General features: G+C 70.5%; 54 protein-coding genes, 2 tRNA genes and 1 pseudogene (1 of these 57 running past the window's edge). 34 read left to right on the top strand and 23 right to left on the bottom strand.

The features are described 5' to 3' along the window. The 5 genes from O4J56_RS04725 to O4J56_RS04705 all read right to left on the bottom strand — a co-directional run. Positions 1-1,287, bottom strand: partial view of a B12-binding domain-containing radical SAM protein gene (locus O4J56_RS04725; protein WP_270683827.1) — the 5' portion only. Its footprint begins 192 nt before the window's first position; 1,287 of the gene's 1,479 nt are visible here — the first part of the coding sequence; the start codon lies at positions 1,285-1,287; the stop codon falls past the left edge of the window. Beyond that, entirely contained in the window at positions 1,253-2,023 is a 771-nt protein-coding gene (locus O4J56_RS04720; protein WP_270683826.1) for a DNA-3-methyladenine glycosylase family protein, read from the bottom strand. The genes O4J56_RS04725 and O4J56_RS04720 overlap by 35 nt, the downstream gene beginning before the upstream one ends. Positions 2,024-2,324: 301 nt before the next feature. Next, positions 2,325-2,696, bottom strand: a complete 372-nt coding sequence (locus O4J56_RS04715) for a hypothetical protein (RefSeq protein ID WP_270683825.1) — start codon at positions 2,694-2,696, stop codon at positions 2,325-2,327. Beyond that, complete coding sequence (locus O4J56_RS04710) at positions 2,693-2,959, bottom strand: hypothetical protein (RefSeq protein WP_270683824.1); 267 nt, start codon at positions 2,957-2,959, stop codon at positions 2,693-2,695. The genes O4J56_RS04715 and O4J56_RS04710 overlap by 4 nt, the downstream gene beginning before the upstream one ends. Beyond that, on the bottom strand, positions 2,959-3,285 hold the full coding sequence (locus O4J56_RS04705; RefSeq protein ID WP_270683823.1) for a recombinase family protein: 327 nt from the start codon (positions 3,283-3,285) through the stop codon (positions 2,959-2,961). The genes O4J56_RS04710 and O4J56_RS04705 overlap by 1 nt, the downstream gene beginning before the upstream one ends. A gap of 141 nt (positions 3,286-3,426) precedes the next feature. Between O4J56_RS04705 and O4J56_RS04700 the strand changes: the two genes are divergently transcribed. Beyond that, positions 3,427-4,431, top strand: coding sequence for a helix-turn-helix domain-containing protein (locus O4J56_RS04700; protein ID WP_270683822.1), 1,005 nt, complete (start codon positions 3,427-3,429; stop codon positions 4,429-4,431). A 27-nt stretch (positions 4,432-4,458) separates the two neighbouring features. Further along, positions 4,459-4,532, top strand: a tRNA-Ile gene (locus tag O4J56_RS04695). On the opposite strand, the gene O4J56_RS04690 is transcribed toward O4J56_RS04695, so the two are convergent. Further along, entirely contained in the window at positions 4,514-5,413 is a 900-nt protein-coding gene (locus tag O4J56_RS04690; RefSeq protein ID WP_270683821.1) for a 1-aminocyclopropane-1-carboxylate deaminase/D-cysteine desulfhydrase, read from the bottom strand. The two genes, O4J56_RS04695 and O4J56_RS04690, sit on opposite strands and share 19 nt — an antisense overlap. Before the next feature lie 586 nt (positions 5,414-5,999). On the opposite strand from O4J56_RS04690, the gene O4J56_RS04685 reads away from it, so the two are divergent. From O4J56_RS04685 to O4J56_RS04595, 19 genes are all read left to right on the top strand, one after another. Then, positions 6,000-6,374, top strand: a complete 375-nt coding sequence (locus O4J56_RS04685) for a hypothetical protein (RefSeq protein ID WP_270683820.1) — start codon at positions 6,000-6,002, stop codon at positions 6,372-6,374. A 302-nt stretch (positions 6,375-6,676) separates the two neighbouring features. Next, on the top strand, positions 6,677-7,216 hold the full coding sequence (locus tag O4J56_RS04680) for a hypothetical protein (RefSeq protein WP_270683819.1): 540 nt from the start codon (positions 6,677-6,679) through the stop codon (positions 7,214-7,216). A 38-nt stretch (positions 7,217-7,254) separates the two neighbouring features. Further along, positions 7,255-7,896: an SAF domain-containing protein gene (locus O4J56_RS04675; protein WP_270683818.1), complete on the top strand. Its 642-nt coding sequence runs from the start codon at positions 7,255-7,257 to the stop codon at positions 7,894-7,896. Then, entirely contained in the window at positions 7,893-8,627 is a 735-nt protein-coding gene (locus tag O4J56_RS04670; protein WP_270683817.1) for a hypothetical protein, read from the top strand. Before O4J56_RS04675 ends, O4J56_RS04670 begins: the two co-directional genes overlap by 4 nt. Then, the gene (locus tag O4J56_RS04665) at positions 8,624-9,934 is read left to right on the top strand and encodes a CpaF family protein (RefSeq protein ID WP_270683816.1); all 1,311 of its coding nucleotides are present in this window, start codon (positions 8,624-8,626) and stop codon (positions 9,932-9,934) included. Before O4J56_RS04670 ends, O4J56_RS04665 begins: the two co-directional genes overlap by 4 nt. Further along, positions 9,922-10,803 carry a type II secretion system F family protein gene (locus tag O4J56_RS04660; protein WP_270683815.1) on the top strand — a complete coding sequence of 294 codons (882 nt, stop codon included), beginning with the start codon at positions 9,922-9,924 and terminating at the stop codon, positions 10,801-10,803. Before O4J56_RS04665 ends, O4J56_RS04660 begins: the two co-directional genes overlap by 13 nt. After that, a complete protein-coding gene (locus O4J56_RS04655) occupies positions 10,800-11,690 on the top strand; it encodes a type II secretion system F family protein (protein WP_270683814.1) in 891 nt (296 codons plus the stop codon). The genes O4J56_RS04660 and O4J56_RS04655 overlap by 4 nt, the downstream gene beginning before the upstream one ends. A gap of 13 nt (positions 11,691-11,703) precedes the next feature. Beyond that, the gene (locus tag O4J56_RS04650; protein WP_017626876.1) at positions 11,704-11,880 is read left to right on the top strand and encodes a hypothetical protein; all 177 of its coding nucleotides are present in this window, start codon (positions 11,704-11,706) and stop codon (positions 11,878-11,880) included. Continuing rightward, a complete protein-coding gene (locus O4J56_RS04645; protein WP_270683813.1) occupies positions 11,877-12,260 on the top strand; it encodes a TadE/TadG family type IV pilus assembly protein in 384 nt (127 codons plus the stop codon). The genes O4J56_RS04650 and O4J56_RS04645 overlap by 4 nt, the downstream gene beginning before the upstream one ends. Beyond that, entirely contained in the window at positions 12,257-12,688 is a 432-nt protein-coding gene (locus tag O4J56_RS04640) for a TadE/TadG family type IV pilus assembly protein (RefSeq protein WP_270683812.1), read from the top strand. The genes O4J56_RS04645 and O4J56_RS04640 overlap by 4 nt, the downstream gene beginning before the upstream one ends. Further along, positions 12,685-13,083, top strand: coding sequence for a pilus assembly protein TadG-related protein (locus O4J56_RS04635; RefSeq protein ID WP_270683811.1), 399 nt, complete (start codon positions 12,685-12,687; stop codon positions 13,081-13,083). The genes O4J56_RS04640 and O4J56_RS04635 overlap by 4 nt, the downstream gene beginning before the upstream one ends. Positions 13,084-13,097: 14 nt before the next feature. Then, a complete protein-coding gene (locus O4J56_RS04630) occupies positions 13,098-15,593 on the top strand; it encodes an OmpA family protein (protein ID WP_270683810.1) in 2,496 nt (831 codons plus the stop codon). A gap of 660 nt (positions 15,594-16,253) precedes the next feature. Next, positions 16,254-16,493, top strand: coding sequence for a hypothetical protein (locus O4J56_RS04625; protein ID WP_270683809.1), 240 nt, complete (start codon positions 16,254-16,256; stop codon positions 16,491-16,493). Between the two features lie 34 nt (positions 16,494-16,527). After that, positions 16,528-16,893 (top strand): hypothetical protein, encoded by a 366-nt coding sequence (locus O4J56_RS04620; RefSeq protein ID WP_270683808.1) that lies wholly within the window; start codon positions 16,528-16,530, stop codon positions 16,891-16,893. A 273-nt stretch (positions 16,894-17,166) separates the two neighbouring features. Beyond that, on the top strand, positions 17,167-17,691 hold the full coding sequence (locus tag O4J56_RS04615; RefSeq protein ID WP_270683807.1) for a hypothetical protein: 525 nt from the start codon (positions 17,167-17,169) through the stop codon (positions 17,689-17,691). A gap of 118 nt (positions 17,692-17,809) precedes the next feature. Beyond that, positions 17,810-18,142, top strand: a complete 333-nt coding sequence (locus O4J56_RS04610; protein WP_270679804.1) for a hypothetical protein — start codon at positions 17,810-17,812, stop codon at positions 18,140-18,142. A gap of 44 nt (positions 18,143-18,186) precedes the next feature. Further along, positions 18,187-18,699: a hypothetical protein gene (locus O4J56_RS04605; RefSeq protein ID WP_270679805.1), complete on the top strand. Its 513-nt coding sequence runs from the start codon at positions 18,187-18,189 to the stop codon at positions 18,697-18,699. A gap of 17 nt (positions 18,700-18,716) precedes the next feature. Next, the gene (locus O4J56_RS04600; protein WP_270683806.1) at positions 18,717-19,910 is read left to right on the top strand and encodes a DNA polymerase III subunit beta; all 1,194 of its coding nucleotides are present in this window, start codon (positions 18,717-18,719) and stop codon (positions 19,908-19,910) included. A gap of 81 nt (positions 19,911-19,991) precedes the next feature. Then, positions 19,992-20,873: an N-6 DNA methylase gene (locus O4J56_RS04595; RefSeq protein WP_270683805.1), complete on the top strand. Its 882-nt coding sequence runs from the start codon at positions 19,992-19,994 to the stop codon at positions 20,871-20,873. Here O4J56_RS04595 and O4J56_RS04590 read toward each other — a convergent pair whose 3' ends face one another. Then, complete coding sequence (locus tag O4J56_RS04590) at positions 20,874-21,263, bottom strand: hypothetical protein (protein WP_270679808.1); 390 nt, start codon at positions 21,261-21,263, stop codon at positions 20,874-20,876. A 424-nt stretch (positions 21,264-21,687) separates the two neighbouring features. Here O4J56_RS04590 and O4J56_RS04585 point away from each other — a divergent pair, with 424 nt between their 5' ends. Both O4J56_RS04585 and O4J56_RS04580 read left to right on the top strand, forming a co-directional pair. After that, the gene (locus tag O4J56_RS04585) at positions 21,688-25,446 is read left to right on the top strand and encodes a CHAT domain-containing protein (RefSeq protein ID WP_270679809.1); all 3,759 of its coding nucleotides are present in this window, start codon (positions 21,688-21,690) and stop codon (positions 25,444-25,446) included. 207 nt (positions 25,447-25,653) lie between these two features. After that, entirely contained in the window at positions 25,654-26,214 is a 561-nt protein-coding gene (locus O4J56_RS04580; RefSeq protein WP_270679810.1) for a hypothetical protein, read from the top strand. Between the two features lie 225 nt (positions 26,215-26,439). On the opposite strand, the gene O4J56_RS04575 is transcribed toward O4J56_RS04580, so the two are convergent. The 7 genes from O4J56_RS04575 to O4J56_RS04545 form a co-directional block, all read right to left on the bottom strand. Continuing rightward, positions 26,440-27,522 carry a C40 family peptidase gene (locus tag O4J56_RS04575; RefSeq protein WP_270679811.1) on the bottom strand — a complete coding sequence of 361 codons (1,083 nt, stop codon included), beginning with the start codon at positions 27,520-27,522 and terminating at the stop codon, positions 26,440-26,442. Beyond that, positions 27,515-28,396, bottom strand: coding sequence for a replication-relaxation family protein (locus tag O4J56_RS04570; protein WP_270679812.1), 882 nt, complete (start codon positions 28,394-28,396; stop codon positions 27,515-27,517). Before O4J56_RS04570 ends, O4J56_RS04575 begins: the two co-directional genes overlap by 8 nt. 13 nt (positions 28,397-28,409) lie before the next feature. Beyond that, positions 28,410-30,725: a type IV secretory system conjugative DNA transfer family protein gene (locus tag O4J56_RS04565; protein ID WP_270683804.1), complete on the bottom strand. Its 2,316-nt coding sequence runs from the start codon at positions 30,723-30,725 to the stop codon at positions 28,410-28,412. Then, complete coding sequence (locus tag O4J56_RS04560; protein ID WP_270679814.1) at positions 30,725-32,506, bottom strand: VirB4 family type IV secretion system protein; 1,782 nt, start codon at positions 32,504-32,506, stop codon at positions 30,725-30,727. Before O4J56_RS04560 ends, O4J56_RS04565 begins: the two co-directional genes overlap by 1 nt. After that, positions 32,506-33,432, bottom strand: coding sequence for a PrgI family protein (locus O4J56_RS04555; RefSeq protein ID WP_270679815.1), 927 nt, complete (start codon positions 33,430-33,432; stop codon positions 32,506-32,508). Before O4J56_RS04555 ends, O4J56_RS04560 begins: the two co-directional genes overlap by 1 nt. Next, entirely contained in the window at positions 33,433-34,872 is a 1,440-nt protein-coding gene (locus tag O4J56_RS04550; protein ID WP_270683803.1) for a hypothetical protein, read from the bottom strand. A 275-nt stretch (positions 34,873-35,147) separates the two neighbouring features. Beyond that, entirely contained in the window at positions 35,148-35,498 is a 351-nt protein-coding gene (locus O4J56_RS04545; protein WP_270683802.1) for a pilin, read from the bottom strand. 834 nt (positions 35,499-36,332) lie between these two features. On the opposite strand from O4J56_RS04545, the gene O4J56_RS04540 reads away from it, so the two are divergent. Then, positions 36,333-37,607, top strand: coding sequence for a pentapeptide repeat-containing protein (locus O4J56_RS04540; RefSeq protein ID WP_270683801.1), 1,275 nt, complete (start codon positions 36,333-36,335; stop codon positions 37,605-37,607). Between the two features lie 446 nt (positions 37,608-38,053). Here O4J56_RS04540 and O4J56_RS04535 read toward each other — a convergent pair whose 3' ends face one another. The 3 genes from O4J56_RS04535 to O4J56_RS04525 form a co-directional block, all read right to left on the bottom strand. Further along, entirely contained in the window at positions 38,054-40,171 is a 2,118-nt protein-coding gene (locus tag O4J56_RS04535) for a tetratricopeptide repeat protein (RefSeq protein WP_270683800.1), read from the bottom strand. Then, positions 40,168-40,572: a hypothetical protein gene (locus O4J56_RS04530; RefSeq protein ID WP_270683799.1), complete on the bottom strand. Its 405-nt coding sequence runs from the start codon at positions 40,570-40,572 to the stop codon at positions 40,168-40,170. The genes O4J56_RS04535 and O4J56_RS04530 overlap by 4 nt, the downstream gene beginning before the upstream one ends. 538 nt (positions 40,573-41,110) lie before the next feature. Continuing rightward, positions 41,111-41,242: a hypothetical protein gene (locus O4J56_RS04525; protein WP_270683798.1), complete on the bottom strand. Its 132-nt coding sequence runs from the start codon at positions 41,240-41,242 to the stop codon at positions 41,111-41,113. 520 nt (positions 41,243-41,762) lie between these two features. On the opposite strand from O4J56_RS04525, the gene O4J56_RS04520 reads away from it, so the two are divergent. Beyond that, a complete protein-coding gene (locus O4J56_RS04520) occupies positions 41,763-41,897 on the top strand; it encodes a hypothetical protein (RefSeq protein WP_270683797.1) in 135 nt (44 codons plus the stop codon). A 190-nt stretch (positions 41,898-42,087) separates the two neighbouring features. Here O4J56_RS04520 and O4J56_RS04515 read toward each other — a convergent pair whose 3' ends face one another. Continuing rightward, positions 42,088-43,122 carry a tyrosine-type recombinase/integrase gene (locus O4J56_RS04515; protein WP_270683796.1) on the bottom strand — a complete coding sequence of 345 codons (1,035 nt, stop codon included), beginning with the start codon at positions 43,120-43,122 and terminating at the stop codon, positions 42,088-42,090. A 432-nt stretch (positions 43,123-43,554) separates the two neighbouring features. Further along, positions 43,555-43,713, bottom strand: a complete 159-nt coding sequence (locus O4J56_RS04510; protein ID WP_270683795.1) for a hypothetical protein — start codon at positions 43,711-43,713, stop codon at positions 43,555-43,557. A gap of 197 nt (positions 43,714-43,910) precedes the next feature. Between O4J56_RS04510 and O4J56_RS04505 the strand changes: the two genes are divergently transcribed. Beyond that, entirely contained in the window at positions 43,911-44,105 is a 195-nt protein-coding gene (locus O4J56_RS04505; RefSeq protein ID WP_270683794.1) for a hypothetical protein, read from the top strand. A 180-nt stretch (positions 44,106-44,285) separates the two neighbouring features. Here the strand turns inward: O4J56_RS04505 and O4J56_RS04500 are convergent, their stop codons facing one another. Further along, positions 44,286-45,083, bottom strand: a complete 798-nt coding sequence (locus O4J56_RS04500) for a hypothetical protein (RefSeq protein WP_270683793.1) — start codon at positions 45,081-45,083, stop codon at positions 44,286-44,288. A gap of 151 nt (positions 45,084-45,234) precedes the next feature. Further along, complete coding sequence (locus O4J56_RS04495; protein ID WP_270683792.1) at positions 45,235-46,431, bottom strand: SEL1-like repeat protein; 1,197 nt, start codon at positions 46,429-46,431, stop codon at positions 45,235-45,237. 258 nt (positions 46,432-46,689) lie between these two features. On the opposite strand from O4J56_RS04495, the gene O4J56_RS04490 reads away from it, so the two are divergent. From O4J56_RS04490 to O4J56_RS04480, 3 genes are all read left to right on the top strand, one after another. Then, positions 46,690-46,899 carry a hypothetical protein gene (locus O4J56_RS04490; protein WP_270683791.1) on the top strand — a complete coding sequence of 70 codons (210 nt, stop codon included), beginning with the start codon at positions 46,690-46,692 and terminating at the stop codon, positions 46,897-46,899. Positions 46,900-47,090: 191 nt separating this feature from the next. Beyond that, positions 47,091-48,419: a tetratricopeptide repeat protein gene (locus O4J56_RS04485; protein WP_270683790.1), complete on the top strand. Its 1,329-nt coding sequence runs from the start codon at positions 47,091-47,093 to the stop codon at positions 48,417-48,419. Positions 48,420-48,507: 88 nt separating this feature from the next. Continuing rightward, positions 48,508-48,795 (top strand): hypothetical protein, encoded by a 288-nt coding sequence (locus tag O4J56_RS04480; RefSeq protein WP_270683789.1) that lies wholly within the window; start codon positions 48,508-48,510, stop codon positions 48,793-48,795. A 32-nt stretch (positions 48,796-48,827) separates the two neighbouring features. Here O4J56_RS04480 and O4J56_RS04475 read toward each other — a convergent pair whose 3' ends face one another. Next, positions 48,828-49,610: a hypothetical protein gene (locus O4J56_RS04475; RefSeq protein ID WP_270683788.1), complete on the bottom strand. Its 783-nt coding sequence runs from the start codon at positions 49,608-49,610 to the stop codon at positions 48,828-48,830. Between the two features lie 205 nt (positions 49,611-49,815). Here O4J56_RS04475 and O4J56_RS04470 point away from each other — a divergent pair, with 205 nt between their 5' ends. From O4J56_RS04470 to O4J56_RS32080, 3 genes are all read left to right on the top strand, one after another. Continuing rightward, positions 49,816-50,667, top strand: coding sequence for an adenine nucleotide alpha hydrolase family protein (locus O4J56_RS04470; protein ID WP_270683787.1), 852 nt, complete (start codon positions 49,816-49,818; stop codon positions 50,665-50,667). Continuing rightward, on the top strand, positions 50,664-51,161 hold the full coding sequence (locus O4J56_RS04465) for an XF1762 family protein (protein ID WP_270683786.1): 498 nt from the start codon (positions 50,664-50,666) through the stop codon (positions 51,159-51,161). The genes O4J56_RS04470 and O4J56_RS04465 overlap by 4 nt, the downstream gene beginning before the upstream one ends. 196 nt (positions 51,162-51,357) lie before the next feature. Further along, positions 51,358-53,244: a recombinase family protein gene (locus O4J56_RS32080; RefSeq protein ID WP_408639084.1), complete on the top strand. Its 1,887-nt coding sequence runs from the start codon at positions 51,358-51,360 to the stop codon at positions 53,242-53,244. On the opposite strand, the gene O4J56_RS04455 is transcribed toward O4J56_RS32080, so the two are convergent. Next, positions 53,200-53,284 (bottom strand) — tRNA-Leu (locus tag O4J56_RS04455). The two genes, O4J56_RS32080 and O4J56_RS04455, sit on opposite strands and share 45 nt — an antisense overlap. Before the next feature lie 130 nt (positions 53,285-53,414). Between O4J56_RS04455 and O4J56_RS04450 the strand changes: the two genes are divergently transcribed. Continuing rightward, the gene (locus tag O4J56_RS04450; protein ID WP_270683784.1) at positions 53,415-54,755 is read left to right on the top strand and encodes a M20/M25/M40 family metallo-hydrolase; all 1,341 of its coding nucleotides are present in this window, start codon (positions 53,415-53,417) and stop codon (positions 54,753-54,755) included. A gap of 182 nt (positions 54,756-54,937) precedes the next feature. Beyond that, positions 54,938-55,625, top strand: a pseudogene (locus O4J56_RS04445) (hypothetical protein); the annotation flags it as partial.

Genomic DNA, 55,625 nt, shown 5'->3' with positions numbered 1-55,625 from the left:
GTAGTCGCCGGTGGCCATCAACCGGTGCCACTCGGGGGTGCCGGGGTAGGGGCGGAACTCGAACACCGAGGAGCGGAACCGGCCCGGGGCGCGGTCGGTGAGGTCCCACAGCTCGCGCACGAGGTCGACGGTCTCGCGCATCTCGGCGCGGCTCTCGCCGGGGAACCCGAGAATGAAGTACCCCTTCACCGCGATCCCGCGCTCGACGAGGCGGGTCACGGTCGAGCGGATCATGTCCTGGGTGATGCGCTTGTCGATGTAGGCCAGCATCCGCTCGGAGCCGGACTCGATCCCCAGGGCGACTTCGCGTAGCCCGTTCGCGACGAGCCGGTCAAGGACGTCGTCGCTCTCCCGAGCGAGGACGTTGATTCGCCCTGTGGCGTCCCAGAGCGCCCAGTCGCCGACCTTGTGCGTGGCGAAGCCGTCCATCATCTGCTTGATGACGCGGCGGGCGCCCAGGAACAGGTCGTCCACGAACCGGAACGCGGTGACCCCGTAGGCGGTGCGGAGCTGCTCCATCTCGGCCACCACGTTCTCGGCCGAGCGCACCCGGATCGTCACATCCGGATTGGCCGAGACGGCAGCGCCGCAGAACGAGCAGTCGTACGGGCAGCCGCGGGCGCCGACCATGTTCGCTTCCCAGCGGCCGGCATCGTGGTGGGGGTCCTGGGTGAGGTACCGCCGGTCGACGAACGGCAGTTCGTCGATGGGCGGGGCCAGGTGGTGGTTCTGGCCGGGGCGGCCGCCGGTCACCGGCTGCCGCATGACGGGGTCGAGCCACATCACCCCGGGCAAGTCGCCCCGGTTGTGGTGGTCGGCCAGCAGCTCGGCGACGCGGGTCTCTGCTTCCCCGATCACCAGGGCCTCGCACCGGGTCATGCGCGGATCGGTGAGGATCTCGGTCGGCATGGCCTTGGCCTGGTGTCCGCCGAGCAGGATCTTGATCCCCGGGTCGAGGGCGGCGGCGGTGTTCGCGGAGATCTCGTAGGTCGGGGCGAGCAGGTTGAACCCGGCCCACCTCGGGGCGGCGGCGTTCACGGCCTGGGCGACGGCGGCGATCGGCAGGCCGAGCGCCTCGCCGTCGAGCACACCCGCGTTGAATCCGCGGTGCGCGGCGTAGGTGGCGATGTAGCCCATCCCGACGACGGGCAACGTGAAGTCGTTGACGCGCGGCCGCTCGGCGTAGTCGCGCAGCGGGGCGTTGACCAGGAGCAGGTCGAGAGGGTGGGCGGGGTCGTGGCCCGTGATCAGGTCATGAAGGCTCGTTCCGGTCGAGAGGTTTGGCACGGTCGCCTCCCAGGGCGAGGGTGAGTGCGGTCAGAACGGACAGCTCTGAAGGGGTCGCGCAGTAGGCCGACCAGCGGGCCGCGAACGCGGCTTCCTGGTCGGGAAGGTCGAGGTCGGGGAAGGTCTGCCGGGCGTACTTGCGCACCGCCATGTCGCCGTAGGGGTAGAGGGAGAAGTCGCCGGTGAAGTCGGCGACGGTGGCGCCGGCGGTCCAGGGGCCGATCCGGGGCACCGACTGGAGTTCGTCGACCAGGTCGAGCGCGGGGAGCTGGCCCCACTTCTCGCCGTGGTCGAGCACCGCCTGGGCGGCTGCGCGGAGCGGATCGCGCTTGAACGCCATCCCCAGTTCGGCGAACGCCTCATCCCCCAGGGCCAAGACCGTCTCGGCTCCGGGGAACACGCGTCCTGCCTCGGTCGGGTCGCCGTGGGTGTCGGTGAAGCGCTGGTACATGAGGCGGGCCTGGTCGGCGCGGATGACCTGCCGGATGATCGCGGTCGCGATGGCTTCCCACAGGTCGGGGGTGCGCAGCCGGGCGACGGGGCCACGGCCTTGAAGTCCTCGGCGCACCTGGTCGGGGGCGGCGGTGAGGTCGGCGGGGTCGTAGACGTCGAGGGCGGGACCGGGCGTGGACAGGGTGATCCCGTCGGCTCCGTCGGTCGCCACCACGGTTCCGGCGGGGGTGCGGGCGAGACGGCGGCCGTTGTTCCAGGCGGGGTGCTCGCACAGGGTGCGCATGGTGTCGCTCCTTTTCATCGGGGGTTTGCACCCTGCCATGTGGTGGGGAATCGCGAACACGGGTTGGGAAAGGGCGAGGGAGAGGGAGCGTCCGGCAACAGCCACGAACACCGGACGCCCCCCAGTGGGCGCCTGCGCGCTCCCCTCGTCATTCAGCGAAGGCGCCTAGGGATAGCCGTTCGGTTCGGCCACAGGGGGTCGAGGGGGATGACGCACCCGTGAAGCGGCTTGCGGTCAGGGATCGGGCGTTCCTGCGCCGGTCCATAGGAGGCCGGTGTGGAATGCGGGGCTCACGTGGGGCTCACGTGGGGCTCACCTCCCCTCCGGTCAGAGCGGGCTGCCCTGCCGCTTCGGCGAGCAGCGCCTTCAGGACGGCGGGAGAGGGGACCGGACGCAGGCCTGGCTGTCCGGGCGCTCGGGGTGCGGCCCAGACCCAGCGGATCACCCCGTTGGGCATCAACGTGTCCGCGCCGAACACCCAATCGGCGCCGTAGACCCTGCGGAGTTCATCGAGCTCGCCGTGGACCCTCAGGGCGTCACGCAGCATCGACGCGGTGGGGGCGATGACCGACTCGACGCGTCCTGGCAGCTCAGGGTGAGGGCGGTGCGCGACGTGAAGCGCCTTGTACCGGTCGCTGGCGGACTTCACCCTCGCGATGTCCCACCCGCTCATCTCGACAGCACCGCCACGATCGCCGCCATCTGTTCGGCGTTCAGCAAGCGTCCGGCGCGTTTCCCCGGGTGGCGAAGCTTGTTCCGAAGCTCGTCAGGGGAGTCGGCCATAACGGTCGGCTCGATGTCGTCGTCAACCGTGCGGGTCGCGACCAGAGTGCGTCCGCCGCGTGAGCGCCAGATGCGCCAGTGGGGGAATTCGAGCTCGAGCCGCTCAGCCTCGCTGAGTTCGTCTTCGAACCCGGGGGAGGCCGACGTGTCCATCACTCCTCCTCTCGCATCACAGCCGACTGCGCGCCCACGTCCAGCAGATGCCCGCCCGCCTCCTCGATCTCCAGACGGATCAGCTCCTGAAGCGACTCCAATCGCGCCAGGTGATCGAGCGACGGCACGATCACCACTGCCCCAGGGGCGCTGCGTACCGCCTTCATCAGCTCGGCGTAGCCGCTGGTGCCCGGCCGGTCGATGAACACACGGTCGAGGTGGTGCCCCTCGCGGGCGGCCAAGGCCCGCAACCGGCCGACCAATTCGGCCACTGCGGTGTCCGGAACGGCTGCGCGCGCAGCCAGGAAACCGAATGCGGCAGTCACAGGAACCTCCTTGACGTGCCTCAACGATGGCCGCCGTAGCCCTTGGTGGTGAACCTGGCGCTGCGGGGAACATGACGGGTCATCTCTCCCTGCCTGGCCGGGAGATTGTGACCTTGCTGCAGGCCGCGCTACCGTCCCCGCATGCCCCCCGCCCGAGCCCGCAGCCGACGCAAGCAGCAGGCGCAGCTGGCTGAGCGCCTACGTGCCGAAGGCCGTTCATGGGGCGAGGTCGCCCATGTCATGCGAGAGCGCTACCGGGTGAACGCGCGCGTGGGCATGCGCCTGGCGCGCGGGTGGTCCCAGCGCCAGGTCGCCGAGATGTGGTCCGAGAGGTGGCCGGCCGATCGCAAGAGCGACAAGGCGATCAGCTACTGGGAGCTCTGGCCCGGGCCCACGGGATACGAGCCGTCCCTGACGGTCCTGGGGCGGCTGGCCGAGCTGTACGAGTGCCACATCGTCGACCTCCTCGCTGACGGTCCCGACCACCGCAGCGGCGACGGCGCGCACCGTTCACACGCGGCTCTTGCCCCGCTGGCAGGCGAGGCCGACGAGCGAGCGGTCGAGAAGGCCGCCGAGCAGGTCGCCGCCCTGGAGGTACACGAGATCGCGGCCGCCGTCACACGGTGGACTGCCCGGCTCGGGGAAGGGCGGCGCGGCCCCATCTTGAAGCTGTCCGCTGCCCTGTCGCTGGCGGCGACTCTGCCGGACGATGCCGAACCGGAACCGGATCCCGCCCCGCCGGGGCCGGACTACACCGGGGTGTGGAGGTCGCGCTACCTCTACACCAGCAGCAGCCGGGGCCCGCAACAGGGCGAGCACTACGTGGTGTTGCGCCAGGACGGAAGTCGCCTGCTGGGGCAGTCGCTGCCGCACACCACCGGCTCCCGGCTCGAGCTCACGCTGACCATCTCTGGGATGGTCGCCTCCGGCACGTGGTCGGAGAAGACCTCGCCGACCGGGCACTATCGCGGCGCGGAGTACCACGGCACCTTGCAGCTGCTCGTGAACCCTTCCGGGCGCGAGATGGCCGGCCGGTGGGTGGGGTTCGGGAAGAACTTCAAGGTGAACACGGGGGAGTGGGACCTGACCTGGGTTGATCACGCGGTGTCGCAGCGGGTCGTGCGCGAGTACCACATGCGCCTCTGAGGGGCTCGGATCGTTAGGATCAGCTCCGGGGCGGTAGCTCAGCCGGTTAGAGCAGCGGACTCATAATCCGTGGGTCGCGGGTTCAAGTCCCGCCCGCCCCACTTTCCGCTGGACCGGTGATGACGGCGACGAGTGTGGTGCCGGGCGAGAACTCGCCGTTGGCGGCCATCTCGTAGATGCCGGCCAGCATTTTCGCGACGTAGGTCAGCTCAAGGCGAACGCCGTGCCGTGCCTCGAAATCGGTGGCGAACACGTGTAGCTGCGGCGGGTGCTTGGCGAATCCTCCGAAGTGATAGCGGGTCTCCACCCGCCAGTTCGCAGTGGTGAGCCCGGCCTCGGCCTGGAGCCGCTGCACCTCGTCAGTGAGGAAGTCGCCTTTGAGGGCTGAGAACCCGATGGCGTGCACGCCGGGCGGGGCACCGGCTGCGATCCCGGCGAGGGTTCCTCCGGTCCCGGCTGGGCAGCAGATCACGTCGTAGGGGGCGGTGATCTCCCCCGGGACGTCCATTGCACCGCGCACCGCCAGGGCATTGGAGCCGCCCTCGGGGATGAGGAAGAAGTCCCCGTGCTCGCTGTGGAGGCGGTCGACGACCTCGGTGCTGTGCTTCTCGCGGTAGGTCTGGCGGTCCATGAACACCAGCCGCATGCCGCGCTGCTCGCAGTAGGCCAGCGACCAGTTCCTCGGCTTGGCCGCGAGCTCGTCGCCGCGCACCACGCCGATGGTGTCCAGCTTGTATTGGGCGCCTGCTGCGGCGACCGCCCGCAGGTGGTTGGAGTAGGCGCCGCCGAAGGTCAGAAGGGTGTGGTAGCCGAGCTCGCCTGCATGTTCGAGGTTCAGTCGGAGCTTGCGCCACTTGTTCCCCGGAACCTCAGGGCTGATGAGGTCGTCCCGCTTCAGAAGCAGGCGTACGTCGCCCAGCCGTTCGTCGTCCACCTCGACCAGTGGAGAGGGGAGTTGGAGGCGCAGGGGCTCAAGCGGCATGCCGCCAGCGTAGCTACTGCATCGGTCGAGATGGGGCTGGGCTGGGCGGTGGTGCCATCCCACGGCTTCGAAGGGGGATGAAAGCGCTGGCTTACCTGGAGTCTCCGCCTTCGATGTGTGTCGATAAGGGGGCGATTGAGTAATTGCTGGCGGTTCATCCATTTATTTCTCAGTTGGGTCCTAGGTGAGGAACCGTGCGTTCGTGGCCGAGTTGGCCGTCTCCTTGGCTTTTGGTCATTTTTACGTGACGGAGAGTCAGATTTGCTTCGTATGGTGTTCGGCTCTCTAGAGATTACTGTTTGTATCTGAGGGTTCTTGAGGAAGGCTTACCTCTTGGTAAGAGCGCTGTAATGGGCCCCCATCTGGAGGGTTCCTATCTTTGACCGCTGGTGGTGTGCGCGTTACCGTCGGTCTTCCTTGGCTGACGCTGCAATTGCTGATGAGGTAGCTGATGACTTCGCCTCGTGTTGCACTCGCCGTTCTGTTCGTAGGGGGTGTAGCGGCTTGTACACCCGCCACAGAGGAGTCGAAGCAGCCGGAGCCTCCTTCCGAGTCGCCGACTCCTGTATCGGATGAGGAGGCGGCCGTGGGGGCCTACACGGATATGTGGAATGTGGTGATCGAAGCTTCGCACTCGGGCGATCCGGATCCACGGGAATTGGAGGATCATGCTTCAGGGGACGCCTTGGAGTTGATGCGGCAAACCCTTCAAGGAGCGAGTGATGATGGGGTCACCGTGGTTGGGGAGCCTATGCTCGCACCAGAAGTCACCGAATCATCTGAGCGTGAAGTGACGATCCTCGATTGCGTCGACGACTCAGAGTGGGTGGAACAGGAGACGGACCAGAGTCCGTCGGCAGAAGCCGAACCAGGACCGCGCAAGGTGGATGCGACCGTTTCCAATGACGGCTTGGTTTGGCGTGTCTCCGAGTTACGTATCTGGGAGCAGGGGTCGTGCTAAGACGATGTGCGGTCGGAAGCACCGCGGTCTGCTCTCTGGCCCTGGTCCAGGCGGCCCCGGCATTCGCCGACGATCCATCCTTCTTGGGACGGGCCGAGTGCGGGACCCAAGGCGGTCCCGGCTGCGACGTCAGCGCTGAGTCAGGGGAAGGCACGCCGGGGCGGCCCGGTGGGGGATCTGGTGGTGGTGCCTCCAGCGAGAACGGCAGCGGCAGCGGATCCTCGAGCACGGGCGGAGCCTATGCCGGGACGGTGTGCACGGAACCAGGCGCGGCCGTTCAGGACTGCACCACCACTCTCGCGGTGCCTGGTGGAGGAGCCGGTGGCGGCGGTGATGACGGCGAACCGGCCTTCGACCCCGTCGCCCTCGCCGACCAAGCCCGCGACGCGATGCATCTGCCCGGTCCCGGTCTGAACTCCTCCCCAGGAGCGGACGCCCCGGTACTGGTGCAGGTCCCGGTCTGGCTTTGGGTCGACGAAGCGGCATGGGAACCCGTGATCGCCGAAGCAGAAGTCCCCGGCGGTGCCGTCTCGGTGACTGCGACCCCGACGTCGGCGGACTGGTCCATGGGCGACGGCGAGGTCGTCACCTGCTCCGGGCCCGGTCGCCCCTATGACCCCGGGCGCGACGATCCCGCCTCCGCCTCTCCCGACTGCGGCCACACCTACACCCGTGCCTCCACCGGCGACTACACGGTCGAGGTGGAAGTGACCTGGTCGGTGAGTTGGGAGGCGACCGACGGTACCGGCGGTGAACTCGCCCCGCTGTTCACCGAAGCCGACACCGAGGTGGACGTCGTGGAGTCCCAAGGCCTCGTGCAGACGCGAGCCGCCGCCCCCTGAGACCCCGCGCCCACGAGAGTTGTCGAAGGAGTACGGCAATGACGCAACCAGACGGCCGTGGCTCAAAGCTCCGGCTTAAGGCCGGGGCGTGCCGATGGCGCCGACTGGCCGCAGGGCTGGTGCTGATGGCACTCGGCGCCGTCGCAGCCGGCGCCGCACTCGACCGGAGCGACGACCGAAGCGGATACGTGGCCGCCGCACGCGACCTTCCTGCCGGGCGCCTCCTGGAATCCGGCGACCTGCAGGTGGTTCACATCGCCGGTGCCGACGCGCTTTCCGCCGTCCCTGTCGAAGAGCGCGACGGCCTCGTCGGCCAACGCCTGTCCACCGCGGTGCCCGAACGGTCGCTGATCCCCTCCGGAGCCGTCACCGCCGAACCCGCGCACCTGGAAGATGGGGAGGCCGTCATCGGCGCAGTTCTGTCGCCCGCGCAGTTCCCCGCCTCCCTCCAGGAAGGCGCACAGGTCTCGGCGATCATCTCCGAACACGGCGACGGTGAAGGCGACGCCGAGACCACCGGCGTTCCGGCGAGGGTCCAGGCCATCCACGCTTCGACCGGCGATGGCTCGGAGTCCACCCGCGTCGAGCTCGTCGTCGACGCCGCCGATGCTGCTCGCGTCGCCCAGGCCGCCGCAGCCGAGGCCCTGTCGGTCGTTGAAGTCGGCGGAGGCGTCCCGTGACCCGCCTGGCCGCGGTGTGCTCGCTCAGCGGCGCGCCCGGGGCCACCACACTCGCCCTGGCCCTGGCTGCCGCCTGGCCCGAACCTGAGACCGCGACCGTGATCGAGGCCGACGCCTCCGGTGGAGACATCGCGGCCTGGCGCCACCTTCCCGCCTCCCCCGGACTGGTCGAGCTCGCCGCCGCCTCCCGCCTCGACGGCTCCCAACGCCGTGCCCGGCCCGAGAACTTCACCCAGGTCCTTCCCGGCGGCCTGCGGGTGTGCACCGCGCCGTCGGCCGCCGACCGCGCCGCCAACGCCGTCGCCCTGTTGGCCGAGAACACAGAGGCGTTGACCTCGGGGAACGGGATCGTGGTCGCGGACCTGGGGCGGATGGCCCCGCGGTCGCCAGCCGTGCGCCTGGCCGCCGCTGCCCACGCAACTCTCCTGGTCGCCAACGACGACGTCGCACACCTCAAACGGGTCCGAGACGCTCTTCCCGCCCTGAGGGCCGGGATCTCGAATCTCGAGTTGGCGGTCACGACCGGCCCGCACGACGACGCGGCCCTGCAAGAAGCCATAGGCGCGCCAGTACGAGCGCGCATCCCCGCCGATCGCCCCTCCGCGAGCCTGCTGCGCGGCGACTCGGTACCCCCGCGTCGATGGAGCAGGCGGCCCCTGCTCGCCACGGCCCGGCGGCTCGCGGGCGAGCTCGACTCGCAGATGAACTCCAGGCGGGTGAGCGCCCCATGAGCACCGAGGAACTGGTGGCCCGATGGGTCCGCTACACCAGCGGTGAAGCCCTGCGCCGCCTCAGCGCGACCGTCAACCTCGACGACGCGGAAACCCCCGAGGACTTCGCGGCCCGGGCCGAGCGCGTCATCCGCGAGGTCCTCGACCAGGCCGCCCAACGGGCGCTGGCCCGCGGTGACCGGGTGCTCAGCCGCGAGGTCGAGCAGCGGGTCCTGCAAGCGGCCCTGGCCCAGGTATGCGGCACCGGCCCCCTCCAGGACCTCCTGGACGACCCCGACATCGAGAACATCAACCTGACGGGAACGCAGGTGTGGGTCCGCTACGCCGACGGGCGCCGCGAAAGGCGCCCGCCGATCGTGGCCACACCTGACGAACTGGTCGCCCTGGTGCGCCGGATCGCCTCCGAATCCCCTGCGGGGGAGCGCCGCTTCGACCCGGCCGCCCCGATCCTCGACATGCCCCTGCGCGACGGCTCCCGGATGAACGCCGTGATGGACGTGGCCCACACCCCCTCGGTGTCGATCCGCCGCCACCGCCACCGGACCACCACCCTTCGCGAACTCCGCAAGCTGGGCACGCTCGACGACGCGGCCGCCGGACTGCTCGGCGCGGCGGTGCGCTCCCGCCGCAACATCGTCATCACCGGCGGTACCGGAGCCGGAAAGACCACCCTGCTGCGGGCCCTGGCGTCCCACATCCCACCCGATGAGCGCATCGTGACCATCGAAGACGTCCCCGAACTCGGCCTGGAGCGCGACCCCCACGCCCACCCGGACGCCGTCGCCCTGCACGCCCGCCCACCCAACGTCGAAGGCGCCGGTGAGGTCACCGTCGCCGAACTCGTCCGGGCGGCCCTGCGCATGAGCCCGGACCGGGTGATCGTGGGCGAGACCCGCGGCCACGAGACGGTCCCGCTGCTCAACGCGATGAGCCAGGGCAACGACGGCAGCCTGACCACCCTGCACGCCGCCTCATCGGATGGCGCGTTCGCCAAGCTCGGCGCTTATGCGGCCCAGTCGGCCGAACGCCTCCCACTCGAAGCCACCTGCCTGCTCATCGCCACCGCCGTCCACCTGGTCGTGCACATCTCGGCCACCCCCACCGGGGAACGCGTGGTCACCAGCATCCGCGAGGTCGTGGGCGCCGAAGGGCCGCGCGTGGCCTCCAACGAGATCTACCGCCGCTCCCGGGAGGCGGGACGGCTACCGGCCGCCCCGCCGAGCCCGCCCACCATCGACGTGCTCACCGCTGCGGGCTTCGACATCGCCCGCCTGGTCGAACCCGACATGCAGGGGTGGTCCGGGTGAACGCCGCAACCCTGATCGGCATCGCCGGGGGAGCGGCCCTCGGCGGCGGCCTATGGCTCACGCTCAACGGCGCCTTTGCCGCCGTCGAAGGCAACGCTCGTGAGCGCAAGGCTCTGGACGTCAGGAGCCTGCTTACCGACCGCCGCCGTGCCCTGCGTGCCGTGGGTGTCCTCGGTGCCGCAGCGGCGGCCTGGGCGGTGACCGGTTGGCCCGTGGCCGCCCTGCTCGCGGCCGCGGCGGCCTGGTGGCTGCCCGGCCTGCTGGGCCCCGACCGCGAGCACCACGAGCGGCTGGAGCGCATCGAGGCCGTGGCGGCCTGGACCGAACAGGTACGCGACCTGATGTCGGCGGCATCTGGCCTGCAGAGCGCCATCACCGCCACCGCTCCCATCGCCCCCGCCTCCATCCGGGAACCCGTGGTGCGCCTGGCCGAGCGGATCCGCACCGACCACCCGCACAAGGCCCTGACCGAGTTCGCCGAAGCCGTCGACACCCCCACCGCGGACCTGGTGGCCGCCGCCCTGAGCAACGCGGCCACCCGGCACGCGGCCGACCTCGGGGCGCTGCTGTCCGGGCTGGCCGAGGCGACCCGGGAACAAGCCGCGATGCTCGTACGCGTGGCCGCCACCCGGGCCCGGGTGCACACCGCGATGCGCATCATCACCGCCACCACCCTGGCCCTGGCGGTCCTCCTCCTGGTCTTCAACCCGACCTACCTGGCCCCCTACGACGGCGCACTCGGACAGCTCGTGCTGGCCGGCATCGGCGCGCTCTGGGCACTCGCCCTGACCTGGCTCGCCCGGCTGTCGAGAACCGACCTCGGACCACGCGTGCTGCGCGCCGAGCCCCATGCGCAGGTGAGCACATGAGCCCCCTCCTCCTCGCCGGGATCGGCGGCACGCTCATCGGCGCCGGAGCCTGGGTGCTCATCGCCATGCGGTGGGCGCGCCCGAGCCTGGCCGACCTCCTGACCGAGCCCCCACCACCGCGCCCCGCGCCCTCCGCGGTGTCGGCGGGCGGCTGGGCGGCCCGCCTCGGAAGCCGAGGGATCCCCGTGCTCGCGGCCATGGGGCTACCCACCAAGCGGACGCGCGCCCGACTCCTCCTCTGCGAGCGCGACATCCCCTCCTACCTGGCGGAGAAGACCACCACCGCCCTGGTCGGAGTGGCGCTCCCGCCCCTGGTCGGGGCAGTTGCAACGGTGGCCGGCGTGCCCATCGCGCCGCTGCCCGGCTTCCTGCTGTGGGCCCTGGCCGCAGGCGTACTCTGGCTGGCCCCGGACCTGTCCCTGCGCGACGAAGCCGCCAAACGGCGCACGGAGATGCGCCAGACCGTCGCCGCCTTCGCCGACCTGGCCGTCGTCGCCCTCGCCGGCGGCGCCGGAGTCAGCGGAGCCCTGGACGAGGCCTCCCGCACCGGGGGCACGGCCATGGCGCGCATCCGGATCGCCCTGCGCGCCGCCGCCCTGCGCCGCGACCCGCCATGGTCCGCCCTCCGAGAACTCGGAGACCGCTACGACCTGGACGAGTTCAACGAGATCGCCGCCAGCCTCCAACTCGCCGGAACCGACGGCGCCCGCGTCCGAGCCTCCCTGGCCGCCAAAGCGCGCTCCCTGCGCACCCGCCACCTGGCGGCCCTCGACGCCCAGGCCCAAGCCGCCACCGAACGCATGAGCCTGCCGGTCGTCCTCCTGTTCGCCGGGTTCCTCGTCCTCGTCGGCTACCCGGCGCTCAGCCTCATCCTCACCAGCCTCTGACGGAGACATCCCCATGCACCGCTCCCACACCGTGTTCCCGCTACGGCCCCGCCGCCCCGACTCGGGCTACTCCACCGAATCCGTCGTCGTCATCGCCCTGCTCGTCGGCCTGGCCATCGCGGTCTTCGCCGTACTCACCCCCGCCGTCACCGACAAGGCTGACGAGATCGTCAGCATGCTCTCCGAATGAGGACCGCACGCACCCGCAGCGACCGGGGCAGCGCGGAACTCGCCGTCGCCACACCCCTCCTTCTGCTTCTGCTGCTCCTGGTGATCCAGGCCGGACTGGTCGCCCACGCCTCACAAGTGGCCCAGTCCATCGCGACCACGGCCCTGGCCGAGGCCCGAGCCGTCGACGCCACCGACGCCGACGGCCAAGCCGCCGGAGAACACGCAGGAGAACAGCTCGGCGGGCGCCTTCTGCGCGGGCTCAACGTTGAGGTGCACCGCGACGACGAGGCGGCCCGCGTCGTCGTCACCGCGCAGGTCCCGTCCGTCCTACCCGGACTGACCTGGCCGATCCGACACGAGAGCTCGGGCCCCGTGGAGAGGTTCACCAGCCCGCCATGACCGGCCGCGAACTCCGACCCCAGGAAGAACAGCGGGGGAGCGCGGCCGTCGAGCTGGCGGTGCTCACCCCGCTGCTGATCCTGCTCGTCCTGCTGATCGTGCTGGCCCACCGCCTCACGACGGCGACACAGGCGGTCGACGCCGCCGCTCACGCGGGAGCGCGCGCCGCCACATTGGAACGCACACCGGAACAGGCGCGGCTCGCTGCTGAACAGGCCGTTGCGGACGCTCTGCGTACGCACGAGCTGAGCTGCAGCAGCCACACCCTGACCCTGGAGACGGGCGCCCTGGAACCCGGCGCCACCGTGAGAGCCGAGCTGACCTGCCGGGCCGACCTCAGTGGCCTCACCGGCCTCGGGGTGCCCCTCCACCGAGACGTCGAGGGCGAGGCCGACGCCGTGGTCGACGTGTACCGGGGGCGCCCATGAGCGGACGCTCCAGATCCGACGCCGGGCAGGTGACCGCCTTCGTCACCACCACCGCCCTCACCCTCGTCTTCGTCTTCGCCCTGGTGTGGGAAGGCGGATCGGCCCTGGCCGAGCGGAGCTGGGCCCTCTCCTTGGCGCAGGAGGCGGCCCGGGCCGGAGCACAGCAGATCGACCTGGCCGCCTACCGGGCCGACGAGGAGATCCTTCTCGACCCCGGAGCCGCCGAGCGCGCGGCCCGGAACTTCCTCGACCAGGCCGGAGCCGCGGGCACCGTCTCCGCCGGAGAGGACGCCGTCACGGTGACCGCCCAACTCGACTACGACTTCACGCTGCTGCCCCTGGGGAGCCGCACCCTCGCCGCCAGCGCGAGCGCCGCACCGCACACCGGCCCCTGAACCGAGGAACCCCCATGGCCCGACGCATCGTCCTGCAGACCGGCGCACTCCTCTTCAGCATCGCCGTCCTCGCCGGAGTCCCCTACGTGGCGACCACCGTGCTCACCTGGCCCCGCCTCGACTGGGACGCCGACAGCGCGATGGCCTACCTTCGCGGAGGCTCGCTTCCTCCAGGTGTGGCCACGGCGTTCGGCGTCGGCCTGTTGTGGGTGCTCTGGGGGCTGTACCTCGCTGCGACCGCCACCGAACTCTGGCAGCGCATGCGCAGCCGCCCGGCGCGGCGCCTGTTCGGCCCCCTTCAACTCCTGGCGGCCACCGCTGCAGGGGCCACAGTCAGCACACCGGTCGCCCACGCCGCCGTTGAGCCCGCAGCGACAGCCGACGCTGACGAGGGGGAGGTTCCGGTCGAGGAAGGGGCACCGCCGCCCGCCCCGGAAGGCGGCGCCCACGAGGAAGCGGGCCCCGAGGGCCGGGTCCATATCGAGCGGAACAGAGTCCTCAGCGGCATCGCCCTCGACTCCGCCGAACTGACGCCCGAGATGGAAGCCGACCTCGCCCCGGTCATCGCAATGATCCGCGACCACGGCGCCGCCGGAGTCCCCATCGTCGTCACCGGACACACCGATGCCAGCGGCGATCCCGAGTACAACCAGCAGCTCTCCCAACGACGGGCCGAATCCGTCGCCGAACACCTCACCGCCGAGCTGGGGCCGGACGCTCCCGAGGTCGTGGTCCAGGGCGTCGGAGCGGACGGCCTCCTGGACGACGCCACCGACTCCGGACAGCGCCGGGTCGAGATCACCTACACCGTCGCCTCCGGCCCTCCACCGGCCGCACGGACCCCTGAATCACCCGCGCCGGAGCAGCCTCCCGAACAAGCACCGGACGAGCGCCCCGTCGTCGTGGTCGAGATCCCCTCGGCCGCGACCGCAGCAGGGGTCGCCGCTGCCTCGGGCGTCGTCGCCGGCGCGACCGGGTACCTCCTCGGCCGCCGCCCACGCCCTGACCGGGACCGAGGCCCAGGGGAGGGCGATGAGGACGACTGGGACGAGAGCGAGGATGAGGCTCTTGCAGGCGCAGCCCAGGATCCCGCCCACGCATCGACCTCCCGGTGGTCACCACCCCCTCCGGTCGAGGCCGATTCGCCCACACCACAGCAGCAGGGGGAGACGTTCCCCCTTCGACGACTCCGCGGCGCCTTGGGGATCACAGGAGTCGGGGCACACGGTGCCGTACGAACGGTCCTGGCCATGGCCCTGCAGCGCGAAGGGCTGCGAGTCGTGCTCCCGGAGGACTGCCTCGTCACGCTTCTGGGAGATGTCGCCGCTGAGCGCGTCCGGGACGGCGCACCTCCAGGGATCCGTATCACGACGACCTTGAGCGAGGCCGTCGCCCACCTGCACGCGGAGATGCTCACCAACCTGGAGGACGACGAAGACGACGACCAAGAGCCCGTCGAGCCGCCGAACCGTGAAGCCGACGACGAGGGCGAGGTGAGCGTGCTCATCGCCGCTGCAGACCGGGAGGAGGCCCAACAGGTCGACGACCTGCTGGACGCTGGGGGAGCACCCGTGGCGGCCCTCGTCCTCAGCCGCTGGTCAGGGCGCGTCGCTGTAATCGACCACGCAGGCCACGTCCACAAGGGCGATGGAGATATCGGAGGTCTGGCGGGTACCGCCTGGCCGCTCACCACACGGGGACAGGTCATCGACGCACTCATCGACGCGCAACGAAACCGCCCCATTGACTCGGACAGCGAGAACGGTTCTGACGACGGCCAGGTGGCCGCAGGAACACAGGACGAGGGGCCAGAAGCCGAAGCACCTGAACGCCCCGTCCGCCTTCGTGTCCTTGGACGAGTCGGCATGACCGTAGGCGGCAAGGCGGCCGTTCCGCGGCGGCGCTCCGCCTACGAAGTCGCCGCCTACCTCGCGCTGCATCCCGATGGCGTCCGCCTCGAACGCGCGGTAGAGGACATGTGGCCCGAGGACATCGCGACGCGCTCCACTCGGCGCTTCCACGACGCGGTCAGCGCACTGCGCGGAGCCGTGCGCCAGACCGCCGCAAGCGACACCGCCACGGTCGTCCTGCACGACGACCACTACCGCCTCGATCCCGAGGCGGTGAGCACGGACCTGTGGGACCTGCACAAGGCCATGGGACCGGCCGGGGCGGCGGACGACCTGCTCCAGGCGACGGCGGACTACGAGGACTTCGCTGCTGACTCCGACTTCCGCTGGGCGGAGCTTCACCGCGAACGGCTACGGCAACGGCTGATCGAGGCCCTGCTCGCAGCGGCCGACGACTCCGAGCCGAACACGGCCGTCCGGCTTCTGCGGCGGGCGGTGCAGGTCGCTCCGCTCACCGAGCAGCCCCACCGCAGGCTCGTCACCTGCCTACTCGAACAAGGGGACACCAGGGCAGCTGCTACGGCGTTTACCACCTACGAACAGGCCATGCGAGAAATCGGAGCGGAGGTCGCACCTGAATTGCGCGCACAGCTATCATAGAAAGGCGAAAGCGTGAGGCGCGGCAGGGGTAACCCCCTTTCTCTTTTTCTTTGCTCGTGCGGTGCGTGTTGCCCTGGCGGGTCGTTCTGCCAGAGTTTCCACTCAGGGGTAATTGCTGGGCGAATGTCTTTGCTAATTGGTGTCCACTGAGGTGTCGAACGGGGTGCCTGCGGGGGCGGCTCTCCCTGAGGCGGTATGGCGGCCAAGGTGTAGCTGCTAGAAAATCGCTGGTCAGAAGGCATGTGAGGGTCGCCCGTGTGCCGCCCGACAGGTGCGGAGCATGGTCCGCAAACTCTGTCGGGATGGTGCGGTGGTGTGGTCGAATTCGTTCCCTGCTGCGAGCGGATTCACGGGTATGAATCGAGTACTGCGCCCCTTGTTCTTTCCTCGAGTTGCCTTCTTTGGTCGTCTTCTTGTGCTCTGTTGGAATCTTCGCTTTGCGGTTCGAATCATAGTCCGATGGGGGAGGGGTGCATGTCGAAGCTGCCGCTTTGGTTTCGATGTGCCGGCCGGAATTTTTTCTTCTTTCTCGTTAATTGATCTTCCGTGCGGGTATTAATAAGGGTGGCCAAGCAAAGGACTTTCACCCTGGAGAATGCTATGGCCTGGTACGGGCTGTGGTACGGCGGACCCGGGTACTCTCCGTCGTTCCAAGAGGACATGGAACGCTTCCCCTCACTGCAAGCAGCGAAGGACGCGTTGTGGAGTCGGACCTATATGGGCTACTCGCAGCGCCAGCACTTCGACTACGTCTTCCGTGAGCCGGAACGTGTTCTGACGCCTGCGGTCACCGAAGAAAGCTACATCGACCTCTACCGGTCGCCTGATGCTGATCTTTCCCTGATCGAGCGTCGCATCCTCTTCGGTCCGCGCGGCGGAATCCGAATCGAACCCTGCTGAACCCCAGTAGTTCGCACCCTAGGTGAGGTGTGCCATGTCGGAATTCATGATCGACGCATTCACCATCCTTCCCCACACGCTGATCATCGAACCCGCCGGATTCGAAACCTGCGGCGTGGTCCCCCGGGAATGCTGGTCCTACCGCCTCTACTGCGGTGACTCCCTCATCTTCGAAGGGAAGGACCTGCGGACCCCCGTGGGAGTTTCGGAAGACCAGGTCGCCGCGCGCGCACTGGGCTTCCTCACCCTGCGGCCCGGGGACACGGAGGACGAGTACTTCGCTGACTACAGCCAAGACCAGTTCGCGTGGTGCGAGGAGAACGCGGACATGCTCGGGCTGTGCCTGATCGGTGAAGGCGGCACCGAAAGGGACGACCTGTCCTGCTATCGCGTGGGATAAGCAAAAGGGGTGCCGACCGCCACAGTCAGCACCCCGAATCCGCCTTCCCGGTATCGGTTCAGAGTCCGCGAGTATCGCGGCCCCTGATCGGACACCGATTCAAGGCGGTGAATGCCGATGTGCAGGCAGCATCCCACGCTCACCCACGCGGACTACCCGCACGAACCCGGAACCCTGTACGACTGCCGCGCGTGCGAAGCCGAATGCCACTGCGGCGGCGAAGGAACGTGCGTCCACTGCGCGATCACCGCTGAAAGCGACAAGGGAGGAGACATGGCCCTGATCAGATTGCCGCACAGCGGCCTGGTCGTCCCTACCGAGAAAGTACGCGTAACGCAGGTGTCCAGCACGGACATCGGAACCGGAATCGCCTGGTCTGGAACGGTCCGCGACGGGCGGACCCTGCTGGGAGCCTTCACCAACGGTGGCCGCGGTGGCCCTACGCAGTTCCAAGAGGCCGATGCCGCCGGCGCGCGGCGCATGCGCGAGTTCATCGCGGCCTGCCGCACCGCCGATGGCGACCCTGCCGACGAAGAGGCCGTAGGTGAGGCGCTCACGGACGAACACGAGACGTCCAAGTCCATCGCCGCGGCACAGCGCCGCGGCCGGACCCTCATCCGGCACTACGACGACTTCGACATCCCGGGCTTCTGGGAGTCCACAGCGGATCCCGACCGTCCGGAGATGGTGCGCGCACTCGCCACCGAATGCGCCGCGCGCCACCCCGGCGTGGTTCGCGCCGAACTGTGGGACGTCACGTCCCGCGCCTGGATCGAGTTCTACCGCCGCACCGACTGACCCGCGCCGGGGCCGGTTCAGGCAAGGACCGGCCCCGCCACCTCCCTGTGAGGGGCGCCGGCGCGTGGGACGGCGGAACCTCCCACGCCTCCGACCCCGGTTCCTTCAAGGAGCTCGGATGGCTGTGCTCAGCATCGAGATCTTTCTTCGCGCCCCTGAGACCACCGACCCCGCGTCCCACCCCACACCCGATTGGCTCACCCGGACACTCGCCGAAGCCATCACCCCACTGACCGCCCCCGGATCAGCAATGCCAGTCATCGGCGCGATCGTCGACGCCTTCCCCGACGGCGACGGCGCACAGATCCGGGCCACCTGCCTAGCCGCGGACGGTGTCGAGGCGATGGACACGCTAGCGGCCCGGCTTGAGGCCGTCCTCATCGACTTCGCCTGCGTAGAGGGGTGGCACCTGCACGCAGGCCAGACCAACTGGCACTGCGCCGACAACTGAACCGGGGCGCCGACGGCGCCCCAAGCGACCGCCCGGGAGGATTGATGTTCCCCCTTCTCACCGTCAACGGAGCCGCGGTCAGCACGGACGATGACGTCTTCGACGTCGAGTCGATCGCGATCGAGTTCGACCACGAGAGCGGCAACTCCCACGCCTGCGCTGCCTGCGGTAACCCGATCGCACAGACGACCACAGGATGGATCGACGACGACGGCGAAGAGGAGTGCCCCGCGTCGGCCGACTCGCCCCCGACCGGTCACCAGGCCCAGCCGCTCCCGCTGAGCTGGTGCAACTCCGCCGCAATCCAGCTCGAAGAGGAACAGGACGCTGTCACCGTCTCGATCTCTGTCGGGGACCCGCGCGGCGCCTTCACCTTCACCATGACCCGCGTCCCCGAAGACGCCGATTCCGAGCTGGCCGGGTGCCTGCTTCTGCACATGCCGTACCCGAAGCAGCCCTTCGAGCACGCCCCCTTACAGGAGGTCCGCCCGGGGACCTACCTCGTCGGCTCCGCGCCGTCGCCGCTTCCTCGACACCTCGCCCACAGCAACGCGTGACCAGAAAGGGGAATCCGATGAACCCGACCGCTGCGCCCGCCCTCATGGGCGGGCCGGCGGCCGCCACCACCCGTGGTGAGCTGGCCGCCGCCCTGTCCGCCGCCGGCCTTGGCGTCCACTCGCGTCCGAGCCTGCCCGTGATGGGCGGTGTCCTGGTGGAAGCCGACGCGCACGGCGACGTGCACCTGACGGGCTGCCAGTACGAGTGCGCCGTGACGGTCGCACTGCCCGGCGCCGCGCAGGCTCCGGGCCGGATGGTCGTCGACCACTCCGAAGCCGTTCGTGTGCTCAAGGCGCTGGTCAAGGGAAAGGGGTGCGTGGCCGACGCAACGCCGATCATGCTCGCGGTCGAATCGTCGACCGCGGTCATGCGGGCCGACGGCTGCACCGTTCCGCTGACCACCTACGACGTCGACGAATACCCGCCGCTGCCGGACACCCCTCGCGGGAGCCGGGTCACGGTCGACCGGGAGCTGATCGCCTCCGAGCTGTGCCGCGTGAAGTGCGCCCGCGGCACGGACACGGAAGTACCGGCCACGATGGGATTCCACCTCGCCGGAACGCCTGACGGTGTCGAGCTGGCGGCCACCGACCGGTACCGACTCGCCGTCGCCCGCATCCCCGTGGTCGATACGGAAGGGCCGAACATCGAAGCGCTGCTTCCCGGCCCGTTCCTGGAGCACCTCATCAAGCACCTGACCGGGCCCACCGTCACCATCGGCCTGGAAGCGAACATCGCCTCCATCACCAGCGGGGATGTCACCGCCTTGGTCGGGCTCTCGGGGCTCGACTTGCCCAACTACCACCGCCTCCTTCACCTTCCAGGAGCACAGGCGGTCGTCGTCCCTCGAAAGGGCCTGATCGCCGCTGTGGAACGAGCCGCCGCGATCTGCGCGGCGAAGAAGGAGCGGTACCGCCACCTCGCCTTGAGCATCGAACCGAGCTCATGCGCGGTGACCCCCGTCCTCGACGACGCAGTGCGCGTCACCGCCCCGCCGGTCCCGGTGCGGATGGCGGGCAAGCTCGCCACCCCCTTCGAGCTGCAGTTCCGCGCGGACTTCCTCCGGGACGCCCTGTCCAGCTTCCACGGTGAGCACGTCGCACTCCACATCACCTCACCGGTCAAGCCCGTGCTGTTCACCGACGAAGACGGCGCCCCCGGTGAGCACCTGGCCTACCAGCACCTGCTCATGCCGGTTCGCACGGACTGAGCACGCCGGAGCCCGGGGGCGCGGCAAGGGCCCCGGGCTCTACGCACTTCTGGAGGACGCCTGTTCGGAAGGAGCAGGATCATGTCCGATTCACGACACGCACCTGAGCGTCGCGCGAAGGCGATCGCCGACGCGGTGGAGACCACATGGCATAGCGCCCATGGCCACGGCCGACTCGAAGTCCCCGCCTCGGTGGTCGCCGCGCTCTCGTTCCTCGCCCCGCCGCCTGACCGTCGCGCCGAGGTGGCCGACCGCATCACGGCGCTGGACACCGAACAGTTCACCGAGTTCATCCGACAGCAGTGGGAGGACTTCGTCCGCACCCGCCCTGACCTGACCACCCCCGCGTGGCCGCTGCTGGAGGTCTGGCACGGCCACCACCAGGCCACGGACGCCGTGCGCGAAGCCGCACGGGCCGCCGGCCGCGCGGCGATCGCGGCCGGCCAGTTCGAACTCACCGGGGTCCGGGAGACCCGCTGGGAGGTGGACCTGTTCGGCGTCCTGCTCACCACGATGCGGGGAACCAAGAGCGCCGCGGCACGGGGCCAGTACTACACTCCTGCGCCCGTCGCGGACGCTGCGGCGAGCCTGCTCATGGAGGACCTGGACAAGGCGCCGTGGGTCTACGAACCCACCGCGGGCACGGGCGGCATGCTGCGGGCCGCCGCCCAGACCATGCGCATCCGCGGCAGAGACCCGGCTTCGGCCGTGTGGCTGGCGACCGACATCGATCCGCTCGCGGTGGCGTGCGCGGCCGTGAACAGCGTCCTGTGGGAGCTCGGGCCCAAGGTGCTGCTCACCGTCTCCGATTCGCTCGCCGAAGACCTGGATACGGCTCTGGAGTGGGCAATCGGCCAGCGGAACGAGACCTTGGCGATCGCGGAGCGCTTCCGGGAGTACAGAGCGGTGGTCGAAGCCTTCCGGGCAGCTCAGGACCTGCTCAATCGGAACACTGACCTCTGATCACCGTGATTCGCGATTCTGCAGGACCAGCACCGCCCGGGCGATCTCTCCGTTGTAGGGGCAGCAACGAAGTGGCTTCAGAATGTCCCAGTTCCTGAACTGGGAGATCGCATGCTCGCTGGGCCCGCGCAACCGAGCGCGCCCGGAGTAGCTCGCCCTCTTCTTCCAGTACGGCTTGCCGCGTCCTTGCAAGGGCCAGAGCACAATCGGTGACAGGCTGACATACCCCGTGTCGCCCAGGCCGGACAGGACCATGGTCGCGATCCACCCGGCGATGTGGAAGGGCATCGGCGCAGCGCGGCCTCGAGCGAGAGGGCCCAGTCGGCCAGGAGGCGCGCGGTCTCGCGCGCCTACCGCCAGGCGGCTCTTCAGGCCCTCGATGCCGGACACTATTGGACGCTTCCTCGCCGGCGTGAAGCGCGGTGAGCTTTAACCTGCCCGCCAACCAGCAAGGGGCTCCATGCCAGCGGGAACCGGCGTGGAGCCCTTACCTATGTCGCGACCCGTTCACGCCACCCCCGTGGGGTGACACCCGGCGGCGCCCGCCACACCGTCGGGGCGGCGTCGACGCGGTGGCGCCCCTGACTTCGGGGCCCTGGCGGCCGGGTCAGTGTCGTGGTGTCGCTGGGCGTGCCCTGTGGGTGCCTCGGTCGCGTCCGGTGTGTGCGCAGATGGGGAGGCTCAGGTGTGTTGCTCCGTGAGTGCGTTGATTTTCGGGAATCCGTGTAGGGGTGGGTGGCGGGTGTCTAGGCTGGTACCTCCCTCGTGTGTCGCGGGAGCCGCCGCCCCCTTTTTTTGAGGAAGGTCTCGGCCTGTGGAAGACCTGGTCCTGTCGGTCTCGGAGTTCACCCACGCCGCCGGGCGGATGCGGTGGCGCTGGACCCTGTCCACCCCCACCGGTGAGCCGCTGGCGGGCCATGATGTGCGCCTGGAGTACGGGCCGTGGCAGTTCGAGGCGTTCACCAACCTGCCGGGCTACCTGGCGCGCACCACCGCCCCCGACACCCGCCTGGACCAGGAAGCGAAAACCCTGCGTGAGCTGGGGGAGTGGATTGCCGAAGAAGTCTACGGGCCGCAGATCATGGAGCGCCTGGGGCGGCGGCGCGGCGGGGCCGTGGTGCGCGTCGAGGTCCCGCCCGAGGCCCGCGTGCTGGCCTACCGGCCGCTGGAGGCGGCCGTGCTCGACGGGCGGCCGCTGATCGCCCACCGCCTCGTGCTGGTCTGGGACCTGGCCGTCGGGGAGCCGGTGGAGGTGGACAAGGATCCGGTGGGGGAGAGGTTGCGGGTGCTGGCGCTGTTCAGCTTGCCCGAAGGCGAGACGGCGTTGAACCTGCGCAAGGAGCGCCGCGGCCTGGAACGGCTGCTGGAGGGCATCGCCAGGACCCGGGGCAAGGCCGTCGAGCTGCGCGTGGTCCAGTACGGCGCCACCCTGGAGAGCCTCCAAGAGGTGGTGGAGGACGGGCAGGGATGGGATGTGCTGCACCTGTCCGGCCACGGCGCGCGCGGCGTGTTCGTGCTGGAGGACGAGCACGGGGCCGCCCGCCGTGTCTCGACGGGCGAGCTGTGCGAGCACCTGGTGCCGCTGGCGCGGCGGACCCGGCTGGTGGTGGCCTCCTCTTGCTCCTCGGCCGACGGCGAGGTTGCCGAGCAGATGCGGCTGCTGGACCTGGCCGCCCCGAGCCGCGCCTCCGATCCTCCGCAGCAGGACACCCCTGACGGCGGGGACGGGGAGAAGGTGTCGGCGCTGGCGCTCGCGCTCGCCCGGGAGTTGGGGTGTGCGGTGGTGGGGATGCGCTACCCGGTCGTCGACGACTTCGCCATCGACTTCTCGGCCGCGCTGTACGAGCTGGTGGTGGGCAAGGCCAACCCGCTGGGCCGGGCGATGGGCCACGCGGTGCCCCGGGCGGCCGCCGACCCGCCGACCCCCGGCTGCCCGGCGATCAGCGCGGTGACCCCGGTGCTGGTGGGGGCCGGCGCCGCGGAAGTGGAACTGGACGCGCCCGCGGCCCGCACGGCCTCCACGCAGGAGGAGAGCGAGCGCAGGCAGGCACAGCACCGCAAACGGTCCAACCTCCCTGATCCAGGAGAGCACTTCGTGGGGCGGGGCGCGCTGATGGCCCGCGCCCACCGGCTGCTGCACCATGAAAGCGGCGTTCCCGGGGCGGTGTTCCTGGGGATGGCCGGGGCGGGCAAGACCGCGATCGCCACCGAACTGGTGTGGCTGCGCTGCGACGACTTCGACCATGTGGTGTGGTTCCAGGTGCCGGAGGAGGGCAGAGGGGATGTGTACGGGGCGCTGGCGAACCTGGCCGGGGAGATGGAGCGCAAGATCCCCGGCCTGAACATGTCCCGCCTTCTCGGCGACACGGGCAAGCTGGAAGCGTTCCTGCCTGATCTCACCAGCTGGTTCCGCGACGAGTCCATCCTGCTGGTCATCGACAACCTCGAACCCCTGCTGACCGGGCAGAACAACTGGAAGGACCCCCGGTGGGGCAGCCTCCTGGCTGCCGCCATGGAGCACCAAGGCTATGGGCGGGTGGTGCTGACCAGCCGCTACCGGCCCCCTGGCCTGCCCGACCATGTGCGGGTGGAGCGGGTGGACCCTTTGCCGTTGGACGAGGCGGTGCTGCTGGCCCGCCAGCACCCCCGCCTGCGCTCCCTGTTCGACGCCTACGCCGCCGATCCGACCACCGATGACGGCGAGCTGCTGCGCCGCCTGCTGGTGGCCACCCAGGGACACCCTAAGCTGATCGAGCTGGCCGCGGCCCGCGCCGCCACACCCGACGAGCTGGCGGTGTTCCTGGAGGACCCGCAGCGGGTGTGGGGCGGCGGGGTCGACGCCGGAGCCTACCTGGCCGGGGGTGAGCCCACCGCAGGAGTGGAGGACTTCACTCGGGTGCTGCACACCTGGACCCGCCGGGCCCTGGACGGGGCCCGTGAAGCGGAGCATCTGCTGGCCGCGGTGCTGGCCTGCTTGGAAGACGACGACTGCAACTCGGCGGTGCTGGACGCCAACTGGGGTGACATCTGGGAGCGCCTGGGCAAGGAGGGCCCGGCGCCCAACTGGCGCGTCCTGCTGGAGGGGCTTGAGGCCCGGGCCCTGTGCTCCACCCAACCCCTCGATGAAGAGGTGGTGCGGGTGGGGGTGCATCCGGAGGTGGCCGCCGCCCTGGCCGACCACGCCCCCGACGGGGTGCCCGAGGCGGTCGACCACGAACTCGCCGCCTACTGGGCCACGCTCGCCAGATACATGTTGGACAACGAGACCAGTGGCCAGTTGGGGCGGGGGGTGGTGGCGGCGGCGCGGCACGCGCTGCCCTACCTACACCGCACCGGCGATACCGGAACCGCGCTGGTGCTGATCGGGCAGGCCCTGAACCGGGATGGCTCGGCCGCGGTGCGTGGTGCGATGCTGGGTTGGCTGGAGCGTCTAGCCCGCGACACCCGGGGCACTGACCACCAGAACGGTGCCGAGTACCTGATTGGGGTGCTGCTGCTGCGCACCTCCCCCCAGGAGGGCGAGCGGAGGTTGGCAGCCCTGCGGGACCGGTACGCGGCCGAAGGTGACCACAAGCAGGCCCGAGTGGTCGCCACCCGACTGGCCGACCACTACCGGGCCCAGGGGCGCCTGGGTGAGGCGTTGGAGACGGCCGAGCAGGACATCGCCCACAGTGAGAAGACCGGACAGGGCCCCTGGACCCGGCTGGCAGACCAGGGGAGGCGACTGCAGATTCTCATCGCCCGGGGCGAACATGCCCAGGTGCTCCAGGAGGTCCAGACGCTGCTGGAGGAGGCCGGGCACCTGCCCGTCCCCGATCCCGCCACCGAAACCGTCGACACGTGGGACGTCCACGAAGGGCTCCTCGACACCGCCCGCTCGGCCGCTGTAAGGCTGGAGCGGTGGCGGGAATGCCTGGAGCTGACCGCCCGCATCCGCACCTCCCAGCAACGGCGCGGCGCAAGTGAACTGGAGGCCACACGCACCCGGTTCAACGACTACAGCCCTCTTCTGGGCCTAGGCCGCCTGGCCGAGGCCCATACTCTTCTGGAGGAATGCCGCACCGTCTACGAGACCCACCAGGCCTGGGACAGCTTGGGGAAGGTATTCAGCGCCTGGGCGGACCTGGAGCATAGGCGGGGCCGGGTGGAGCAGGCAGCCGCCCGGGGGAAGGACGCGCTGCGCTACCTCTACCGCCGACGCCCGGTCGACCCCGAAAGTGTCAAGGTCGGCCACAACAACCTCGGCAGCTACCTGGCCCGGGGAGGGGATGTCGCTGGGGGGTTGGCCCACCAGCTGGCCGCCCTACTGCTCTCAACCCTGACCACCGGAAAACCCCACCCGCAGATTCTGGTTAACACCGCACTCTCCCTGCACAGGCTGGGTGGGGCACCGGCACCCGACACCTTTGCGGCGGTGCGCGAGGTGGTCGAGCGGGTGGACGGGGTGGGGTTCGCGGCCCTGACCGCTACGTTCACCACACCCGAGCAGGCCGAGGAGGTCCTGCGCCGCCTGCTCGCCGATGCCCGGGAGGCCGTCCAGCACATCCCCGCCGGAGAAGAAGTGGAGAAGTGAGACCGCTGTGACCACCCCGCCGCAGCCCGGGCCGCCCAACCGCGGCGACCCCCCGCACCCGCCCCGTTGCCCCTATTGCTGGGAAACGCCGCCGACCCACCGGCCCGACTGCCCCACCCGGCCCCGCTGATGCGGCTCCTACGCAAACGGAAGCGCCAACCAGCCACCCCGGAGCAACCGCCCGCCCGGGCGGTGCCGAGGTGGCAGGTGCCGCTGCCGCACGGGCGCACCGAGTCCATCCGGGCCATGGGCACCATCGCCGCCCCGCTGCTGGGCGGCTTCAGCCTCGCCGCGACCGCGACGCTGGTCACCGCCGAACAACCGCCGCCGCTGACAGGGTGGGCGCTGGTAGCGCTCGTGGCCGCCGCGGTCGGGTTCGTGTTCTGCGTGCAGTTCACCGCCGCCGGGCTGGGGTATGCGGCAACCCCTGAGGAGCGCCTGGCCTGGTTCCCGGCCGCCGCAACCGATGCGGAGCTGATGGCGCGCCTGGAGCGCGTGCAGGCCATGGACGCCGACCTGGAGAACCGCTACATCCACCGGGCCCGCTTGACCTACCGGGTCGCATTGGTGGCCTTCCTGGCCGGGATCATGCTGATCTGCATTCCCGACAGCCTGGACTGGCCGCGCATCACCGCCGCCGGGCTGGCGGGGGCCGCGCTGGCCGTCGAGCTGGTGTGGCTGGCCGCCAACGCGCTGGGACGCTACCCGCAGTGGCTGCTGCCCTCCTACCGCACGCCCGACCCAAAGGAGGCCCCGGACCGGAAGTGACAACCGGCCGACCCACAGCCTCACACACCCCAGCACCCGCCCCGAGCGGTCGGCGTTCCGCCCATGCCGCTGCTTGGGTTTGATGCGGATAGGCGCCCGGGCCATGAGTGCGGAAGGAGAGCCGACGGGGAACCCGTCGGCTCTCTGGCCGTGAGGTGCGCCAAGCGACCAAGCAAAGCAAGCGCCTCGGCCGTCTATGAGCCTAGCGAGCACGGCGGCCTACGGCTATGGGGGTGGACTGACCGCTCCCATGAAGCGCGGGCTGTAGAACTCGCCCTGTACGGGCTCGGTGCGGACGGTTTTGCCGGAGGACGGTGCGTTCACCATCTGGCCCTCGCCGATGTACATCGTCACGTGGGATGGGGCCGGACCGGGGGCGCCGGCGTCGGTGGTGTCGTAGAACAGGAGATCGCCGGGCTGGAGCGCGTCGAGGGAGACCCGTTCGCCTGCCTGGTACTGGTCGGTGGTCACCCGCGGGATGTCGACCCCGGCGGCGGCCCATGCCCCTTGGACCAGGCTGGAGCAGTCGTAGGCGTCAGGGCCGTTGGCGCCGTAGACGTAGGGCTTTCCAAGCTGCTGAAGTGCCCACTCGACCGCGGCGCGCTCGCCTTGGCCCGCCGGGCCGGGCGCGTCGCCCGCAGCAGGTGCGGCGGGAACCGCGTCGAAGCGGTCGATCTCGGTGAGCACCTGGTCCACGTACCAGTCGGCGTTGTTGTAGCGGAACAGGGCCCGGGAGAGCTGGTCGCGGTCGTTGAAGTCGACGTTCCCGCCGCCGCTCATGCACAGCTCGCGGGCGCTGGCCAGGGCGCTGTCGTAGGCGTTGTGCGGGTCGGTGGTGCCGTCTGCGTTGCCATCGGCGCCGTAGGTGGACCAGCCGCTGGGCAGGTGCTGGTTCGGGCCGACGGCCCGGTCGTATTCGGTGTCGCCGTCCCAGCGGCCGCCGTCGGTGTCGTAGTGCGGGGTGAGGTTGCCGCCGTTGCCCGAGCCGTCGAGGCGGGGGCCGATCATCGGCGGGGAGACGTCGCCTTCGGGTGAGATGTCGTGCCCGGCGAGCAGGTCGGATTCGACCTTGCCGATTCCGGCGAGGACCTGCCACCGCATCCCGGTGCATCCGGGGAACTCCTGCTCCAGAGCGGCAGGGGCGCGCACGTAGGCGTCCAGAAGCGTGTCCGGAACTCCTTCCACGCCCTGTGGGGCGGAAGCGGAAGGGGCACTGCCGCTGAGCGCTGCGGTGAACGTTGAGATCGCGATGCCGACCAGCAGCACGGGGACGAGCAGGAGCGCCAGCAGGCAGCCGGGGCTACCCATCGGGCTCCTCCCCACCCTCCTCCCAGCCGGGCAGGAACGGCTGGTGCGGGGCCGGCGCTCCCAGTTCGGCGAGTGTGCGCTGCCACGTCTGTCCGAAGGGCGTCCAGACGCGGTCGGCGGGGTGGGCGCCGTGCACCCCGGTCGCCGCGGGGACCGGGGGTTCGCCGACGTAGCGGTGGAGGTTCTCGGCTCGCTTGGCCGAGGGGAGCCAGAACAGCACGGTGCCCTGGTGGCCGGTCAGCCGGGACAGCTCGTGGTAGGCGTCGAGCTTGGCCGCCAGGCGGCGCAGCGGTTCGGTCCCACGGTCGTACTCGAGGAAGAAGAGCACGGCGTGCTCGCCTTCGCTCCAGTGCCCGGCGGCGTCGGGTCGGACGACGTCGCCGAACTGCTGCTCGCACTCGCGGGCGGTCCGCCACGCCAAGCGCGCGCGGCGCACGCGGGCGAGGTTGGTCAGGTCGACGAAGAAGTCGTTGGTGCCGATGGTGTGGTCGAGCGAGCTGCGGTAGGCCACCGCGAGGACGCGGTCGCGTCGGTATCCCCACTCTCGGGCCGTGGTGCCGTGCTCGGCGGCGAGGATCTCCGCCCCTGGGGCGTCGAGGAGGTAGTGCCACGGGGCGCTTCCCACCGGGGTCCAGGGGCGGAAGCGCTCCAGGGCGCGCAGCCGGTACAGCGTGAGCAGCCGGGTCTTGGCCGAGGAGTAAGAGGCGAACTCCAGGCGGGCGATCTGGTCGGTGGTCAGGACGCGATGGCGGTGAACCAGGCGCATGATGCGCAGGTCGCGCGGGGTCAGGCGGCTGATGAGCCGGTGGATCGCCTCGGGCGTGGTGCGGGGGCGGACGACGTCGCGGTGGTCGGGGCGAGGGGAAAGGCGCACGGCGGTACCTCCTTCACGGGGCGGGGCTGTGGCGGCGGGCGGCCTTGCGCACCTGCGTGGCCCGCCCCTTGACCGGGGGCGGGAGCGCTCGGGTCCGCAGGGTGAAGCTCGGGGACAGCGCCCCGTGGGAGACCAGGCGGGCGGCGGCCTGGAAGGCGTCCAGATGCGACAGGTCGTGCTCGGAGAGGTTGGGGCGAACGTGGCGCGCCAGGACGTGGGCGTCCTCGGGGCTGACGTCGAAGAACAGCTTGGAGCGGGCGTTGGCCGAGACCGCTTCGCGAAGGTCGCGGGGGAGTTGGGAGAGGTCCTGGTGGGCCAGGACGAGCCCGGCGCGGTAGGCGCGCGCTTCGGCGAGCATCTCGTCGATGCCGTAGGGCAAGGTCAGGAAGTTCTGGCACTCGTCCAGGTAGATGCCGATGTCGCGGCGCTCAGCTTCGCCCTGGCGAGCGCGTGCCAGGACGGCGTTCCAGGTCTGGGCGAGCAGCAGTGAGCCCAGGAGGCTGGAGGTGTCGGCTCCGAGAACGCCCTTGGGCAGCCGGGCGATGACCACCGCACCGTCATCGAGCAGGCCGCGCAGGTCGAGGCTGTTTTTGCCGCTGGCCAGCAGGTCGCGGGCGAATCCGCGCAGCAGCACGCTGCGCAGCTTGTTGGCCAGCGGGGCTGTGGCGTGCGCGCGGGCCTGTTCGGACAGGTCTTCGTACCAGGACCAGAACCCTTTGAGGACGGGGCCGGAGATGCGGGCGGTGGCGCGGCGCCGGAAGCTCGCGTTCTCCAGCAGGCGCGGGATGTTGGCCAGGCCGGCGTGTGGGGTCCCGGCCAGGGTCAGGCAGGCCGAACGCAGGATGTCCTCGGTGCGCGGCCCCCAGGAGTCGGCGAAGATCCGTCGGAAGATCCCGGTGACCATGTCGGCCGAGCGCTCGCGTTCCCCGCGCCGCCCGGAGAGTACGGACAGGGGCGGGGGAGGGGCGTTGTCGTCGGGGTCGATCAGCACCACGCGCTCGATCGCCTCTTCGGGGAGCCGGGAGAGCAGGAGGTCGGACTCGCCCTTGGGCTCGATGAATACGCACCCGCGGCCCTTGCCGATGTCGTCGAGGATCATGTTCAGCAGGGTGGTGGTCTTGCCGGTCCCGGTGCCGCCGATGACGTGCATGTGGTGGCGTGCGTCCGCCACGCGAAGGCCGATCGGCCGGGGGCGCGCCCCTTCGGCGCGTCCGAGCAGGCGGCTGTCGGGGGCGTTTCCGGCGATGCCCGGCGGAGGGGATGCAGGCCGGGCAGGGGCGCGCTCCAGGCCGGGCACCATGTCGTCGACCGGGAGGTGGGCCACGGCGGCCAGCTCGCGGGCCGAGAGCAGGTCACCGCGGTGGAACCAGCGCGCGGCGGCCATGCGCCCGGCGACGATGGGCAGTCGCACGCGCACGTAGTGGTTGTAGTGGGTGAACACGGCGAAGGCCCCGGCGACCGCGTGCGCTCGGCCGCGCCGCCGCTCGGTCTCCTCGGGTGTGGTTCCGGGGCTGGTGACCAGGTAGCGCACCAGTGTTTCCAGCCGTGGGGCGGTCGCCTTGGTGAGGATGGCGTGGACCTCGCCGGAGACCTCGGGGCGCAGCGCCATCAGCGAGGCGCGGGAGGACTTGCCCGGGGTGATGGCGTCGAGCAGCCCGGAGGTGCCGTGGGCCTGGCGGAGCCGGGAGGCGGCGGTGTTGGCCTGGCGCAGGCGGCCTCCGGTGACCGGGCGTACCGCGACCTGCACGAGCACCTGTTCACCGGGGGCCGGTGAGCCGGCCGCGCCGATCACCGCGCGCAGCGGGTCGTCCTCGTGCCGCGTGGCCAAGGGGAAGTGGTCCGGGCGGGCGAGGCGCAGCAGGCCGCCGTGACAGGCGCGCTTGGGATCGGGGACGGGGATCGGGCGTGCGGTGGCCGACGCGCCCGGCCATGCCGCCTCGACGGCGCGCTCGACGAGTCCGGGTGGGATCGGCCCGGGCACCCACAGCCGGATGCGTAAGCCGTCGGAGTCGGTGAGGTACTCCCAGACCACGTGGGGCTGGCCGAACAGCAGGCGCTTCCACGCGGGCCGCAGCAGCCCGAGCATCCGGGTCCACAGCGCCTCGGCCCCCGACAGGTCCGTGGTCGGGGGCGGCAGGATCTCCACGAGCCGGGCGTTGCGCTGCCAGGCCGCTATCCGCACGACGGCCACCACGATGCGCCCCGCATGCACTGCGACCATGACGGCGGGGACGAGCACCAGCAGCCACCAGCCGACCGCAGCAAGGACGCCGAGCAGGATCTCGGCGAGCAGCGTCGGCAGGCGGCCCAAGTCGACGAAGATGTCCATCACAGCAGGTCGTCCTCCTCTGCAGCGAGATCCACGGCAAGGGGGCCGTCGCCGTGCGCGGTGTCCAGCAGCTCGGTGGGGTCGGTGGTCACCAATCGGTGCTCGGCCTCGCTCGCCACCACCTGGAAGGCGACTCGGCGGTCCCCGCTGCACAGCAGCGCCTGGCCGGGGGAGGCGGTGAGCAGGTGCTGCTGCTCGCCCTCGGACAGGCCGAAGGCGGAGGCCACCTGGTCGATGGCCTGCGGCGCCTGGCGCATGAGGATCTGGGTGGCGGCGTTGGCCACCACGGCCCGCCCCAGCTCGCTACCGAGCACATCCCCGGCGTCCTGCGTGGCCACCGTCAGCCCGACCCACCTCTTGCGTGCGGCCTTGGCCAAGCGGAACAGGAAGCGGGCGCCTTCGTCGGCCTGCAAGAGCTGCCAGCCTTCATCGACCAGCACCATGCGCGGATGGTCAGCGCGGGCCTCGGCGACGGTGCGCCAGATCGAATCCAGCGCCAGCAGGGTTCCGACAGCCTTGAGCTCATCGGGCAGCTCGCGCAGCGACCAGGACACCAGGTGCCCGGCCGGGCGGCTGGTGGTCGGCGCGGCGAACAGCTCCCGGTGCGAGCCCGTCACGAACGGCTCGAGCTCATCGGCGACCTGCCGGCCGTCCTCGCCCTCGGAGCGCAGCACCTCGGAGAGGTCGCTGAGCAGCGGGGCGGGCCGGTTCCAGGTGCGCCGGTCGGTGGTGATCCCGGCCTTGGCGTAGGCGGCCACCAGCGCCCGGTCCAATGCGGCGCGGCGGCGCGGCTCCAAGGGGCGGCCCAGCATCACCGCGAGCAGCGTGTGCAAGAACAGAGCCCGGCGGGTCAGCGCGTCGCGCTTGGCCGTCTCGTCCAGCGCCAGATCGAGGGGGTTGAGGTGGACCCCGGGGGCGCCGAGCCGGATGACCGTGCCGCCCACGGCCTCGGCCAGCCGGGAGTACTCGTCCTCCGGGTCCACTACGGCCGCGCTCACCCCGGCATACAGGTTGCGCAACAGGTCCAGCTTGCAGAAGTAGCTCTTCCCGGCCCCCGAGCGGGCCAGGACCACGGAGTTGTAGGAGTCCAGGGCCCACCGGTCCCAGACGACCACCCCGGAGGAGGCGGCGTTCAGCCCGTACAGGACCGCGGTCGGCGAGGCCTCCACGGCCAGGTCCGGACTGGCGAAGGGGAAGGAGGCCGACAGGGCTGCGGTGTCCATGCTCCGGCGCTGATCGAGCAGGTCCACCCCGAGAGGCAGTGCCGAGATCCACCCCTGGAGCTGGCGGAACGTCGTGGGACGCGCATCGAGCAGGAGGGAGGCCAGCAGCGACTGGACGTGCCCGACCTCGTCGTCGAGCTGCTGCTCGGTGGCGGCGTGGACGGTGATGTAGACGCCGACGCGGAACAGCTTGCCCTCCCCGCGCGCCAGGGCGGCCGCCATCTGTCGGGCGTCCTCGGCCGCGGCTTCGGTCTCGAAGTCCTCCAGGCGACCCTGTTCGGCATCGGCCCGCGCTGAGGACTCGAACCTGGCCATCTGGCGCTTGAGGCGGACGGAGGCGACCGCGGGTGGCACGGGCTCTACATGGAGCGAGACCTCCAGTCGGCCCGGGTAGGTCAGCAGAGGCTCCAACCAGGCATAGCCCACCTCGGGCGGGTACCCGGTGACGACGAACGACGCCGCCACCCCGTCCCCGAGATGGATGCGGCGCGGCTCGATGTCGACATCGGCCTCCGGAACTCCGCCCCCATCCCCGCGGGCCTCTCGCCTCCTGCGCATCAGTCCTCCTTCCAGCCGGGCCCGGTGATGACAGCCTCCGGGGATGCCTGGCCCTCCGGCGGTGCGGCATTCGGGTCGGTCGGGTTGGCGGCCGCGGCCAGGACGGCAGCCGCCTGGGCGCCGTCGAGGATCGCCGCCGAGCTGCCGGCGGCCGCCAGGGCGCGGACCGCGTCCTCGGCCCGGCGCCTCACCGTCGCCGCGCCGTGCCGTCCCTTCCCGGCGGGCTCGCGGATGACGAGCAGGACTTGCCGGTAGAGCAGGTCCCGCCCCTCGGCCAGGGAGTCGATGAAGTCGGCGTGGTCGCGCGCGGCGCGCTGGAGCGCCGGATGCGGGAGCGAGGGCACTGCCGCATCGAGCGCGGCGACCAGCGGGTCCAGCCGCACCGCCTCGGCCCTGACGAGGAACTGCACCGGGCAGGCCAGCGAGTTCAAGAAGGCGCCGAACCCGGCCACGAGGGCGGCCTGCTCCTGCTCGGTGCGCAGGTGGAAGTTGACGGTCGAGCACGAAAGGAGAACGGCGCAACCGTGCTCGGCCAGATCGATCACCCCGTCCTCACCGACGGCCGAGACCGGCAGGTCCAGAGGAGCAGGCAGGGGCGGGCCCTGGGCGGCGACCCAGCTCGGCATGACCTGTTCAGCGCCGTGACGAGTGGAGCGCCTGCGCGCAGAGCGCCGGAACCGCCAGGCGGCCAAGGCGAGCTGGTCCAGGCTCAACCCGTCCCGCTTGACCAGCGCCGCGGCCGTCGAAGCGCCCAACACCGGGACGGCGACGCCGACCAGCACGGGAAGCGGAGCCGTGTCCAGCAACGGCGCCAGCAGCGCCCACGTCGCCAGGGCAGGGACCCCGATGATCACGAGCTGGCGGGCGGTGAGCCCGGCCAGGATGCGGTCCTCGCGTTCGATGTCGGCGGGCATGCGCACACGCATCTACTCCTCCTCCCTCCTCGGCCTTCGAGGGCGCCCCCGACGCGGCCTGGACCGGACGGGGCGCTTGCGGGGGTCGCGACTGTAGGGCTTGGGCGGCTCGCGTGGCGGGGGAGGCGCCTGCGATGACGTCTGCGACGACGAGCCGGACGGCCCTGCAGGCGGTGGCCGACGGGGCGGACGCCGCATCTCGGCAGTGGTCTCGAACAGCGGCTCCTGCTTGGAGCGCCGTGGGCGGGCCATGCCCGGTATCGGGCCTTGGCGCCACCGCGCTCGAGGCATCCCGGGGACCGGATCCTGACGCCACCTTCTGCGCGCGGTCTGCTGGCCGTCATCGGGGAGAGGGGACTGGTACCAGCGGCTGCGTTTGCCGCTTCGGCGCTGCTGGTCTGCGCCGATGTCGTGATCGATCCCGGGCAGCGGCGACTGCGTGGGTTTCGGCTTGGGCAGGTCGAGGGGGAGCTCGGGCTGGTGCCAGCGCGGCTTGCCGGTGGCCGGTTTCTGCTGGGATGCGGCCGCGGCGGAGTGCCGAGCCGCCTGTGGAGCCGCGGTCTTCGCCGTCTTCGCGGCCCTGCCCGCGGCGACCGCCTTTCCGATGCTGCGCAAGACCAGCATGCTCACCGCGAACTTCGCCACCCGCACCACCGGGCTGGCCTGGTAGTTGAACACCCGCTTGAACGCCCAGAACGGGACGCGCACCAACACGTACAGGCACGAGATCAACAGGAAGACGTCGACCACGGACCCCGCGGCCTCCCTGAAGTCGACCGCGCCGAGCATCTGCTCCCGGGACAGGAACACCGCCACTGCGATGCGCAGGACCAAGGCCTGGGCGACGGGGATGACCAGCACCGCCGCCACGGCCCGCCACCACAGTCGGGCCATGGCCTCGGTCTGCGGTAGCGCGTGGAAGGCCAGCGCGATCGGCGCCACCGCGCACAGCAGCATCCACAGCATGACGCGGATCAGCGCCGCCAGCAGGAAGAACAGCTGCAGGAGGCCGGCGACCAGGAAGAGCAGGACCACCACGAGCAGCTCGGAGGCTGGATCGGTCGCCAGGCGGGCGAAGGCGTTGGCCACTCCTTCCGGGGTCGCCGCGTCCCCGAGGAGGGCGGCCACCACGGCGTTGGTGAACTCGGCCATCATTCGGCACAGGAACCACGAGGCGTTCGCGCCGACGAAGCCCAGGACCAGTCGCGGCAGCACTTCCTTGAGGGAAGTGGAGGCCTGGACGGTCGGGTTGGTCATGACCAGGACCCCGGCGATGGTCACCACCAGCACGTAGGCCGTGTTGGTGACTGCCAGCGAGACCTGCCAGCCCTCCTCGATCCCGCCGGCTGGGATGGGGGTGGAGAGCATGCCGACGGCCGCGTCCACCAGCTTCATCCCGATGAGGCTGGTGACCAGCGAGAGGACCCAGCCGTAGAAGGCCTCCTCGGCCATGCACCCGTAGTCGAAGGGGCCGCAGGGTTCTTCGGCAGGGGCGTCAGGGTCCTCCTCAGGCGGTGAGGGTTCGGGCCCCGGCTCGGGAGACGGCTCAGGGCTCGGATCCGGCTCCTCCTGCTCCGGCGGCGGCTCGGGCGGCGCGCCGGGGGAGGGCTCGGGCACTTCAGCCGCCAGAACCGCGGCGGCCCCAGGAGCGGCCCCCTCGCCCGACATGACCGAGAACGCGACAGCGACCGCAAGGACTAGGATCGCGAGGACCGACCGCCGCCCGGTCATGACAGCCCCAGGAAGCCGCGCAAGATTTCCACCAGGAGCGGGGCCAGGATCGCGACCCCGTAGCCCAGGGCGGCGAACTTCAGGGTGTCCTTGGCCTTGGACACCTCACCGGGGTCGCCGCCGGCCAGCAGGTAGCGCAGCCCGCCGATGGTCAGGAACAGCGTCGCCAGCGCGACGAGCAGCCCGACCAGCCAGTTCCGGATGTTGGTGATGACCTCGTTCAGGTCGCTCACCCCGGGGTCGGTGTCACCGGTCCCGGCCAGGGCGGGGGCGGCCGCGATCAGCATGAACACGACGACGGCGAGGAGCAGGACGAAGACGGCTCTGGCGCCCGGTGTGCTCGGCATCGGCTCTCCTCACTGGTGCGGGGCCAGCAGGGGAGGCGGGGAAGCCGACTACTCCTTCCTGTGCACGGTGGGTTCTCCGGAGGCTCGCTGCTCCCCCGCCCTTGGGAGTGGGGCACCCGAAGGAGCCCTCATCACCAATGCAGATTGGGGGAGGCGGGCGCGCTCAGACCCGACAGGGCCGCTTCTGCACCCACTGTGCGCCCCAGTCGAGAGAAGGTCGCGTACTTGGGAACACCTGCTTCATCCCTTAAGGAGGAGGCGGCTACGTGCCCCAGTTGGCTTATAGGTCCGATCACGTCGCCTTGGTGGTGGTCGAAGGCCGCCCGGTCGGTCTCGGTGAGGCGGCAGCCCTGCCGGGCGCCGCCGTCGTGCTCGGGAGAGTCCGGGCCGATCCAGCGCCAAACGGTGCGCTGGTTGCCCTAGCCCCCGGCTGCGGTTAGCCGGACATGGCGCGATGTGAGCTTCGTCGGTGAGCTGGCGCAGCCACGCGGCGGCCACACGGCGCCTCTCGGGCTCGGCCCATCCCGTTCCCCTCCGGGGTCACCGGCTGTGACGACGTTCGGGGGTGGGCGGCCTTCGCTGGGGGGCACTAGCGCCCGCTTACCGGCGGTCAGAAACGGTTGAAACGGGAAAGAACCGGGCGCGGCGTGTAGACCACTGCCAACGCCCGGATTGGTCTACCTTTTGGCCTGCGGGAACGTCGCCACGAACGTGCGTGGGGCGCCGGGGCGCGCCTTCCGTGCACCGGCCGGCGCGCGGTGACGGTACGTGACTCTCGGCCGGGATGAGGCAACCCCTGCCCGCACCGGCGGCGAGCGGCCTACCGTGGCGGCCATGCGCTCACCCACCCCCCGCCAGTGGACCGGCATCGCCCTCGCCGCCGTGGCGCTGCCCGCGCTCACCGCCACCGCCTGGCCCCTGATCCCCTTCCTCGCCGGCCTGGCGCCCGAGGCCCTGCCGCTGGGGCGCACCCTGTGGGGGCTGTTCTTCGCCGCCGTGCTCGTGGCCGCGGCCGTTCTGGTCCGCTCCCAAGCCCGCTGGGGGGCGGTGTGGCTGGGGTGGCTGATCCTGACCGCCTGGACGGCCGCCATCGCCGTTGTCGCAGGGGTCGTGCTCGTCGTCTGGCTCATCCTGGGCTCCCCCGGCCTGAAAGAGGTCCGCCAACTCACCCCAACAGACCTGGACGCGATCGCCACCCGCGCCTTCGCCATCGTGGCCGGACTGGGCGGTGTGGCCCTGCTGGTGATCGCCTACCGGCGCCAGCGCACCATCGAGAACGGCGAGCAGCGCGAGGTCACCAAGCTGTTCAACGAACGCTTCACCACCGCCTACACCGAACTGGGCAATGAGCAGGCCGCCGTGCGGCTGGGCGCCGTCCACGCCCTGGCCCACCTGGCCGACGACGCCCCGCCGGGCCGAGAGGACCTGCTGCAGATGGTCATCGACGTGCTGTGCGCCTACCTGCGCATGCCCTACACCCCCGCACCCGGCCCACTGCCCGAGAACGCCACCGACGAGCAGGCCGCCGACCACCGCGACCGCGAGCTGGAGTTCGCCTCCTTCCGCGAAGTACGGCACACCGTCATCCGCATCATCGGCGACCGCCTGCGCAAACCCACCCGCTGGCGCGGCAAAGACTACGACTTCACCGGCACCGTCTTCGACGGCGGCGACCTGACCGGCGCCAACTTCACCGACGGGAGGGTGGACTTCACCATGGCCCGCTTCACCGGCGGAATGGTGAACTTCCGCGACGCCAACTTCACCGGCGGGACCGTGAGCTTCATCGGCGCCAACTTCACCGGCGGGATAGTGAGCTTCATCGGGGCCCGCTTCAGAGACGGGATGGTGAACTTCGACGTGGCCGCCTTCACCGGCGGGATGGTGCACTTCGGTGCGGCCACCTTCACCGGCGGGAGGGTGAACTTCGGCAGGGCCCGCTTCGCCGGTGGGACGGTGGACTTTGGCAGGGCCGAGGGCGCGTGCCCCACTGGGCTGGTGGACGCCATCGAGAAGGGGGAACCAGAGGTAGTGGCCTTGCCCGCCTCGTGGCGGCGGCCTGACGGCCAAAACGATGGACAGCAACCCCCCGAAACGTCTGGTCACTGACATCTCCGCTGCGCCGACCACTGCCATGTTCACTGCGCTCAACACGGGGGTGTCGGTGTCGTGGTGGTCCGGCGGGGGCGCCGAAGACTTAAACAGACCGCGAAGGCCTTGAAGAAGCTGTGGAAGAGGTTGTCCACATGCGGCGAAGTCGCCCTGGCGGCCGCTGGCGGATTCGGGTGAGGGTGGTAGTGTGGGCCGCCGACGAGCGCGGCGCCGCCCGGCCCCGGACGGGGTCAGCCCTTGTAGTGCCTCCCCGCCGCCTGCTCCGGCCGGAGGCCATCGAGTGGTGGTCTTGCTCGCCCCCAACGGGGCCGACAAGACCACCATCCCGCCGCTGAGCGCGCTGGCCCGGGGCGGCGCGGTTGATGCCGTCGCCGCTCATCCGCCCCGTGCCACGGATCAGGGTGTCGGGGGTTCCGGCGGGCGGCCGTGGGCCTCGGCGGTGTTCAGCGGCGGTTCTCGTCGCGGACTCGCATGTACTGGGCGTCGGCCTGCTTCGCCGCCTCTTCCAAGCCAGCCGCGGAGAGCCAGTCCCTGGCGATCCGGCGGCGGTTCTCGTCGCGGACTCGCATGTACAGGGTGTCGGCCCGCTTCGCCGCCTCGGCCGCCTTTTCGAACCGGCCCGCCTGTTGCAGCGCTGGCCCGAGGTTGTTCCACACCGTGGCTTCGCCGTGGATGTCTCCGCTCCGTCGGCGGTACTCCAGGTCGCGGTTGTGGGCTTTGATGGCCTCCTCTGACCGGCCCGCCTCGCGCGACGCTAGGCCGAGGTTGTTGATCGCCTGAGCCTCGCCGTGGGCGTCCTCGACTCGTTGGTAAAGCTCACGTGCGCGGGTGAGGGCGTCGATCGCTTCCCCCGACCGCCCGAGCTCGTACAGCGCCGTGCCGAGGTTGTTGAACGCGCGGGCTTCTCCGTGGGCGTCCCCGACCCGCTGCGCGATCTCGCGTGCGCGGGTGAGGGCCTTGATGGCCTCGTCAAACCGCCGCTTCCCCTGCAGCGCCAGGCTGAGATTGTTGAACGCGCAGGCTTCGCCTGACTGGTCGCCGACGGTACGAGCCGCCGTCTGGGCCGAGCGTGAGACCGCCTCCAGATCCTCGAAGCGGCGCCGTCGGTCCAGGTAATGGGCCAGGCGCAGCGGCAGGGCGACGGCCGCGCGGGGGTGCTTCAGGGCGGGGGCGGCCAGAGCGGCGGCCACCAGGGTGGCGCGTTCGGCGTCCAGCCACGCCCAGGCCTCGGCGGGGTCGGCGAAGCGGCTGCCGGTGCTGGCGGGTCGGCTGGGCAGGGCCTCCACCCGGTCGCTGGCATCGCGGGCCAGGGCCGTGTAGTGGCCCAGCAGCCGCTTCTGGGCCCTGGCCCAGGCCCGGGGCCAGCCGACGAGGGTGCGGGGGCGGGCACGGGTGTAGTCAGCCAGCAGGTCGTGCATCGCCCACCGCCCCCCGCCGCGGCTGGAGGCCACCAGGCGGGCGGCCTCCAGCCCTTCCAGCACCTCCTCGGCCTCCTCGTGCTCCAGGTCAGCCAGCACCGCGGCCGCCTCCGTGGAGGTGTCGGGGCCCGGGGCCGACCCGAGTAGCAGGAACATCCGCGCCTGGCGCTCGTCCAGCTGGTCGAAGGAGGCGTCGAAGACCGCGCGCAGGCTGCGCTCGCGGTCCGAGAGCCGCTCCAGCCGGGCCGCGGCACCGGCCAGGCGCAGGGCGAGGCGGCCCGGCGTCAGGCCGGCCGAGGCGGCGATGCGGGCCGCAGCGATCTCCAGGGCCAGCGGCAGGAAACCGCAGGACCGTGCCAGCTCGGCGATCCCTTCGGTGCAGGGGGCGCACCCCAGGGCGCGGGCCAGCAGGTCGGCGGCCGCGCCTGGGGGCAGGACGTCCAGGTCCAGGTGGACCGCGCCGGACAGGGCGTGCAGCCCGCCGCGGCCGGTGGCCAGCAGCCGGTGCCCGCCGGGACCGGGCAGCAGCGGGCGCACCTCGGCCGCGTCGCGGGCGTTGTCGGCCACCACCAGCACCGGGCGCCCTCGCTCGTCAGCCTGCGACAGGGCGGCCAGGGCCGAGCGGTAGAGCCCGGCGCGTTCCTGCACGCCGGCGGGGATGTCGACTGGGTCGGTGCCCATATCGCGCAGCAGCTTGTCCAGCGCGGCCTCCGGGGGCAAGGGCTGGGCTGCGGGGGTGTAGCCCTGCAGGTCCACGAACAGCTCGGCGCAGAACCACCCCTCGCGCTGGGCGAGGGCGCCCGCGGCGGCGGCCAGGGCGGTCTTTCCCACCCCGCCCATGCCCGCCACCGCCGAGACCACCACCCCACCGCCGTCTTGGTGGGTGGCGGTGCGGCGGGGGTCGAGCGAGCCCAACAGCTCGTCCAGCTCTTGGCCGCGCCCGCTGAGCACCGGCGGCGGGGCGGGTAGGGCGTGCAGCGCGGTGGGCAGCGGCGGCGGCATCTGGACGACCTGCGTCCCGATGACGGGGGCGTGGAAGGTGGCGCTGGAGAAGTCGACATGGTCACCGCCATAGCGCTGAGCCTGCGTGTCGTCTTCATCCGGGGCGGTTCCGCGGTCCTGTCGGCCGTCGCGGCCGCTCACTGCTTCCCGCCGCTGCGCGGATCGGGACCGGTGGCGCACTTGCCGGTGACCGGGGCGTGGAAGGTGGCGCCGGAGAAGTCGACATGGTCACCGCCATAGCGCCGGACCCGCACACCGCCCTCGATGCTCCCGGCCTGGACGGCCATGCCTTGTTCTCCGCCCTCTATGCGGTTGATGGTGCCGTTGCCGACCGGGGGAGGCTCTTCCGGGGCGCTGCCCCGGAGGCCGCTGCGGCGCGAGACGAAGACGAGCACCAGCGTGGCCACCACGCATACCCTGGCGGTGATCCCCATAAGGCCGCCCAGCCCGCTAACGCCGGAGAGGAAGCCGTGGGCAGCCCACAGCAGGCCCGTGACCACGGTGATGGTGAGCGCCGTCCAGAAGGAGAGCATGCGCAGCATGCCCCGATTCTGCCCGCCCTGGCCCGCCCGCGCAGCCGGATCCGTTAAGCGGTCGAGCCCCGACAAGCCATGTAACACACCTCGCCGAGCGCGCTTCCAGGTCCTGGCGCGCGGCCGCGAGGACGGCGTGCCCATCTCCATGTCGGCGGCGATCCCGCCGGGCGCCCGCGACGGGCTGCTTCCCGATGACGACGCGCGGCTCCTGCGCGGCCTCCAGCTCGACGTCGACACCACCCACCCCGGCCTCGGTCATCCGCGCTCGCCTGGAGGCCCTGGCCGAGGTGGGGCCGACGCTGCCCCGGCACGTGAGCGGCTGAGAAAGACTTCGCGAAGCCGTGACCAGCAAAAACAAGAAGTTGTCGCGCCTTCGCCGACATGTCGGCTAGCGCAGTTGGATAGTCTTCGCACAGCGCATCGAAGTCGGGTTTCCCGACTTCGGGCAAGAGCAGCATGTATAGAAGAGGGCCCGCGCTGTCGCCTGGCAGCAGTCGCGCGGGCCCGAACATCGGGGCCTCAGCTATCGCCTACATCAGGCGGATCAGCTGGGGCCTCCGCTGTTCAGCCACCATTCGATGAAGCAGGCGACGAGAGCCCGGGTCCCGCCAGCCAGGATCGGGCCGATCCACCACCAGCGGTGCGTGCTCCCCTCCCCACGCTTGTGTTCGAACATTGGCGTTCACCGTCCCTTCCCGAGCGGCCTGACGACCGGTGTCGCCGACCTCGACCACTCGCGCGAGGCGGTCGGGCCCCGCCCCGAGAAGGACCAGTGCCCCCGACATTAGCGCCATGTGACGGGAACACTCGCCAGTTCTTTCCCTCTCGTGACCTGGGAGGATGATCCTGACCAGCAGAAACAACCCCCGCTGTATCTTCATGGATCATCGCAAGTTATCCACAAAACCGATGTGGACAGGACGAGGAAGCGCTCGTCAGAGTCCTGCACTAGAGCCAGACGCCTCGAAAGAAGCAAGGCAAGGCACGCCTCCAGCAGTACTGACACGTCTTAGAGACCAATGTTGCGCGGCGGGTAATTTGTCCATATTTCGGCGAGTCTTGGGCGCGGACCCGGCGCGGCATCCCAACCGCTAACGTCGGAGACACCCGAACCCCTTCGGCGCGCTCGGCCGACTCGCGAGCGGTCGAGACCGGCGGCACCCGGCCACCGGGCCGCTCACGAAGGAGGGCCGGGCATGTTCGGCGAAAAGCGAGGACAGCAGGAGCGGCCGCACCGCTGGTGGTGGATCGGACCGATCCTCGCCGGGGCGGCCCGAGCGGTCACCGGCCGCATCCTCGACTGGCTGCTGAACGACAGCGGCCCCAGCTAGGACCGCCCGAGGGCGGACCCGGCTGAGGCCGGTAACGGCGGGCCTGCGCGAGTGCTTGGCGGCGACAGCGCGGGCCCGTCGGTGTTTTCCGGACCAGGACGCCTGACAGGCAGGTCGTAGTGTCCGTCTGGAAAGTTTATACACGCGCACTATCGTTTCGTGACCAGGAGCAACGCGGTGCGGCCGTCCGTCACAGGTCGAGTTTGCGGAGCATGTTGTGCTCCCACCCGCGGGCGGGCCGGATGTAGGCGTTGATCGCGGTGGAGGACTCGGCCCAGCGGCCCTGGGCGGCGATCTCGGAGCGGTCCACCCCCCGCCGCGCGGTCGCGGTGGCCGGGCCCGAGCGCAGGCTGTGCGCGCTGACCCCCTCCAGGCCCGCGTCGGCGGCCATGGCCTTGACCGCGCGGTTGATGCCGTCGCCGCTCATCCGCCCGGTGCCGCGGATCAGGGTGTCGGGGGTGCCTGCGGGGCGGCCGTGCCGGTCGACGCCGCGCAGCAGCGGCCCGGAGGTGACCCCGGCGGCGGCCAGGGCGTCGGTGTAGGCGCGGGCGGTGCGCACCGCGCAGGTGAGGCGGTGGGTGCCGTAGGTGACCTGCACCAGCGCCCCGGCCGAGGCGGTGTCGGTCTTGGAGGTGGCGATGAAGACCTCCAGGCCGTCCTCGGTGAAGGACAGGTCGGCGACGTCGAGCACGGACAGTTCGGAGCGGCGGGCGAGCATCGTGTAGCCGAGCAGGACCAGGGCGCGGTCGCGCAGGTGCGCGAGGGTGTTCTCGGGGCGGGTGGCCAGCATGGCGCGCAGGTCGGCGGTGGTGATGGCGTGCGCCCGCTTCCTGCGGCCCCCGGCCTGGGCCCATTCGCGGCGGTGGCCCTTGATGACCATCCGGGCGGCCTTGGCGTTGGTCGCGAGGTCGGCGGCCTGGCGGCGGCCCTGGATCGAGCCGAGCACGCGCTCGATGCTGGCCGGGGACAGGTCCGTGGTGCGGGTCAGGTCGGTGACGAAGCTGGCCAGGGTCGCGCCGGTGGCCGGCATCGGGGTGCGGCCCTGGGCGGCGCACCAGGCGGTGAACTTCTTCCAGTCCTCGTCGTAGGCGCGGTGCGTGGCCTCGGCCAGGCCGCGCTGGACCGCCTCGGCCGCCTCGGGGGTGAGCGCGTCGTCGTCGACCGCCACCGCCTCGGGCAGGGCCGCGTCGAGGGGCAGGGGGAGCAGGGCGTCGTCGTCGGCCATCGGCAGGGGGCCTTTCCAACGGGGCGGATGTCCGGTTCTACCTCGCGGGAATGAAAGATCTCGCGAGCAGGACCGGGGACGTATGGGTCCTGGCTGAAGGGCCCCTGGCCGCCCACTTTGACCAAGCGGTCGGGGTCGACCCCGGTCATCTCCGAGAGCACGATGAACACGGCCTCGGCGTTGCCCCACACCTGCGGAACCACCTTGCCGGTCAGCATCCTGCGGACGGCCTCCTTGCTGGCGCTGCCAGTCAGAGACAGCTCCTCGATACGGATGGTGTCTGCTGGAGTGGTGGAACTTTCGGCGGCCGTGGCCGTCCTCGGCGGGGCGGCCTTCGGCCGCCGCCGACGGGCGGGCCGCCGGTCGGGACCAGCGAAGGCCGGATCGCCTCGACCGAGGGTCGATGCGACCGGGCGGCCTGCGCAGATGGAATTACACCACACCAACGGACGCGGCCTCGATACGCGCGCTGACCTTCGCCGTGGCAGGTTGGCCCGCTTCGACCCACAGGCGGTAGAGAGCCTCCATGAACTGCCGCTGAGCCCCGGGCGGCAGCTCCTCCAGCGACGGCATCTGAATGACCTTCGGCATCGGATGGCTCCTGAAGGACAGGGGAGGACGCCGGAAAACACTTGGTGGCAAGGTTAGACGGCCAACCGGCATGATCACACTCGTAGTTCACCAGTGTCATCGGTTTGAACGGGTGGGGTGAGAGGCCGCGTGCCACCTGCATCTCGGCGCCCTCAGGCTTGCCTGTAGACCCGAAAGCACGGTGGAAAGGGACGGTCATGCTTGACGTGAGGACGGCGCTGATCCTGCTCGGCAGCGCGGGGATCGGCGCGCTCGCCGCTGCACTGCACCTGGCCGACGGCGGCTCCTGGCTGGCCGCTCTGCTCGTGGGAGGCGGAGCGACGTCCGGTGCCTGCGCGCTGCTGGCGCTGCTGGTCGGCTCCGGCGGCGTCCGCGGCGGGAGCGGTCCTTGAGCTTGCCGAAACCCAGAAGAGCGGGGAGGCGTGGCCGTCAACGGATGTGACACCGACCGGTGCTCGCCGTTCCGTTCCTACCCTGCGGTCAGCTGGCGCCTAGTGACGCGTTCCTTACCACCGCTCCTGCGAGGAACGCCGACCCGAGATCCCGCTGAGCGTCTTACCGACCTCCCTAGGTTACTGATCCTGCCCGACCCTCGTGCTGGCACTGCGCTTCTCGTATGTAGTGACGGCGCACTCTAGGAATTCTCGGATGTAGCTGGCCAGCGGGTCGAACGATTCCTCGGAGAACTCGACGTGGTGAACGGTGCCCTCCCGGGTCCGGTCGGTGCCGGTAACGTCGCTCCCCCTCAGATAGGGCCACTGCTTCCCGTGGGCGAAGCCAGAGGCCAACTGCCATGCCGCCACGACCCGGTCCGGGTCCTGGCCGCACCGCTTGGCTGCTTCCTCGAGGGCCTCGGTGTACTTCGGGCGGCCTCCGACCTTGTTGGGGTCCATCCCTTTATGAGCCGCGTCATTGAGGAACTTATCGCGCCGCTGACGCCCTGACTCTCCGCCTTCGGGAACCCTCCAGCCGCTCTTGCTCTCCCACTTGTGGCGCTTATCCAGGTCGTCAGCCCACGCCCGCGCGGCCCGCAGGACCCGTTCATCACGGTTGCCGCGTAGAAGCCACACCGCCTGAGCGCTGGATTCGAGGGCGGTCCGCGCGATCGACCAGAGTGACCAGTTATCGACCACCCCGGAAACGATGAGCCGTTGCAGAGCTTGGGCGTTGGCCGCGCCCCCAGCGATCAAGCTGAGGGCCATCTGCGAGGCCGTCCGACCGCCAGGGATTTTGTCGTCGTCGGCACGAAGCGAGCTGCCCTGCTGGGGGTACAGCGGAAGCCGCAGCTTTGGTTCCTCGCCGGAGCGGTCATAGAGGCCTTCCACGTAGGTCTGCAGGCGCTTGTACTCCGACAGTTTTGCAGGGTCCATGAGACGTTGCTAGACGACTCCGGAAGTACAGGCAACCCACCACGCCGCCGAGGTCGAGTGGTACATCGCCCACCGGAAGAGCCAGCCCTGGTGCGGCGGGGTGACACGTTCGCCAACCACCCCCGTTCACGCACGACCGGTGACTGATGGGTCACGTCGGCGGTTTCTGCGCCTCCTCGAAGTCGAATATATGACTAAGCGCCTCGAGCAGCAGCAGCAGGCCGTCATTTGCCGCCGTGTAGCCGTTGTCGACGGCCCTCTCCAACCACGTCTTGGCCTCCTCTCCTCGGTCTTGGTACGCAAGCCTCAGGCCGTGGGCGTACATCGCCTCGACGTTGTCCTCTTCGGCGGCGCGTTCCAACAAGGCCATTCCTTCATCTTGCTGCCCCTCCTGATCTGCAGTGTCCAACAGAATGGAGAGCCATACGCTTGCGGTTGGGGCTCCGTCTGCCGCTGCGCGCCGCAACAACGCCTCGGCCTCCTCACGCCGACCGGCGGCGTCCAGTAGGTGAACGAGGACGAACGAGGAGAGGCCACTGCTATTGTCGGCGGCGCGTTCCAGCCATGGCTCGGCCTCCTCAGCCCAACCAGTGTCGTGCAGCATCAGGCCCAGGGCGTATATCGCTTCGGTGTGGCCCTTTTTGGCGGCGCACCGCAACAACATCTCGCCCCTGACCGCCCGGCTGGCGCGGAGCAGCAGAAGAAGGGAGTTGGGCGACGCAAAAGGGACCTCTTCTGTTTCAGTGCGCAGCAGCAGTCCGAAAGCCCTCGATGTGGCGGTACCGCCAGCCATGGCGCGCCGGGAGTACCAGGCCTCGGCGTCAGTGCTGCGTCTGCTCTCCTGCAAAAGTGTGCCGAGGCTGAACATCGTGGTGAGGGGCCCGTAGTCCACGGAGGCAGGGCTTTCCTGCTCGGGGGTGCGCTGTGCCTCCTGCAGCGCCTGGGCTCGGATCTGTTCGGCCTGGCGGCGTGCCTGGGCGAGCACCGCCTCCGCATCGTGGTCCTGATCGGCGGCGTGGGCCTCGGGCTGGGTGGCCGGGGCATAGGCCGGGGCCAGGCGCTCCCAGGCGCGCATCCACCGCTGTGCCTCTGCCCCTTGCACTCCGCAGGTGTGTAGGAACGTCGCCAGGACGGCCCGCTGGGGAAAGCGACGCCCCTGCAGGACCTCGGAAAGGGACGAGCGGCGCAGCGGGACCAGCGGCCGGGCCGCGGTCGCGGTCTCCTTCTCCAGCGCCCGCAGCGAGGGGCTGACCGCGCGCATGTGCAGGGTCCGCAGCAGCTTGGCGAACTCCGCCCGGTCGCTGGCCTCCTCCACACCCAAGTCCTCGGTGTCGGGTCCGATCTCCACGGGCCGCCCTCCCCGCTGTCCACTGCTGTCCGGCCGTGTCCGGAACCCTAGAACGCCCCGGAGAGGGCGCCGGGGCGGTGTCTGCATACGGCCAGCGGGGGGCCGCGGCCGGAGCAGGGGTGTCACGCATCTGGAGCGGGCCCGTCCCTTCCCCTGCCGGACACCCTCGCCGCCGCGCTTGTCTGGGCGTCGGCACCGGGATTCCGGCCGGTGTCCGGGTATCCGGCCCCGCAGGCGCCGGGCAGGAGGGCAGAGACCATGACAACCCCTGACCGCACCGACGAGCCGTCTACCGCCAGCACCCGGCTGAGCACCCGCGCCGCGCTGGTGGTGTTGGCCAGCCTGGTGTGCGCGGCCGTGGTCGCCGCCCTGGCCTTGTGGGCCGGCCGCCACCCGGCCGAGGCCGCCCTGGGCGGGCTCTTCGCCCTGGGTGGGGCCTTCAAGTTTCTCGACAGCCTGATCAGCTGAACTCGTCCGGGCGCCCTGACCGCAAGCCCACTTTCAGTGCCCGCGGCCCCTGTCCCGGCCTCCGGCAGGGACAGGGGCCGCGGGCACGATGTCCGTACAGAGTGCAGCGAGTGCGGAATTCCCGCCGGCGTCGGCTGTGCGGAACTAGGGTGTCGGACACCACCGGACGCCTGGAGAGGGTGCGGGCAGGCATGGACGAAGCTGTTCACACCGCCGACCTGAATGTGGAAGCGGCGACCACCCGAGAAGAACTCATCGCCCTGCTGGGCACCGTGCACAGGCGTGCTGACGCACCTTCCCTACGCATGCTGGAACGCTGGGCCCAGCGGCAGGGGCGCACGGCACTATCGAGGTCGACGATCTCCGAGGTGCTCAACGGGCGACGCTGGCCCCGCAAAGAGGCCTTGATGACCCTGCTGGAGGCCTGCGGACTGACTCCTGAGCAGCTGCCAGAGTGGCGACGATCCTGGGAACGGCTATCGACCACCCCTAGTACATCCGGCCCCGGTCCCCGAACCGACGCCCCTGATCAAGACAAGTCTGAGGCACAGCGCGAGGCGATCTTGGTCGAAGCCCGAGCCCAGGCCGAGAAGATCGTGGAGACCGCGCACCAGGAGGTCGAGAGATGGTACTTCGCAGAGGCTGGAAACGGGAACCTGGCAGCGACATTCCACCTCGCCAAGATCCTGGAAGAGTCTGGACGCACCGGAGCTGCCAGGGTATGGCGGCGCAAGGCAGCCGAAGCCGGTCATGTCGACTCGATGCTCGACCTCGGGACGCAGCTGGAGAACGAGGGCGATCAACAAGAAGCCGAGCACTGGTTCTGCCGCGCCGCTGAAGCCGGATATGCCTCGCAACTATTCACCCATGGAGCGATGCTCGAAGCCGTGAATCCTGATGAGGCTGAGAAGTGGTACCGCCGGGCGGCTCAGGGCGGGCACGTGGAGGCTATGCACAAGCTTGGTGTGCTGCTGGACCACGCCGGACGCAGCGGTGAGGCTGAGGACTGGTACCGCGACGCCTCCACGAACGGGCACATCAGCGCAATGGGCAAACTCGGCAGCCTGCTGAAGCGAGCTGGCCGTATCTCGGAGGCCGAGCATTGGTGGCACACCGCTGCTGAGGCGGGAAACAGCGACGCCCAACACGAACTCGGACGGCTGCTGCAGCGATACAAGCGCCCAAAAGAGGCCGAGCACTGGTTGCATAAGGCCGCCGAGGCCGGCCACAGCGAAGCAACGTACGCCCTCGGCTTCCTGCTCGAAGCCAGCCGCAGACAACAAGCTGAGGGGTGGTACCGCAAAGCTGGTAAGAATGGCCACGTTGAGGCGAACTACGCTCTCGGACGCCTTCTCGCCGACTCCAACCGCCCTGGAGAAGCCGAGCACTGGTTGCGTAAGGCCGCCGAGGCCGGCCACACCGCTGCGATGAACAACCTCGGTGTCCTACTGCACAACACAGGTCGCTCAGCGGAAGGTGACCGGTGGCTTCTGCGACGCTATGGAACCGAGGACGAGTGAATCTTCCCGGGGAGATTCACCTTCTGTGGCACCGGGTTCGCAGGCGTGAAGGCGGTGTTCGCCCCCAAACTTCGAGGAAACCCAAAAGATGAACTTCGGGGAGAACGGCGAGTCAGACCCCGGGAAAACCGACAGGATGGACTTCAGCGGGGCCGTCTTCAGCGGAGGCACTGTCAGGTTCTTCGAGCAGGGGAAGACCGGCCCCCGTTGGGCCACAGGCCAGCCCCCGACCGACCTTATCGCCGCCGCCACGGCGTCGCCCGGGATCGTGACTCTCCCTCCCAACTGGCGGCCCATCGGCCAGGAGGGGAGTCCGGAGATGCCTAGTGATGACGGCGAATCGGGTTCCGGTGAAGAGGGCACGAGCGGACAGTGAAGAGCCCCGCGCTCGAATGCCCCTCACTGGGGTCAGGCGGACATGGATTCTGGGATCTCTGTGTCGTTGAGGGCTTCGGCGATTCGGACCTGGGCTTGTTGGCGGTAGCGGCGGGCGGTGATGTAGGTCAGGCCGAGTTCGCTAGCGGCGCGGGCGAGGGGCGCGCGTTCCAGGCGGGTGCGGGCTATGAGTTCAGCTTCGGTAGCACTGAGGAGGCCGTTGCGGACGTGGGTGGCGAGCAGGGTAACCGGCCCGTCCGATGAGGGCGCAGGGGCAAGGGCGTTCTCCTCTTCGAAGTCCGTGGTCCGATGCCGATTGCGCAGGATGCGGTAGCGGTGCCGTTGGGCCGCTTTGCGGGCGGCGTAGATCAGCTTCGGGCACAATGCCTGCGTTGCCGGGGTGATGGTCTTCAGCTCGGTCAGGAACGCGGTGAGCATCTCGGCCTCGACGTCGGCGGTTTCCTCCGGCAGGTCGCGGCAGAGGCGGCGGCGGGCGGCGGCGAGGCCGGGGAGTGCGAGCCCGGCGGCGATGACCGTCCATGCCGGATCGCCCTCGCGGGCGCGGGTGATGATGCCGCGCCAGACTTCATCGGCGGTTGTGCGGTCGGCTTTCAGGAGCTGATGGGTTGCCGCGGCGGCGGACAGGTCGTGGGGCGGCATGCCGATCAGCTCGGCCAGCTCGCTTCCCGGCTGGCCGGAGCCGTCGAGGAGGAGTGCGAGGGCGTTGTGGAGGGTGGAGAACGGGGTCGTCGGCATCGCGAGCCTCCCTGCGGTGTCGGGAGCCCCATGAAGCACCGCCCTCTTGAGCAGCAACATCGCACACTTCTCGGGTGTGAGCTGGGCTGATACGGCGCGTTCGCCCGGCGTGCGCGGAATGGGGACTGCGCTGGGCGCAGAGGTGGAGGCGAGAGGACTGCGAGCGCACTGCGTACGCGAACACGTCGGCGGCAGGCGGGTGAGCGCGGCGGGCAGGGCGGGCCTGAGTCTTTGGTGAGGCTCGCTGTGGTCCGACGTCGTTGCCGTGAAACGTTCTGCCCCGCCGAAGCTGCGCCTGCTCTCCCTGGGAGCCGGGGTGCAGTCCAGCGCCCTTCTCCTGCTCTCCGCCCAAGGGGCGATCCCCAGGTTCGACTACGCCCTGTTCGCCGACACCGGCTGGGAGCCGGCCGCCGTCTACCGGCACCTGGAGCGCCTCGAAGGCGTAGCCGCTGGCGCTGGGATCCCGATCCGAAGAGTGTCCGCCGGCAACATCCGGCACGACGCCCTGGACGAGCGGCACCGGTTCGCCTCCATGCCGCTGTTCATCGCCAAGCCCGACGGGCGCCGCGGTATGGCCCGGCGGCAGTGCACTTCCGAGTACAAGGTCCGCCCGCTCAAGCGCGAAGCACGGCGCCTGCTGGGCTATCCGCACCCGGCGCGGGTGCCGCAGGGCGTCTATGCCGAGCAGGCCATCGGCATCTCCACCGATGAGTTCCACCGGGCCAAGGACGCCGATGTGGCCTACCTGCGCAACGTCTTCCCGCTGCTGGACATCGGGTGGACCCGGCAGGACTGCCGGGCCTACCTCGCCCTGTACGGGCTCGGGGACACGCCGAAGTCGGCCTGCATCGGCTGCCCGTACCGCTCCAACGCCTCCTGGGCCCGCCTGAGAGCTGAGGAGCCGGAGGCGTTCGCTGACGCGGTCGACTTCGATGCCGCGATCCGGCACGGCCACCCTGCCGCGGCAACGCGCGGCATGCCGCTGGAGGGCGCCTTCTACCTGCATCCGGCGCGCATCCCGCTCGGCGAGGTGGATCTGGGGGAGGAGGCCGAACCGGGGGAGCGGGGGTGCTCGCCATGGGCCTGCCCCGGTGAAGACGAGGGGGAGGAGCGGTGAGCGGGGGCGGGTTCGCGCTTCCGGCCGCCGCGGTGTTCGCCAACCGGCGCCGGCATCAGGACATGGAGCTGGTGCCGGTCCCGTTGGCGGAGGCCAAGGCGTTCGTGGAGGTGTGGCACCGGCACCTGGGGCCGCCGCGCGGGCACAAGTTCAGCCTCGGGCTCCGGCATGCCGACGGGGTGCTGGTGGCGGTGGCGATCGTGGGACGTCCGGTGGCCCGCGGGCTCGACGATGGGCGCACGCTCGAGGTCACCCGCCTGGTCTCCGACGGCACGCCGAACGCTTGCTCCCGGCTGCTCGGCGCGGTATGGCGGGCGGCAAAGGCGCTGGGGTATCGGCGCTTGGTCACCTACACCCGCACCGATGAGCCCGGCACCTCGCTGCGCGCGGCGGGGTGGCGGCGGGCGGCGGAGCTGCCGCCGCGCGGGGACTGGCATCCGCCCCGGCAGCCGGGGCGCCTGGGGCCAGCGCGGGTGCGGTGGGAGGCACCGTGAAGCGGAGGGCGGTAGGGACGAGCTGGCGTCGCGCGGGCGGTCGGCGTTGCCGCGGCATGCCGCTGGTGCCGCCTGGCCGGGTGCTCGCCCGGAGGTGAGGGTGCTGTGTCCGGCGAGCGAGATCAGGCTTCTGACCAGGTAAAACACGAGAATGTGAGGGGTGGTGGGGGGTACCCTCGCGGCCATACCGAACGCGATGGGGGAGAGGCGCCTCCTGTGCGCGCCGTCCTTCCGGACTCCCCTCCAATGCTCACCCCGTCAGCCGCGCGAGCGCTCCTGCAGATCATTCGCGGTGCGTACGCACAGCAGGCCGCATCCGAGCAGCGTGCGCAGCAGCCGGAAGGAGGCAACGCATCGAATGAGCAACAGCCTGGTGAGCAGGACCGAGGATAAAGAACTCCGCTTCGCTCTGTGGGCCCGGGTGTCCACGGACGACCTGCAAGACCCTCAAGCCTCACGAGCCTGGCAACGGACCCGGAGCGAAGCCCTCATCGGACGCCAGGGGCGGATCACCACCGAGTTCTTCGACGTGGACAAGTCCCGCTCCGTGCCCCCGCGGCGACGGCCCGAGGCCTCACGTCTGCTCAGGCAACTGGAGAACCCCGAGCGCGGCTTCGACGCCGTCGTGGTGGGAGAACCGCAGCGCGTCTTCTACGACAGCCAGTTCAACGAGACCTTCCCGCTGTTCAAGCACTTCGACGTTCCCCTGTGGGTGCCCGAGGTCGGCGGACCGATCGACCCGCGCAACGAAGCCCACACCATGATCATGAGCGTGTTCGGGGGCACGAGTAAGGGCGAGCGAACACGCATCCAGATCCGCGTCCAAGCGGCCATGGCGGCCCAGGCGCAACTGGAGGGCCGCTGGCTGGGAGGGCGGCCTCCCTACGGGTACACGCTGGCCGACGCGGGGCCGCACCCGAATCCCGCCAAGGCCGCCGACGGCAAGCGGCTTCACCGGCTGGTCCCCGACCCGGTGACCTGCCACATCGTGCAGCGCATCTTCGCCGCCTTCCTGGAGGGGATGGGGATCTTCGCCATCGCCGAGACGCTGACCCGCGAAGGTGTCCCCTCTCCTTCCGCCCACGACCGTCGCCGCAACCCCCACCGCAACGGCCTGGCATGGGCCAAGAGCGCGATCCGGGCGATCCTGAAGAACCCCCGCTACACCGGGCGCCAGGTGTGGAACAAGCAACGCAAGTCCGAGGAGCTCATCGACATCCGCGACGTCACCTTGGGCTACACCACAAGGCTGCGCTGGAACGACCCCGACCAGTGGGTCTTCTCCGAGCAGGTCGTACACGAGCCGCTGGTCTCCGATGAGGACTTCGAGCTGGCCCAGCGCCTGTTGGAGGTCAAGGGCCGTCGTCCCGTGGTGCGCCGCCCGCGCAGCACGGGACACATCTATCCGTTGAGGAGTCGGCTGCACTGCGGGCTCTGTGCGCGTCGGATGCAGGGCAGCTGGAACAACGACCAGGCCTACTACCGGTGCACCTTCCCTAACGAGTACGCCACTGCCAACCATGTTGAGCACCCGCGCACCGTGTATCTGCGTGAAGCCGATGTCCTGCCGACGCTGGACACGTGGCTGGCCAAGCTGTTCGACCCCGTCCGGCGTGGTGACACCGTGCGGGTGATCGCAGAGTCCCAGCAGGAGAGCGGAACGGACGGAGCGGTGCGGCGGGAGGCTGAACGGAAGGTCGCCGAGTGCGACGAGAAGCTGGCCCGCTACCGCCAAGCTCTGGAAGCGGGCACCGACCCCGAAGTGGTCTCAGCGTGGATCAAGGAGGTCCAGGCCGACCGGGCGCTGGCGCATGCCCGATTCACTGAGCAGAGCACTGGGCCCCGGCAGCTGGAGGAGGAAGAGATCGTGGCCTGCCTCGAAGCGATAGGAGATGTCTCCCAGATGATCAGGCGAGCCGACCGTGAGGCGAAGGCCGCCCTCTACAGGGGACTGGACCTTCGGCTGACCTACCACCCCGTGGAACGCATTGTGCGGGCCGAGGGAAGCCTCGACCCGCACAACATGTACGAACTGGCGTGTCCGAGGGGGGACTTGAACCCCCATGCCCTTAACGGGCACTAGCACCTCAAGCTAGCGCGTCTACCTATTCCGCCACCCGGACTCGGTCCGCGGCTTCGCGCGGACACGGTTAACCATAGCAAAGGTCTGAGCCCGGGCGTACATCGTTTTCCGCCGGGGTGGAGCATGGGAGGGTCGGATCCACACGTCGCCGAGAGGAGCTGGTGCACACCATGCCCGAGACCGAAGGCAGCGGTGCCCCCAGCGGTGCCCCCAGCGGGGCCGAGGCGGAGGTCGTCGACCTCTGCCGGGAGCTCATCGCCATCGACACCTCCAACTACGGGGACATGTCGGGTCCGGGGGAGCGGGAGGCCGCCGAGTACGTCGCCGGGAAGCTGGACGAGGTCGGCATCGAGCCGCGGGTGCTCGAGTCGGCCCCCGGGCGGACCAGCGTCATCGCGCGCATCCCCGGGGAGGACCCCTCGCGGGCGCCCCTGCTCGTGCACGGGCACCTGGACGTGGTGCCCGCCGACGCCGCCGACTGGACCTACGACCCCTTCTCCGGCGAGATCGCCGACGGGTGCGTCTGGGGCCGCGGCGCCGTCGACATGAAGGACATGGACGCCATGGCCCTGGCCGTCTTCCGCGACCGGGTGCGCTCCGGGCGCCGCCCGCCGCGCGACGTGGTCCTCGCGTTCCTCGCCGACGAGGAGGCCGGGGGCTCCTACGGCGCCCAGTGGCTGGTCGCCAACCACCCCGAGCTGTTCGCCGACTGCTCCGAGGCCATCAGCGAGGTCGGCGGCTTCAGCTTCACCGTGGAGGAGAACCGGCGCCTCTACCTCATCGAGACCGCCGAGAAGGGCATCGCCTGGATGCGCCTCAAGGCGCGCGGCACCGCCGGGCACGGGTCGATGGTCAACGACGACAACGCGGTCACCGAGCTCGCCGAGGCCGTCGCCCGGCTCGGCCGCCACGAGTTCCCCGTGCGGCTGACCAAGACCGTGCGCACCTTCCTGGAGGAGGTGTGCGACGCCTTCGGCATCCCCTTCGACGAGGAGAACCCCGAGGAGGTGCTCTCCCGTCTGGGCCCCATCGCCGGGATGATCGGCGCCACCCTCCGCAACACGCTCAACCCCACCGTCCTGGAGGGCGGCTACAAGGCCAACGTCATCCCCGGTTCGGCCGGGGCCCAGGTCGACGGGCGCTTCCTGCCGGGCATGGAGGAGGAGTTCTTCGCCGAGGTGGACCGCCTGCTCGGCCCCAACGTCGAGCGCGAGTTCATCCACCACCTCCCCTCGGTGGAGACCGACTTCGAGGGCGGCCTGGTCTCGGCCATGGCGCGCGCCCTCGAGGAGGAGGACCCCGGCTCCCGCGCCGTGCCCTACTGCCTGTCCGGCGGCACCGACGCCAAGAGCTTCCAGCGGCTGGGCATCCGCAACTACGGCTTCGCCCCGCTGCGCCTGCCCCCGGAGCTGAACTTCTCCGGCATGTTCCACGGCGTCGACGAGCGCGTCCCCGTGGACGCCCTGCGGTTCGGCGCGCGGGTGCTGGACCGGTTCATCGACATGAGCTGAGGCGCCTTCCGGGGGCGGTGAGGCGGGCCGGAGAATTTTTCCGGCCCGTTTCACTGTTTTCTCTGCGCCAATAGCGCACCGTGGTGCTAGCGTGACTCTCAGTCTGCGGGACACGTTCCCGCCGTCGGCCGGGCTCTCCGGTCGGCGCACCCGTGCGTCTTCTTCACCCGAGGTGGCTTTCCATGGTGCAGGTCGGCAGCGGCAGGCGGGTCCGCCCCGCCGGTGCCGCGCGCCTGCCGGGCGTCCGCGCCCTGCGCCGCCTCGCGGTCGTCGCCGGCCTGGTGGCCGGCGGCTGGCTGGCCGGTGCCTCCGCGGCGAACGCCGCCGACGACGCCTTGGCCGAGGTCCCCGTCGTGAGCGGGGTCGCGGACCGGGCGGTCGACGGGGCGGAGGCGGCCCGGCAGGAGGGGCGGGAGACGCGCAAGGGCCCGGAGGAGGCGGCGCAGCCGTCGCCGCCCTCGGGGGCGGAGAACGCCGAGGCCGCCGCCGGACAGGCGGGGCGCGGTGTGTCGGACACGGTGAACGGCACCGTCGACTCCACCGTGCGCCAGGCAGACACGGCCGTCCGGTCCGTGGGCTCGGAGGTCGGGTCCACGGTGGACTCCACCGTCGGATCCGCGGAGGACGCCGTCGGGGACCGGGTGGTCGCCGACACCGTCCGCTCCGGCCGGGAGGGCGTCCGCGAAGGCGTCCGCGAGATCGCCGGTGAACCGCTCGGCGAGCCGCTGCGCACCTCCCTCGGTGAGGGGGAGCTGGCCGCGGCCGTCTCCAAGGGGCTCGGCGCCGACGCCGCCGAGACCACCGACCGGGTCCGCGACGGGCTCGGGCGGATCGTCGAGGGCGGTGTGGAGACCGCCCCCGGGCAGCAGG

The organism is Nocardiopsis endophytica, assembly GCF_027706725.1.
Lineage (GTDB): Bacteria > Actinomycetota > Actinomycetes > Streptosporangiales > Streptosporangiaceae > Nocardiopsis_A > Nocardiopsis_A endophytica.
This window is presented reverse-complemented; position numbering and strand designations above follow the sequence as displayed.

Bases quoted from the DNA above. Each gene is read 5' to 3' on its own strand.
- O4J56_RS04720 (WP_270683826.1), bottom strand. From the start codon at position 2,023: ATGCGCACCCTGTGCGAGCACCCCGCCTGGAACAACGGCCGCCGTCTC.
- O4J56_RS04715 (WP_270683825.1), bottom strand. From the start codon at position 2,696: ATGAGCGGGTGGGACATCGCGAGGGTGAAGTCCGCCAGCGACCGGTAC.
- O4J56_RS04710 (WP_270683824.1), bottom strand. From the start codon at position 2,959: ATGGACACGTCGGCCTCCCCCGGGTTCGAAGACGAACTCAGCGAGGCT.
- O4J56_RS04700 (WP_270683822.1), top strand. From the start codon at position 3,427: ATGCCCCCCGCCCGAGCCCGCAGCCGACGCAAGCAGCAGGCGCAGCTG.
- O4J56_RS04690 (WP_270683821.1), bottom strand. From the start codon at position 5,413: ATGCCGCTTGAGCCCCTGCGCCTCCAACTCCCCTCTCCACTGGTCGAG.
- O4J56_RS04675 (WP_270683818.1), top strand. From the start codon at position 7,255: ATGACGCAACCAGACGGCCGTGGCTCAAAGCTCCGGCTTAAGGCCGGG.
- O4J56_RS04665 (WP_270683816.1), top strand. From the start codon at position 8,624: ATGAGCACCGAGGAACTGGTGGCCCGATGGGTCCGCTACACCAGCGGT.
- O4J56_RS04655 (WP_270683814.1), top strand. From the start codon at position 10,800: ATGAGCCCCCTCCTCCTCGCCGGGATCGGCGGCACGCTCATCGGCGCC.
- O4J56_RS04650 (WP_017626876.1), top strand. From the start codon at position 11,704: ATGCACCGCTCCCACACCGTGTTCCCGCTACGGCCCCGCCGCCCCGAC.
- O4J56_RS04645 (WP_270683813.1), top strand. From the start codon at position 11,877: ATGAGGACCGCACGCACCCGCAGCGACCGGGGCAGCGCGGAACTCGCC.
- O4J56_RS04640 (WP_270683812.1), top strand. From the start codon at position 12,257: ATGACCGGCCGCGAACTCCGACCCCAGGAAGAACAGCGGGGGAGCGCG.
- O4J56_RS04635 (WP_270683811.1), top strand. From the start codon at position 12,685: ATGAGCGGACGCTCCAGATCCGACGCCGGGCAGGTGACCGCCTTCGTC.
- O4J56_RS04630 (WP_270683810.1), top strand. From the start codon at position 13,098: ATGGCCCGACGCATCGTCCTGCAGACCGGCGCACTCCTCTTCAGCATC.
- O4J56_RS04625 (WP_270683809.1), top strand. From the start codon at position 16,254: ATGGAACGCTTCCCCTCACTGCAAGCAGCGAAGGACGCGTTGTGGAGT.
- O4J56_RS04620 (WP_270683808.1), top strand. From the start codon at position 16,528: ATGTCGGAATTCATGATCGACGCATTCACCATCCTTCCCCACACGCTG.
- O4J56_RS04615 (WP_270683807.1), top strand. From the start codon at position 17,167: ATGGCCCTGATCAGATTGCCGCACAGCGGCCTGGTCGTCCCTACCGAG.
- O4J56_RS04610 (WP_270679804.1), top strand. From the start codon at position 17,810: ATGGCTGTGCTCAGCATCGAGATCTTTCTTCGCGCCCCTGAGACCACC.
- O4J56_RS04605 (WP_270679805.1), top strand. From the start codon at position 18,187: ATGTTCCCCCTTCTCACCGTCAACGGAGCCGCGGTCAGCACGGACGAT.
- O4J56_RS04600 (WP_270683806.1), top strand. From the start codon at position 18,717: ATGAACCCGACCGCTGCGCCCGCCCTCATGGGCGGGCCGGCGGCCGCC.
- O4J56_RS04595 (WP_270683805.1), top strand. From the start codon at position 19,992: ATGTCCGATTCACGACACGCACCTGAGCGTCGCGCGAAGGCGATCGCC.
- O4J56_RS04575 (WP_270679811.1), bottom strand. From the start codon at position 27,522: ATGGGTAGCCCCGGCTGCCTGCTGGCGCTCCTGCTCGTCCCCGTGCTG.
- O4J56_RS04565 (WP_270683804.1), bottom strand. From the start codon at position 30,725: ATGGACATCTTCGTCGACTTGGGCCGCCTGCCGACGCTGCTCGCCGAG.
- O4J56_RS04560 (WP_270679814.1), bottom strand. From the start codon at position 32,506: ATGCGCAGGAGGCGAGAGGCCCGCGGGGATGGGGGCGGAGTTCCGGAG.
- O4J56_RS04555 (WP_270679815.1), bottom strand. From the start codon at position 33,432: ATGCGTGTGCGCATGCCCGCCGACATCGAACGCGAGGACCGCATCCTG.
- O4J56_RS04550 (WP_270683803.1), bottom strand. From the start codon at position 34,872: ATGGCCGAGGAGGCCTTCTACGGCTGGGTCCTCTCGCTGGTCACCAGC.
- O4J56_RS04545 (WP_270683802.1), bottom strand. From the start codon at position 35,498: ATGCCGAGCACACCGGGCGCCAGAGCCGTCTTCGTCCTGCTCCTCGCC.
- O4J56_RS04540 (WP_270683801.1), top strand. From the start codon at position 36,333: ATGCGCTCACCCACCCCCCGCCAGTGGACCGGCATCGCCCTCGCCGCC.
- O4J56_RS04530 (WP_270683799.1), bottom strand. From the start codon at position 40,572: ATGCTGCGCATGCTCTCCTTCTGGACGGCGCTCACCATCACCGTGGTC.
- O4J56_RS04525 (WP_270683798.1), bottom strand. From the start codon at position 41,242: ATGTTCGAACACAAGCGTGGGGAGGGGAGCACGCACCGCTGGTGGTGG.
- O4J56_RS04520 (WP_270683797.1), top strand. From the start codon at position 41,763: ATGTTCGGCGAAAAGCGAGGACAGCAGGAGCGGCCGCACCGCTGGTGG.
- O4J56_RS04515 (WP_270683796.1), bottom strand. From the start codon at position 43,122: ATGGCCGACGACGACGCCCTGCTCCCCCTGCCCCTCGACGCGGCCCTG.
- O4J56_RS04510 (WP_270683795.1), bottom strand. From the start codon at position 43,713: ATGCCGAAGGTCATTCAGATGCCGTCGCTGGAGGAGCTGCCGCCCGGG.
- O4J56_RS04505 (WP_270683794.1), top strand. From the start codon at position 43,911: ATGCTTGACGTGAGGACGGCGCTGATCCTGCTCGGCAGCGCGGGGATC.
- O4J56_RS04500 (WP_270683793.1), bottom strand. From the start codon at position 45,083: ATGGACCCTGCAAAACTGTCGGAGTACAAGCGCCTGCAGACCTACGTG.
- O4J56_RS04490 (WP_270683791.1), top strand. From the start codon at position 46,690: ATGACAACCCCTGACCGCACCGACGAGCCGTCTACCGCCAGCACCCGG.
- O4J56_RS04485 (WP_270683790.1), top strand. From the start codon at position 47,091: ATGGACGAAGCTGTTCACACCGCCGACCTGAATGTGGAAGCGGCGACC.
- O4J56_RS04480 (WP_270683789.1), top strand. From the start codon at position 48,508: ATGAACTTCGGGGAGAACGGCGAGTCAGACCCCGGGAAAACCGACAGG.
- O4J56_RS04475 (WP_270683788.1), bottom strand. From the start codon at position 49,610: ATGTTGCTGCTCAAGAGGGCGGTGCTTCATGGGGCTCCCGACACCGCA.
- O4J56_RS32080 (WP_408639084.1), top strand. From the start codon at position 51,358: ATGGGGGAGAGGCGCCTCCTGTGCGCGCCGTCCTTCCGGACTCCCCTC.
- O4J56_RS04450 (WP_270683784.1), top strand. From the start codon at position 53,415: ATGCCCGAGACCGAAGGCAGCGGTGCCCCCAGCGGTGCCCCCAGCGGG.